Annotated in this window: 69 protein-coding genes, 1 tRNA gene and 1 riboswitch (1 of these 71 only partly in view); of the genes, 48 read left to right on the forward strand and 22 right to left on the reverse strand. The window is 67.7% G+C overall.

The window, feature by feature from the left end:
* The 4 genes from mgtA to BGO91_RS16705 all read right to left on the reverse strand — a co-directional run.
* A protein-coding gene (mgtA, locus tag BGO91_RS16690; protein WP_290473859.1) for a magnesium-translocating P-type ATPase crosses the window boundary here: on the reverse strand, nucleotides 1–2,624 show its 5' portion. The gene continues 106 nt to the left of window position 1, outside the view; the window shows 2,624 of its 2,730 coding nt (coding positions 1–2,624); it begins with the start codon at nucleotides 2,622–2,624; its stop codon lies beyond the left edge, outside the window.
* A gap of 252 nt (nucleotides 2,625–2,876) precedes the next feature.
* A riboswitch (M-box (ykoK) riboswitch) is annotated at nucleotides 2,877–3,047 on the reverse strand.
* A 55-nt stretch (nucleotides 3,048–3,102) separates the two neighbouring features.
* Nucleotides 3,103–3,408, reverse strand: coding sequence for an NIPSNAP family protein (locus tag BGO91_RS16695; protein ID WP_290473860.1), 306 nt, complete (start codon nucleotides 3,406–3,408; stop codon nucleotides 3,103–3,105).
* A 55-nt stretch (nucleotides 3,409–3,463) separates the two neighbouring features.
* Nucleotides 3,464–5,335, reverse strand: a complete 1,872-nt coding sequence (locus BGO91_RS16700) for an alkyl sulfatase dimerization domain-containing protein (RefSeq protein WP_290473861.1) — start codon at nucleotides 5,333–5,335, stop codon at nucleotides 3,464–3,466.
* A gap of 65 nt (nucleotides 5,336–5,400) precedes the next feature.
* Complete coding sequence (locus BGO91_RS16705; protein ID WP_290473862.1) at nucleotides 5,401–6,663, reverse strand: MFS transporter; 1,263 nt, start codon at nucleotides 6,661–6,663, stop codon at nucleotides 5,401–5,403.
* 55 nt (nucleotides 6,664–6,718) lie between these two features.
* On the opposite strand from BGO91_RS16705, the gene BGO91_RS16710 reads away from it, so the two are divergent.
* Nucleotides 6,719–7,672, forward strand: a complete 954-nt coding sequence (locus BGO91_RS16710) for a DUF5937 family protein (protein ID WP_290473863.1) — start codon at nucleotides 6,719–6,721, stop codon at nucleotides 7,670–7,672.
* Nucleotides 7,673–7,733: 61 nt separating this feature from the next.
* On the opposite strand, the gene BGO91_RS16715 is transcribed toward BGO91_RS16710, so the two are convergent.
* Nucleotides 7,734–8,228, reverse strand: a complete 495-nt coding sequence (locus tag BGO91_RS16715) for a hypothetical protein (RefSeq protein WP_290473864.1) — start codon at nucleotides 8,226–8,228, stop codon at nucleotides 7,734–7,736.
* Nucleotides 8,225–9,208: an AraC family transcriptional regulator gene (locus tag BGO91_RS16720; protein WP_290473865.1), complete on the reverse strand. Its 984-nt coding sequence runs from the start codon at nucleotides 9,206–9,208 to the stop codon at nucleotides 8,225–8,227. Before BGO91_RS16720 ends, BGO91_RS16715 begins: the two co-directional genes overlap by 4 nt.
* Before the next feature lie 263 nt (nucleotides 9,209–9,471).
* Between BGO91_RS16720 and BGO91_RS16725 the strand changes: the two genes are divergently transcribed.
* From BGO91_RS16725 to BGO91_RS16740, 4 genes are read left to right on the forward strand one after another with little or no spacing between them, the layout of a single operon-like run.
* On the forward strand, nucleotides 9,472–9,729 hold the full coding sequence (locus BGO91_RS16725; protein WP_290473866.1) for a hypothetical protein: 258 nt from the start codon (nucleotides 9,472–9,474) through the stop codon (nucleotides 9,727–9,729).
* Entirely contained in the window at nucleotides 9,729–10,103 is a 375-nt protein-coding gene (locus BGO91_RS16730; protein WP_290473867.1) for a hypothetical protein, read from the forward strand. The genes BGO91_RS16725 and BGO91_RS16730 overlap by 1 nt, the downstream gene beginning before the upstream one ends.
* A 20-nt stretch (nucleotides 10,104–10,123) precedes the next feature.
* Nucleotides 10,124–11,065: a MerR family transcriptional regulator gene (locus BGO91_RS16735; RefSeq protein ID WP_290473868.1), complete on the forward strand. Its 942-nt coding sequence runs from the start codon at nucleotides 10,124–10,126 to the stop codon at nucleotides 11,063–11,065.
* Nucleotides 11,065–11,400 carry a hypothetical protein gene (locus tag BGO91_RS16740; RefSeq protein WP_290473869.1) on the forward strand — a complete coding sequence of 112 codons (336 nt, stop codon included), beginning with the start codon at nucleotides 11,065–11,067 and terminating at the stop codon, nucleotides 11,398–11,400. Before BGO91_RS16735 ends, BGO91_RS16740 begins: the two co-directional genes overlap by 1 nt.
* Nucleotides 11,401–11,422: 22 nt before the next feature.
* Here the strand turns inward: BGO91_RS16740 and BGO91_RS16745 are convergent, their stop codons facing one another.
* Entirely contained in the window at nucleotides 11,423–13,309 is a 1,887-nt protein-coding gene (locus BGO91_RS16745) for a DUF2207 domain-containing protein (RefSeq protein WP_290473870.1), read from the reverse strand.
* Nucleotides 13,310–13,437: 128 nt separating this feature from the next.
* On the opposite strand from BGO91_RS16745, the gene BGO91_RS16750 reads away from it, so the two are divergent.
* The gene (locus BGO91_RS16750) at nucleotides 13,438–13,755 is read left to right on the forward strand and encodes a PASTA domain-containing protein (RefSeq protein WP_290473871.1); all 318 of its coding nucleotides are present in this window, start codon (nucleotides 13,438–13,440) and stop codon (nucleotides 13,753–13,755) included.
* A 12-nt stretch (nucleotides 13,756–13,767) separates the two neighbouring features.
* On the opposite strand, the gene BGO91_RS16755 is transcribed toward BGO91_RS16750, so the two are convergent.
* Nucleotides 13,768–14,451, reverse strand: coding sequence for a type 1 glutamine amidotransferase domain-containing protein (locus BGO91_RS16755; protein ID WP_290473872.1), 684 nt, complete (start codon nucleotides 14,449–14,451; stop codon nucleotides 13,768–13,770).
* A complete protein-coding gene (locus BGO91_RS16760) occupies nucleotides 14,448–15,038 on the reverse strand; it encodes a TetR-like C-terminal domain-containing protein (RefSeq protein WP_290473873.1) in 591 nt (196 codons plus the stop codon). The genes BGO91_RS16755 and BGO91_RS16760 overlap by 4 nt, the downstream gene beginning before the upstream one ends.
* 64 nt (nucleotides 15,039–15,102) lie before the next feature.
* Between BGO91_RS16760 and BGO91_RS16765 the strand changes: the two genes are divergently transcribed.
* A complete protein-coding gene (locus tag BGO91_RS16765; RefSeq protein WP_290473874.1) occupies nucleotides 15,103–16,047 on the forward strand; it encodes an NAD-dependent epimerase/dehydratase family protein in 945 nt (314 codons plus the stop codon).
* Nucleotides 16,048–16,126: 79 nt separating this feature from the next.
* On the opposite strand, the gene BGO91_RS16770 is transcribed toward BGO91_RS16765, so the two are convergent.
* Nucleotides 16,127–16,690: a TetR/AcrR family transcriptional regulator gene (locus BGO91_RS16770; RefSeq protein WP_290473875.1), complete on the reverse strand. Its 564-nt coding sequence runs from the start codon at nucleotides 16,688–16,690 to the stop codon at nucleotides 16,127–16,129.
* Between the two features lie 86 nt (nucleotides 16,691–16,776).
* On the opposite strand from BGO91_RS16770, the gene BGO91_RS16775 reads away from it, so the two are divergent.
* Complete coding sequence (locus BGO91_RS16775; RefSeq protein WP_290473876.1) at nucleotides 16,777–17,994, forward strand: MFS transporter; 1,218 nt, start codon at nucleotides 16,777–16,779, stop codon at nucleotides 17,992–17,994.
* Between the two features lie 146 nt (nucleotides 17,995–18,140).
* Here the strand turns inward: BGO91_RS16775 and BGO91_RS16780 are convergent, their stop codons facing one another.
* Nucleotides 18,141–18,533, reverse strand: a complete 393-nt coding sequence (locus tag BGO91_RS16780) for a hypothetical protein (RefSeq protein ID WP_290473877.1) — start codon at nucleotides 18,531–18,533, stop codon at nucleotides 18,141–18,143.
* A 79-nt stretch (nucleotides 18,534–18,612) separates the two neighbouring features.
* Here BGO91_RS16780 and BGO91_RS16785 point away from each other — a divergent pair, with 79 nt between their 5' ends.
* The gene (locus BGO91_RS16785; protein WP_290473878.1) at nucleotides 18,613–19,059 is read left to right on the forward strand and encodes a MarR family transcriptional regulator; all 447 of its coding nucleotides are present in this window, start codon (nucleotides 18,613–18,615) and stop codon (nucleotides 19,057–19,059) included.
* 39 nt (nucleotides 19,060–19,098) lie between these two features.
* On the opposite strand, the gene BGO91_RS16790 is transcribed toward BGO91_RS16785, so the two are convergent.
* Nucleotides 19,099–19,572, reverse strand: a complete 474-nt coding sequence (locus BGO91_RS16790) for a MarR family winged helix-turn-helix transcriptional regulator (RefSeq protein WP_290473879.1) — start codon at nucleotides 19,570–19,572, stop codon at nucleotides 19,099–19,101.
* 56 nt (nucleotides 19,573–19,628) lie between these two features.
* Between BGO91_RS16790 and BGO91_RS16795 the strand changes: the two genes are divergently transcribed.
* Complete coding sequence (locus tag BGO91_RS16795; protein ID WP_290473880.1) at nucleotides 19,629–20,141, forward strand: DUF6790 family protein; 513 nt, start codon at nucleotides 19,629–19,631, stop codon at nucleotides 20,139–20,141.
* Between the two features lie 75 nt (nucleotides 20,142–20,216).
* Here the strand turns inward: BGO91_RS16795 and BGO91_RS16800 are convergent, their stop codons facing one another.
* The gene (locus BGO91_RS16800; RefSeq protein WP_290473881.1) at nucleotides 20,217–21,029 is read right to left on the reverse strand and encodes a hypothetical protein; all 813 of its coding nucleotides are present in this window, start codon (nucleotides 21,027–21,029) and stop codon (nucleotides 20,217–20,219) included.
* Between the two features lie 175 nt (nucleotides 21,030–21,204).
* Between BGO91_RS16800 and BGO91_RS16805 the strand changes: the two genes are divergently transcribed.
* From BGO91_RS16805 to BGO91_RS16815, 3 genes are all read left to right on the forward strand, one after another.
* A complete protein-coding gene (locus BGO91_RS16805; RefSeq protein WP_290473882.1) occupies nucleotides 21,205–22,383 on the forward strand; it encodes a histidine kinase in 1,179 nt (392 codons plus the stop codon).
* On the forward strand, nucleotides 22,380–23,027 hold the full coding sequence (locus BGO91_RS16810; RefSeq protein ID WP_290473883.1) for a response regulator transcription factor: 648 nt from the start codon (nucleotides 22,380–22,382) through the stop codon (nucleotides 23,025–23,027). The genes BGO91_RS16805 and BGO91_RS16810 overlap by 4 nt, the downstream gene beginning before the upstream one ends.
* A gap of 133 nt (nucleotides 23,028–23,160) precedes the next feature.
* Complete coding sequence (locus BGO91_RS16815; RefSeq protein ID WP_290473884.1) at nucleotides 23,161–24,018, forward strand: CPBP family intramembrane glutamic endopeptidase; 858 nt, start codon at nucleotides 23,161–23,163, stop codon at nucleotides 24,016–24,018.
* 255 nt (nucleotides 24,019–24,273) lie between these two features.
* Here BGO91_RS16815 and BGO91_RS16820 read toward each other — a convergent pair whose 3' ends face one another.
* On the reverse strand, nucleotides 24,274–24,579 hold the full coding sequence (locus BGO91_RS16820) for a hypothetical protein (protein ID WP_290473885.1): 306 nt from the start codon (nucleotides 24,577–24,579) through the stop codon (nucleotides 24,274–24,276).
* 183 nt (nucleotides 24,580–24,762) lie between these two features.
* On the opposite strand from BGO91_RS16820, the gene BGO91_RS16825 reads away from it, so the two are divergent.
* From BGO91_RS16825 to BGO91_RS16850, 6 genes are all read left to right on the forward strand, one after another.
* Nucleotides 24,763–25,431, forward strand: a complete 669-nt coding sequence (locus tag BGO91_RS16825; protein WP_290474492.1) for a response regulator transcription factor — start codon at nucleotides 24,763–24,765, stop codon at nucleotides 25,429–25,431.
* On the forward strand, nucleotides 25,424–26,668 hold the full coding sequence (locus BGO91_RS16830; protein ID WP_290473886.1) for a HAMP domain-containing sensor histidine kinase: 1,245 nt from the start codon (nucleotides 25,424–25,426) through the stop codon (nucleotides 26,666–26,668). Before BGO91_RS16825 ends, BGO91_RS16830 begins: the two co-directional genes overlap by 8 nt.
* 39 nt (nucleotides 26,669–26,707) lie before the next feature.
* Entirely contained in the window at nucleotides 26,708–27,115 is a 408-nt protein-coding gene (locus BGO91_RS16835; RefSeq protein WP_290473887.1) for an NUDIX domain-containing protein, read from the forward strand.
* A 127-nt stretch (nucleotides 27,116–27,242) separates the two neighbouring features.
* Nucleotides 27,243–27,581, forward strand: coding sequence for a metalloregulator ArsR/SmtB family transcription factor (locus tag BGO91_RS16840; RefSeq protein ID WP_290473888.1), 339 nt, complete (start codon nucleotides 27,243–27,245; stop codon nucleotides 27,579–27,581).
* 1 nt (nucleotide 27,582) lies between these two features.
* Entirely contained in the window at nucleotides 27,583–28,227 is a 645-nt protein-coding gene (locus BGO91_RS16845) for a dihydrofolate reductase family protein (RefSeq protein WP_290473889.1), read from the forward strand.
* Nucleotides 28,228–28,236: 9 nt separating this feature from the next.
* Complete coding sequence (locus BGO91_RS16850) at nucleotides 28,237–28,701, forward strand: SRPBCC domain-containing protein (protein WP_290473890.1); 465 nt, start codon at nucleotides 28,237–28,239, stop codon at nucleotides 28,699–28,701.
* 18 nt (nucleotides 28,702–28,719) lie between these two features.
* Here BGO91_RS16850 and BGO91_RS16855 read toward each other — a convergent pair whose 3' ends face one another.
* Entirely contained in the window at nucleotides 28,720–29,061 is a 342-nt protein-coding gene (locus BGO91_RS16855; protein ID WP_290473891.1) for a helix-turn-helix domain-containing protein, read from the reverse strand.
* A gap of 144 nt (nucleotides 29,062–29,205) precedes the next feature.
* On the opposite strand from BGO91_RS16855, the gene BGO91_RS16860 reads away from it, so the two are divergent.
* Nucleotides 29,206–29,811, forward strand: coding sequence for an NAD(P)H oxidoreductase (locus BGO91_RS16860; protein ID WP_290473892.1), 606 nt, complete (start codon nucleotides 29,206–29,208; stop codon nucleotides 29,809–29,811).
* Nucleotides 29,812–29,994: 183 nt separating this feature from the next.
* On the opposite strand, the gene BGO91_RS16865 is transcribed toward BGO91_RS16860, so the two are convergent.
* The 7 genes from BGO91_RS16865 to BGO91_RS16895 form a co-directional block, all read right to left on the reverse strand.
* The gene (locus tag BGO91_RS16865) at nucleotides 29,995–30,552 is read right to left on the reverse strand and encodes a hypothetical protein (protein WP_290473893.1); all 558 of its coding nucleotides are present in this window, start codon (nucleotides 30,550–30,552) and stop codon (nucleotides 29,995–29,997) included.
* Nucleotides 30,553–30,589: 37 nt separating this feature from the next.
* Nucleotides 30,590–31,141 (reverse strand): hypothetical protein, encoded by a 552-nt coding sequence (locus BGO91_RS16870; protein WP_290473894.1) that lies wholly within the window; start codon nucleotides 31,139–31,141, stop codon nucleotides 30,590–30,592.
* Between the two features lie 26 nt (nucleotides 31,142–31,167).
* Entirely contained in the window at nucleotides 31,168–32,877 is a 1,710-nt protein-coding gene (locus tag BGO91_RS16875; protein ID WP_290473895.1) for an alpha/beta fold hydrolase, read from the reverse strand.
* 800 nt (nucleotides 32,878–33,677) lie between these two features.
* Nucleotides 33,678–33,751: transfer RNA gene (locus BGO91_RS16880), tRNA-Gly, on the reverse strand.
* Nucleotides 33,752–33,812: 61 nt separating this feature from the next.
* Nucleotides 33,813–34,778: a tyrosine-type recombinase/integrase gene (locus BGO91_RS16885; protein ID WP_290473896.1), complete on the reverse strand. Its 966-nt coding sequence runs from the start codon at nucleotides 34,776–34,778 to the stop codon at nucleotides 33,813–33,815.
* Between the two features lie 208 nt (nucleotides 34,779–34,986).
* Nucleotides 34,987–35,469: an ImmA/IrrE family metallo-endopeptidase gene (locus tag BGO91_RS16890; RefSeq protein WP_290473897.1), complete on the reverse strand. Its 483-nt coding sequence runs from the start codon at nucleotides 35,467–35,469 to the stop codon at nucleotides 34,987–34,989.
* On the reverse strand, nucleotides 35,466–35,915 hold the full coding sequence (locus tag BGO91_RS16895; protein WP_290473898.1) for a helix-turn-helix transcriptional regulator: 450 nt from the start codon (nucleotides 35,913–35,915) through the stop codon (nucleotides 35,466–35,468). Before BGO91_RS16895 ends, BGO91_RS16890 begins: the two co-directional genes overlap by 4 nt.
* A gap of 76 nt (nucleotides 35,916–35,991) precedes the next feature.
* Here BGO91_RS16895 and BGO91_RS16900 point away from each other — a divergent pair, with 76 nt between their 5' ends.
* The 28 genes from BGO91_RS16900 to BGO91_RS17035 form a co-directional block, all read left to right on the forward strand.
* A complete protein-coding gene (locus BGO91_RS16900) occupies nucleotides 35,992–36,258 on the forward strand; it encodes a helix-turn-helix transcriptional regulator (protein ID WP_290473899.1) in 267 nt (88 codons plus the stop codon).
* Nucleotides 36,255–36,440 (forward strand): helix-turn-helix domain-containing protein, encoded by a 186-nt coding sequence (locus BGO91_RS16905; protein ID WP_290473900.1) that lies wholly within the window; start codon nucleotides 36,255–36,257, stop codon nucleotides 36,438–36,440. The genes BGO91_RS16900 and BGO91_RS16905 overlap by 4 nt, the downstream gene beginning before the upstream one ends.
* A gap of 57 nt (nucleotides 36,441–36,497) precedes the next feature.
* On the forward strand, nucleotides 36,498–37,319 hold the full coding sequence (locus tag BGO91_RS16910; RefSeq protein WP_290473901.1) for a phage antirepressor KilAC domain-containing protein: 822 nt from the start codon (nucleotides 36,498–36,500) through the stop codon (nucleotides 37,317–37,319).
* Nucleotides 37,316–37,534, forward strand: a complete 219-nt coding sequence (locus BGO91_RS16915) for a hypothetical protein (RefSeq protein WP_290473902.1) — start codon at nucleotides 37,316–37,318, stop codon at nucleotides 37,532–37,534. The genes BGO91_RS16910 and BGO91_RS16915 overlap by 4 nt, the downstream gene beginning before the upstream one ends.
* Nucleotides 37,535–37,637: 103 nt before the next feature.
* Nucleotides 37,638–37,766, forward strand: coding sequence for a hypothetical protein (locus tag BGO91_RS16920; protein WP_290473903.1), 129 nt, complete (start codon nucleotides 37,638–37,640; stop codon nucleotides 37,764–37,766).
* Between the two features lie 97 nt (nucleotides 37,767–37,863).
* Complete coding sequence (locus tag BGO91_RS16925; protein ID WP_290473904.1) at nucleotides 37,864–38,247, forward strand: hypothetical protein; 384 nt, start codon at nucleotides 37,864–37,866, stop codon at nucleotides 38,245–38,247.
* Nucleotides 38,244–38,396: a hypothetical protein gene (locus BGO91_RS16930; protein WP_290473905.1), complete on the forward strand. Its 153-nt coding sequence runs from the start codon at nucleotides 38,244–38,246 to the stop codon at nucleotides 38,394–38,396. The genes BGO91_RS16925 and BGO91_RS16930 overlap by 4 nt, the downstream gene beginning before the upstream one ends.
* A gap of 130 nt (nucleotides 38,397–38,526) precedes the next feature.
* Nucleotides 38,527–38,652 (forward strand): hypothetical protein, encoded by a 126-nt coding sequence (locus BGO91_RS16935; protein ID WP_290473906.1) that lies wholly within the window; start codon nucleotides 38,527–38,529, stop codon nucleotides 38,650–38,652.
* Nucleotides 38,649–38,834, forward strand: coding sequence for a hypothetical protein (locus BGO91_RS16940; RefSeq protein WP_290473907.1), 186 nt, complete (start codon nucleotides 38,649–38,651; stop codon nucleotides 38,832–38,834). Before BGO91_RS16935 ends, BGO91_RS16940 begins: the two co-directional genes overlap by 4 nt.
* Nucleotides 38,831–39,058 (forward strand): hypothetical protein, encoded by a 228-nt coding sequence (locus tag BGO91_RS16945; RefSeq protein WP_290473908.1) that lies wholly within the window; start codon nucleotides 38,831–38,833, stop codon nucleotides 39,056–39,058. The genes BGO91_RS16940 and BGO91_RS16945 overlap by 4 nt, the downstream gene beginning before the upstream one ends.
* 398 nt (nucleotides 39,059–39,456) lie before the next feature.
* A complete protein-coding gene (locus BGO91_RS16950; RefSeq protein ID WP_290473909.1) occupies nucleotides 39,457–39,600 on the forward strand; it encodes a hypothetical protein in 144 nt (47 codons plus the stop codon).
* Between the two features lie 115 nt (nucleotides 39,601–39,715).
* On the forward strand, nucleotides 39,716–40,564 hold the full coding sequence (locus BGO91_RS16955; protein ID WP_290473910.1) for a PD-(D/E)XK nuclease-like domain-containing protein: 849 nt from the start codon (nucleotides 39,716–39,718) through the stop codon (nucleotides 40,562–40,564).
* Nucleotides 40,561–41,481 (forward strand): AAA family ATPase, encoded by a 921-nt coding sequence (locus tag BGO91_RS16960; protein WP_290474493.1) that lies wholly within the window; start codon nucleotides 40,561–40,563, stop codon nucleotides 41,479–41,481. Before BGO91_RS16955 ends, BGO91_RS16960 begins: the two co-directional genes overlap by 4 nt.
* Complete coding sequence (locus BGO91_RS16965; protein WP_290473911.1) at nucleotides 41,478–41,756, forward strand: WhiB family transcriptional regulator; 279 nt, start codon at nucleotides 41,478–41,480, stop codon at nucleotides 41,754–41,756. Before BGO91_RS16960 ends, BGO91_RS16965 begins: the two co-directional genes overlap by 4 nt.
* Nucleotides 41,753–42,148, forward strand: coding sequence for a hypothetical protein (locus BGO91_RS16970; RefSeq protein ID WP_290473912.1), 396 nt, complete (start codon nucleotides 41,753–41,755; stop codon nucleotides 42,146–42,148). The genes BGO91_RS16965 and BGO91_RS16970 overlap by 4 nt, the downstream gene beginning before the upstream one ends.
* Nucleotides 42,145–42,876 carry a hypothetical protein gene (locus BGO91_RS16975; protein ID WP_290473913.1) on the forward strand — a complete coding sequence of 244 codons (732 nt, stop codon included), beginning with the start codon at nucleotides 42,145–42,147 and terminating at the stop codon, nucleotides 42,874–42,876. Before BGO91_RS16970 ends, BGO91_RS16975 begins: the two co-directional genes overlap by 4 nt.
* Nucleotides 42,877–43,294: 418 nt before the next feature.
* Nucleotides 43,295–43,447 (forward strand): hypothetical protein, encoded by a 153-nt coding sequence (locus tag BGO91_RS16980; protein ID WP_290473914.1) that lies wholly within the window; start codon nucleotides 43,295–43,297, stop codon nucleotides 43,445–43,447.
* Complete coding sequence (locus BGO91_RS16985; protein WP_290473915.1) at nucleotides 43,444–44,220, forward strand: site-specific DNA-methyltransferase; 777 nt, start codon at nucleotides 43,444–43,446, stop codon at nucleotides 44,218–44,220. Before BGO91_RS16980 ends, BGO91_RS16985 begins: the two co-directional genes overlap by 4 nt.
* 546 nt (nucleotides 44,221–44,766) lie before the next feature.
* Complete coding sequence (locus tag BGO91_RS16990) at nucleotides 44,767–45,141, forward strand: hypothetical protein (RefSeq protein ID WP_290473916.1); 375 nt, start codon at nucleotides 44,767–44,769, stop codon at nucleotides 45,139–45,141.
* 102 nt (nucleotides 45,142–45,243) lie between these two features.
* Nucleotides 45,244–45,492, forward strand: coding sequence for a hypothetical protein (locus BGO91_RS16995; RefSeq protein WP_290473917.1), 249 nt, complete (start codon nucleotides 45,244–45,246; stop codon nucleotides 45,490–45,492).
* A 264-nt stretch (nucleotides 45,493–45,756) separates the two neighbouring features.
* Nucleotides 45,757–46,191: a hypothetical protein gene (locus BGO91_RS17000; protein ID WP_290473918.1), complete on the forward strand. Its 435-nt coding sequence runs from the start codon at nucleotides 45,757–45,759 to the stop codon at nucleotides 46,189–46,191.
* Complete coding sequence (locus BGO91_RS17005; protein WP_290473919.1) at nucleotides 46,188–46,337, forward strand: hypothetical protein; 150 nt, start codon at nucleotides 46,188–46,190, stop codon at nucleotides 46,335–46,337. The genes BGO91_RS17000 and BGO91_RS17005 overlap by 4 nt, the downstream gene beginning before the upstream one ends.
* 247 nt (nucleotides 46,338–46,584) lie before the next feature.
* Entirely contained in the window at nucleotides 46,585–46,875 is a 291-nt protein-coding gene (locus BGO91_RS17010; protein ID WP_290473920.1) for a hypothetical protein, read from the forward strand.
* A 249-nt stretch (nucleotides 46,876–47,124) separates the two neighbouring features.
* The gene (locus BGO91_RS17015) at nucleotides 47,125–47,298 is read left to right on the forward strand and encodes a hypothetical protein (RefSeq protein ID WP_290473921.1); all 174 of its coding nucleotides are present in this window, start codon (nucleotides 47,125–47,127) and stop codon (nucleotides 47,296–47,298) included.
* Complete coding sequence (locus tag BGO91_RS17020) at nucleotides 47,291–47,947, forward strand: hypothetical protein (RefSeq protein ID WP_290473922.1); 657 nt, start codon at nucleotides 47,291–47,293, stop codon at nucleotides 47,945–47,947. The genes BGO91_RS17015 and BGO91_RS17020 overlap by 8 nt, the downstream gene beginning before the upstream one ends.
* A gap of 350 nt (nucleotides 47,948–48,297) precedes the next feature.
* Nucleotides 48,298–48,516, forward strand: a complete 219-nt coding sequence (locus BGO91_RS17025) for a hypothetical protein (RefSeq protein ID WP_290473923.1) — start codon at nucleotides 48,298–48,300, stop codon at nucleotides 48,514–48,516.
* Nucleotides 48,517–49,122: 606 nt separating this feature from the next.
* A complete protein-coding gene (locus BGO91_RS17030; protein WP_290473924.1) occupies nucleotides 49,123–49,455 on the forward strand; it encodes a hypothetical protein in 333 nt (110 codons plus the stop codon).
* A gap of 80 nt (nucleotides 49,456–49,535) precedes the next feature.
* Nucleotides 49,536–50,611 (forward strand): hypothetical protein (locus BGO91_RS17035; RefSeq protein ID WP_290473925.1); only part of this gene is annotated, 1,076 nt, incomplete at its 3' end.

Below are 50,611 nucleotides of genomic sequence, written 5' to 3' on the forward strand. Positions count from 1 at the left end.
AGCGACACGAGTCCGAGCTCGTGGCCCCAGCCGGTGAACGGCAGCAGCAGCCCGAAGACGCAGACCGCTCCGGTCGCCAGGAGCACCGGGAGGCTGGCGCGGGACTGCACGAACGGGATCCGCTTGGTGCGCAGCATGTGCACGATCAGCGTCTGCGAGATGATCGACTCGACGAACCAGCCCGACTGGAACAGGGCCGCGTGGGCGGGGCTGTTCGCCTGGAACACGAACCACATCAGCGCGTACGTCGTGATGTCGAAGATCGACGAGATGGGCCCGATCCGGATCATGAACGTCGAGAGGCTCTTCGACTCCCACGTGCGCGGCTTCTTGAGGTCCGCCTTGTCGACCTTGTCCCACGGCAGGGTGAGCATCGACAGGTCGTAGGTGAGGTTCTGCACGAGCACCACCAGCGGGATCATCGGGATGAACGGCAGCAGCGCGCTCGCGACGAGCACCGAGAACATGTTCCCGAAGTTCGACGACGCCGTCATCTTGATGTACTTCATCGTGTTGACGAACGTGCGGCGGCCCTCGATCACGCCGCCCTCGAGCACCGTGAGGTCCTTCTCGAGCAGGATGATGTCGGCCGACTCCTTGGCGATGTCCACGGCCGTGTCGACGGAGATGCCGACGTCGGCCGCGCGCAGGGCCGCAGTGTCGTTGATGCCGTCGCCGAGGTAGCCGACGGTGTGGCCGTGGTGGCGCATGGCCTCCACGATCCGGGCCTTCTGGGCCGGGGCGACCTTGGCGAACACCGTCGTCTCGTCGGCGAGGGCGCCGAGCTCCTCGAGGGTGAGGTCGTCGGTCTCCGGGCCGAGCACGATCGTTCCGGGCTCGATGCCGACCTTGCGGCAGACCGCTGCCGCGACGAGCGCGTTGTCGCCCGTGATCACCTTCACGTCGGTCCCGTGCGTGCGGAGGCTGGCGATCGCGGCCCCCGCGCTCGCCTTCGGCGGGTCGAGGAAGGAGAGGAAGCCCAGCAGCGTCAGGCTGTCCTCGTCGTCGCGCGTGTACTCGGCGCGGTCGCGGTCGGCGAACTCGCGGACGGCGACGGCGAGCACGCGCAGCCCCTGCTCGTTCTGCTCGGCGACGAGCTGGTCGATCTCGGCCAGCCGGCCCGGCGTGAGCGCGACGTCCCCGCCGCGGACCCGCTCGGCCGTGCACGCCGCGAGCACCTCCTCGGCCGCTCCTTTCGTGATCAGCAGGTGCGCGTCGCCGCGGTCGACGACCACGGACATGCGGCGCCGCTCGAAGTCGAACGGCAGCTCGTCGATCAGCGTCCACTCCCGGCGGATGCGGTCGAGCTCGTCCGGTCCGGCCGCGGCGATCACGGCCTCGTCGAGCAGGTTGCGCAGCCCCGTCTGGAACAGCGAGTTGGCGGCCGCGTGGCCCAGCGTGGTCTCGCTGGAGCGGCCGGCGGTGTTCAGGTGGCGCTCCAGCACGATGCGGTCCTCGGTCAGCGTGCCCGTCTTGTCCGTGGCGAGCACGTCGATCGCGCCGAGGTTCTGGATGGAGTTGAGCCGCTTGACGATCACCTTGCGCTTGGCCATGAACTGGGCGCCCTTGGCGAGGTTCGCCGTGACGATCAGGGGCAGCATCTCGGGGGTGAGCCCGACCGCGGTCGTGACGCCGAAGAGGAAGGCCGTCGTCCAGTCCTTGGTGAGCCCGTTGATGACGAACACCACCGGGACCATGATCAGCATGAACCGGATGAGGGTCGCCGTGACCCGCTTGATCCCGAGGTCGAACGCCGTCTCGGGGCGCGCGCCGACGAGTGCGGACGAGAGGCTGCCGAACGACGTCGACCGCCCGGTCCCGACCACCACGCCCGTGCCCGATCCGGACACCACGGAGGTGCCCATGAACCCCAGGTTCGGGGCGTCGAGCAGGTTCGCCTCCGTGACGTCCGCCCGTGCTCCCGCGGACTTCTCGGCCGGGAGCGCCTCGCCGGTGAGCATGGACTGGTTCACCTGGAGGTCCTTGGCACGCACGATGCGCAGGTCGGCCGGGAGCATGTCGCCCGCGGCGAGCTGGACGATGTCGCCGCGCACCACCTCCTCCACCGGGATCTCGGAGGTCACCGGCGTGCCGTGCGAGGAGCGCGTCACCGCGGTCGTGGTGCGCACCATCGCCGTGAGCTGCTCGGCCGCACGGGACGAGCGGTACTCCTGCCAGAAGCGCAGGCACACGCTGACGAGCACCATGATGCTCACCGTCGCGACGCCGGTGTAGTCGGGGCCGTCGGCCGGGTCGGCGAAGATCACGTCGGTGAACACCATGACGACCACAAGGAACAGCAGGATGAGGATGAACGGGTTCCGGAACGTCGCCAGGAACTGGATGACGGCCGGAGCGGGCTTGCCGTGGTTCACGGCGTTGTCGCCGAACCGTGCACGGCGGTCGCGCACGGCGTCGGCGGTCAGCCCGTCGAGGTCGGTCGAGAACGACTTGAGCGTCGCCTCGGCGGGGAGCCGGGCGGACTCCACCAGCAGGTGCTGCTGGGCGGCGGGCAGGGAGCCGCGGCGGATCTCCGCCTGAGCGCGGTCGTCGCCGCGGGTGGGCCGTGCGCCGCGGAGGGCGGGGTTCAGAGTGTCGAGATCGGTACGGAAGAAGGGTCGCATGAGAGGGGTCTCCTCGGACTTTCGGGCGCGGCGAGACACCCGCCGCCGCAGGGGCGGGCAGGATCGCGCGAAGCGCTGAGAGGGGGGATGCCCGCGGAGACGACGCAGAGGTCGCGGTCAGAGGGACCGCGCCGGAGCCGGCCCGCGAGCGCAGAGAGATCGACTGTCGCCGTCGCTCATCGGGTCACCTCCTCCACACGGTCGGCAGGCGCTTCGCAGACGTGGGAGCGCGAAGCCGCGTGCTTCATAAGAAGATCACTTCCACGTAAGAGCTTTGGCACTGCACGACGTGTCCCGCCGGAGCGGGAAGCCACTTGGGATCACCCCTTGAGCCGGGGAGACCTGTCCTGATCTTGGGCGTCTCTCGACGTCGTGAGATCAGTGCCTGTGTTCGTGCAGGAGCCTCGCCTAACGAAGTGCTGCAGACCGACCATAACATCCGTGCGGGATGCCGTGGCGTTTTCTGTGAGGATTCGAGTCACTCGAACACCGGCGTGAGGAAGCGGCGCTCGTAGCGGCGGATGCAGCCGGTGTCGCGCGCGAACTGGAAGGCCTCCTGGCATTCGGGGTCCGTCGCCGAGGCCTCCCGGTACCGCTCGTACTCCGCCAGCGACGGGAAGGTGAACAGGGCGAAGGCTTCGTCGCTGTCGCCTTCGCTGGGCATGAAGTAGCCGTGGTGGGTGCCGCCGAGCCTATTGACGAGGCGGATCCAGCGCTGCCCGTAGTCGGTGAACTCCGCCAGCTTGTCGGCATCGATCTCGTAACGCAGGTGGACGGTGATCACGGACGCTCGCTCTCGTCGGCAGGCAGGGACGAGCTCATCCTGGCAGAGCGGGGGATCACGGCGTCACGATGTCGAACCCCGTGTCTCCCTGGTCGAGCACGCCGAGGAGGGCCTGGAGGGTGCCCTGGTCGCCGGCGAGCTCGATGCCGGGGCCGGTCAGGTCTCCTCCGGCGAGCTGGATGAGCCGCGGCTTCGTCAGGGTGAGGTGCACGTCGGCATCCGCGTCCGCGGGTTGTTTCGTGTAGATGAGCACGCCGTTGTGGAGCTCGAGCCGGTAGTTCGCGTCCAGGTCGGTGAGGGTGATGTCGATGGCGAGCGTCAGGTCCCACGCCTTCGGGCCGTCGACGGAGAGGGAGAGGGAGTCGAAGAGCTGCTCCGGGGTCAGCTGGGCGACGATGGCCGGCGCGGCCGCGACCGTCGGCGTGCCGAAGTTGCCGTCGCGCAGCTCGGTCGCGCCGGAGAGGAAGAAGTTGCGCCAGGTGCCGTTCTCGGCTCCGTAGGCGAGCTGTTCGAGGGTGTCGGCGTAGAGCTCGCGGGCGGCCGCGTGGCCGGCGTCGGCGAAGACCGCGTGGTCGAGCAGGGTCGCCGCCCAGCGGAAGTCGGCGGCGTCGAAGGCAGTCTGCGCGAGCTCGACGACGCGGTCGACCCCGCCGAGCGCCTCCACGTACCGGGCGGCGAGCTCAGCCGGCGGGTGCGGCCAGAGCCGGGCCGGGTTGCCGTCGAACCAGCCCATGTAGCGCTGGTAGACCGCCTTCACGTTGTGGCTGACCGACCCGTAGTAGCCGTGCGCGTTCCACGCCTTCTCGAGCGCCGGCGGCAGCTGGAACATCTCGGCGATCTCCGGCCCGGTGAACCCCTTGTTCAGGAGGCGGAGGGTCTGGTCGTGCAGGTAGGCGTACAGGTCGCGCTGCGTCGCCAGGAACTCGACGATGCGGTCCGACCCCCAGGTCGGCCAGTGGTGGGAGGCGAACACGACGTCGCTGCGGTCGCCGAAGCTGCCGATCGCCTCGGTGAGGTAGATCGACCAGATGTGCGGGTCGCGCACGAGCGCGCCACGCAGGGTGAGGAGGTTGTGGAGGGTGTGCGTCGCGTTCTCCGCCATGCACAGCGCCCGGAACCGCGGGAAGTAGAAGTGCATCTCCGCCGGCGCCTCCGTGCCCGGCGCCAGCTGGAACTCGATCTCGACGCCGTCCACCGTGAGGGTCTCGCCCGTCTCCGTGATGGACACCGTGGGCGGGATGACGCCGACCTCTCCGATCGAGGTCGTCTGGCCGAGACCCGCGCCGACCTGGCCCTGCGGCCCGCGGGCCAGCGCCGCCCCGTACATGTAGCCGGCCCGGCGGCTCATCGCGACGCCTGCGTACACGTTCTCCTCGACGGCGTGCCCGAGGAACCCCTCGGGGGCGATGATCTGCACCCTCCCCGCATCCACGTCCTCCACACTGGTCACCCCGAAGACGCCGCCGAAATGGTCGACGTGGCTGTGCGTGTAGATCACCGCGACGACCAGGCGCTCGCCGCGGTGCGCACGGTAGAGCGCCAGCGAAGCGGCCGCCGTCTCCGTGGAGATCAGCGGGTCGATGACGATGACGCCGGTGTCGCCCTCGACGAACGTGATGTTCGACAGGTCGAAGCCGCGCACCTGGTAGATGCCCTCCACCACCTCGTAGAGCCCGTGCTTGGCGACGAGTCTGGATTGCCGCCACAGGCTCGGATTCACCGAGGCGGGTGCGTCACCGGTGAGGAAGTCGTAGCTGCTGAAGTCCCAGACCGTCCGTCCGTCGGCCCTCGTGATCGTCGGCGCCTCCACCGTCCCGAGGAACCCGCGATCGGCGTCCTCGAAGTCGGTCTCGTCGTCGAACGGCAACGTCTGCAGCAGCGCCGCGTTCGCCTTCCTGATCGCGTCGGTCGGCGGCTTCTGCTCCATGGCGTCCCCATCCACTCGTCTGATGGGACCGACTCTGGACCTCGCGGGTCCGCCGCGGCAAGGGGTCACGCGACGGGGCGGTCGCGCCCGACCGAGGACAGCCGCGTCAGCGCCCGCACCCCCAGCGCCGATCCGAGGAAGACCGCGGCGAGGGCGATCCAGCCCGGCATGCCGTGGTCGAGGGCGGTCAGGGTGACGACCAGCGGCGCCAGCATGCTGCCGAGCGAGAAGCCCATCGCGAAGACCCCCTGGTAGGCGCCGGGGCGCGCTCGGTCGGCGAGTTCGAAGCTGAGGCTCCAGGTGCCCGCCGACGACAGGATCTCGGCGAACGTGTGGAGGAGCACGGCGGCGAGGAGGAGCGCCACGGCGAGCGGTGCGACGACCCCGGACGCCCCGCCGTACGCGACGCACGCCACCGCCATCAGCGCACCGGCCAGACCGGTCATGCTGCCGGCGCGGCGGAGGTCCTCTGACCCCCTCGACAGCGGGATCTGCAGCAGGATGACCCCCGCTGTGTTGACGATGAGCGCGATCGAGACGATGACGTGGGGCGCCCGCGTGTCCGAGACCACCCAGAGCGGGAGGGCGACCTCGGCCACGCCGAACTGCATCGCGAAGACGCCCGCCAGCAGCGTGAGCGCGAGGTAGCGGGGGTCGCGGAACGGCGACCGGCCCAGCGGCGCGGTCGGGTGCGAGACGGCGCCGACGGGGGAGGGCGCCCGGCCGTCGACGGAGCGCGGGAGGGCGAGCAGCGTCACCGCTCCGGCGAGCGTCGTGCATCCCGCGACGATGAAGGTGACGCGGTAGGCCGCGGGCGAGCCGATGAGCACGGGGATGCCGGCTGCGGCCGAGCCTGCGGCGATCCCGGCGTTCGCGACGGTGCGCAGGACGGCGCGCGTCGCCGCCCGGGCCGGCCCCTCGAAGGCGCGGGCCACGATCGCCGAGCGCACCGCGTTGGAGGCGCGGTTCGCTCCGATCGCGAGGGAGGCGATCGCCGCCACGACGACCACGGCCGGCGACCAGGTGAAGACGATGAGCGCGCATCCCTCGGCCGCCACCAGGACGACGAGCAGCAGGCGGGCCGAGACCCGGTCCGCCAGATGGCCCGCGACCACCGAGGTGAGCACGCCAACCCCGCTGGCGATGGTGAGGACGACGGCGACGGCGGCCGCCGACAGCCCGGCGGCGAGGGTCAGGTACAGGATCGACAGCGTCAGGAAGACGCCGCGCCCGAGCGCGTTGACGAGGGCGGCGGACGCGAGGATCCGCAGCACCGGATCGCCGAGCGCGGTGAGGGCGGGAGGGCGGAGGCGAGGGAGGACGGGCACACGTCCGTTATTCCAGCCGGGTCGCTGACGGCGAACTGATGTAGCGTATTACTTCATGCTGACGTACGAGCTCGACGAGGACGACGTCGGCGCGGTCCGCCTCGCGCTCTCGCCGCTCTGCGAGCTGGGCCTCTCGATCCGCGCGCTCACGCGGCCGGAGCTCTACCCCCTCCAGCTGCCGTGGGTCCGGCTCACCGAGGACGCCCGGCGCGGTCTCGATCAGGATGCCCTGCTCGCGCTGGTGAACGACGGCCTCTCCACCCCCGACTTCCTCAACCCGCGGCCGTCGTCCCCGCTCACGCGCATCGACGACGAGCTCGACGCCCTGCGCCGCCTCGACGCCGACCGCTTCCGCCGGCAGCTCCTCGAGGTGCACGGCGAGCTCCCCGTGCCGTTCCGCGGCGACCCTCGCCGGGCGATCGATCGCATGGTCGACGCGCTCGCCGAGTACTGGAGCGCCGCCTTCGCGCCCCACTGGCCACGGATGCGGCGCATCCTCGAGGCGGACATCGTGCATCGCGGCCGGGAGTTCGCCCGGGCCGGCCTCACCGGCATGCTGAACGGCATCTCCCCGAACCTCCGCTTCGCAGATCGGGTGCTGTCGGTCACGCTGCACACCCGCATCCACCGGCACGAGGTGATCGGCGGCCACGGCCTGACGCTGGTCCCGACGATGTTCTCCCGCCGGGTCTCCGCCCCCATCGCGGCCGGCGAGCCCCCGATGATCCTCTACGCCGCCCGCGGCCAGGGCGTCATGTGGGAGGCGGGGGAGGCCGTCGACGACCGCGCCCTCGTCGCCCTGATCGGGCGCACCCGCACGACCCTGCTGCACGCGATCGCCGAGCCCGCCTCCTCGACCGAGCTCGCCGCGCGGTTCGGCGTCACCACGGCGGCGGTCAACCAGCACCTCCGCGCGTTGCGGGATGCGCGGCTGCTGACGTCGACGCGGTACGGACGGAGCGTGCTCTACTTCCGCACCGACCTCGGGAACGCCCTGCTCGGCGGCTGACGGTTCGGCGCTCCGACGCTCCTTCGCCCATCCGCCGCCCAGCCCTCAGGCGCTCACCCGCTCACCCGCCGGTCGGCACCTCGGGCTCCGGGCTGCCGACGACCGTCCCGATCGTCCAGGACCGGTGGTCCTGATCCCAGTACATCCACCAGCTGCACGACCCCGCGCGGGGGACGGTGTACGCCGGCTGACCGTCCGCGACGACGAGCACCGCCTGGGGGCCGTTGCTCTCGCTGAGGTTCGGATGGATGCCCGGGTCGTGCTGGCCAGCGCACAGGCCCATCACCTCGTCGACCTCGACCGCCGGCGAGCCGGGCACCATCCTGTCGACCGCCGCCCGGTCGCCCGCCTCCAGCGCCCGCAACAGGCCGGGCGCGAGCTGCGCGGCGCTGTCCTGCGGCGGCACCGACCCGCTCCTGGCCTGATCGGAGAAGTATCCCGAGGCCATCAGGTAGGCGAGATACCCGGCGCCGGCCAGCACGAGCACGGCGAGGCCGACCGTGATGGCGATCACGAGGCCGCGACCGGTGCCGCGCCGGGACGCCCGGGCGCTCATCGGCGCAGGGTGGTGGACGGGAGCTCGCCGAAGGCTCGATGGTACGCCGCCGCGAACCGGCCGAGGTGCACGAACCCCCACCGTGCGGCCACCTCGGTCACGCTCACCGAACCGGGCTCCGCCGTGGACAGGTCGTCGTGGACGCGCTCGAGCCGGAGGGTACGGAGATACGCCATCGGGGTGGTGTCGAGCGATCGGCGGAAGCCCTCCTGCAGACTCCGGACGCTCACGGAGACGACCGCCGCCAGCTCGGCGACGGTCCACGGATGCGCGGGGCTGTTCCGCAGCAGGTCCACCGCTCGCGAGACGGGTCCGCCTCCCGCTGCCGGGGTCGGGAGGGCCAGCCGGGTCGAGTAGTTGTGCGGCTGCGAGAACAGCAGGCTGTGCACCAGCACCTGCTCGAAGCGCTGCGCGGCCAGCGGGTGGGCCAGCGCCCCGTCGGCCTGGGCGGACGCGTGATCGATCATCCGGAGCGTCTGCATCACGAGGCGACCGCCGGGGGTCGACAGGCTCAGCTCCGCCGAGAACTCGAGCGGGCCGGCGGCGCGGGAGCCGAGCAGGTGCTCGAGCTCGCGCTGCAGCCGCTCGCGCGGGATCATCAGCGCGAGCTGCGAGAACCCCTCGCCGCAATCGAGCTCGACCGGCCGCCCGGGCATGAAGACCGCGGCGGTCCTCGGGGTGCCGTACACCGGAGCGGACAGGGCGGCCCGCATCGTCGCGCGGCCGCCGACCGGGATGTCCACGTGGTAGTTCTCCGCCTCCGCGGTCCTGACGCGCACGGCCTCCCGGAACCGCATGAAGCCGCAGGTGGTCCGGCCCACGGTCACGGCGTTGAGCTTCAGGTCGATCACGCTCGCGGGCGCCGCGGAGGGGAAGTCGACCGGCAGGAACACGTCGGACAGCGCGTGCCTGGCCTGCTCGACGCCGCGACCCGCTGCGATGCGGCGGCTGCCGAACATCTCGTTCACGTCGGATCGCATGCCGCGATTGTATGCGTCGAATCCTGACGCCCCATGAGGCCCTCGCGTAGATCGGACAGCAATCCGCGCTGATCGGATATCGATGCCGGAGCGCCGTGCATAGCGTGAAACCGTCGCCGCCGCCCCGGGCGGCGACGATCGCCGGTGATCCTCCCCTTCGGGTGGGGAGGATCACCGGAACCCCTCCCGCCTGTGCACCCGCAGGCACCGAACCACCCCGAGGCGGCAGCGCATGCACCACAGAACCGCGTCCGAGACGTCCGATGGATGAGTCGGATACGCCGAGGCGACCCCGTCGCTGCGCCCGCTGCGGCGCCCCGGTGCGGATGGTGGTCAACCCGTACTACGGCGTGGGGCTGGCGGTCCATCGTCAGCTGTTCAGCTGTACGCGGTGCGATCTCGTCGAGTTCGCCCCGCGCGGGCCGGACGAGGCGGCCGTCGACCGCGTGGAGCCGGTCCGCGTCGGGCCCTGGCGGCGACTGCGCTACAGGGTCGTGGGCCTGCTCCGGCCGAGCGGATGATGCGCGAGCCGTCCGCCGTCGACCCGGGCGCCTGGATCGCCGCGGTGGGGCATGTCCTGGCGGGATCGGCCGCGCAACCGGTCCTCGCTGCGACGGGGATCGACCGGGTGACACTGCTCGCCGTCGCGAGGGCTGAAGCCTCCGGGGTGGGGGCGGACGGGGTCACTCGGCTGAGCCACGCGCAGCTCGCGGAGGCCGTGGGCGTGCCGCGCGCCGCCGTCCTTCGCGCGCGTCTCGCCCTGATCGAACTGGGGCTCGAGCACCTGGCGGCGGCTCCGGGCGCGCCCGGGACGGTCGACCGGGTGCTCCGCCATCCGTCGACGTGGCCGGCCGCCTCTGGTGAACTTGACCTTGTCCCACGGGACAAGGTCTAGCGTTCTTCTGGGAGGTGCGGATGCGGATCGGTGAACTGGCGCAGCGCGCCGGCGTCTCGACGAAGGCGGTGCGCTACTACGAGCGCCTCGGCCTGGTGCGGCCGGCGCGGGCGGCGAACGGTTATCGCGAGTACGACGACGGCCACCTGCGGGCGGTCGTGGAGATCCGCGAGCTCGCGTCGACGGGCATCACGGCCAGGAACACCGTCCCGTTCCTGGAGTGCCTCGAGCTCGGGCACGAGCACGGCGACGAGTGCGTGTCCTCGCTCGCCGCCTACCGCGACAGCATCGCCGAGATCGACCGCATCGTCGCCACCCTCCAGACACGCCGCGCGGAACTCGTCCGCAGGCTCGACGAGGGCGCGTCCCGGACCTTCCAGAAGGAGACCACGATGACCGACTACACCACGCTGCCCACCGGACTGCCGGTCCCCGAGGACGACGGCGCGGCCGACCACCTCCCGGGCACACCAGCGCCCGCGCTCGCCTTCACCGCCACCGACGGCCGGGTCGTCGACCTCGCCCGGCTCGGCGGCGGCCGCACCGTGATCTACCTGTACCCGCTGACCGGGCGTCCGGGCGTCGACCTCCCCGACGGCTGGGATGCCATCCCCGGCGCCCGCGGCTGCTCCACCGAGGCCTGCGACTTCCGCGACCACCACGACGAGCTCACGGCCGCCGGCGTGAGCGCCGTCTACGGGTTCTCCAGCCAGCCCACCGACTACCAGGCCGAGGTCGTCGACCGCCTGCGGCTCCCGTTCACGATGCTCTCCGACGAGGACTTCCGGCTCGGGGACGCGCTCGGCCTGCCGACGTTCGCGGCCGAGGGGCACGACCGCCTGTACGCGCGACTGACCCTCGTCATCCGCGACGGCGTCATCGAGCACGCCTTCTACCCGATCTTCCCACCGAACACCCACGCCCAGCAGGTGCTCGCCTGGCTGCAGGAGAACCCGGCCTGATGTTCACCTCCACCTTCATCTTCGAGGCCAAGCCGTACGACGACGAGTTCCACCGTCTCAACGACGAGATCGCCGCGCGCGCCCGGGCCATCCCGGGGTTCCTGGGAGAGGAGTCGTGGACCAACGACGACTCCGGCCTCCACTCCGAGGTGTACTACTGGGACAGCCGGGAGGCCCTCCAGCATCTCATCGGCATGGACACCCACCGCGAGGCCAAGCGCCTGCACGAACGCTGGATCGGCGCCTACCGCATCGTGATCGGCGAAGTGATCGGCACCTACGGGCAGCCGGGGCTCGGTCTGGAGCACGTTCCGGCCGGGGGCGACGCGGCCTAGACGCGTCGAGGCCGGTGCGGACTCAAACGCCCCCGCCGCCTCCGCCACCCCCGCCGCCCCCGGAGAACCCGCCGCCTCCGGTTCCGCCGGAGGGCGAGCTGCTCGCGATGGTCGTGCTGGCGGAGATCCCGCTGACCATCTGGGAGAGCACCGCGACGTTGAAGGCGGTCTGGCCGGCGTACCACGTCGGCGATTGGCCGGTCTGTTCGTAGAACCGTCCGAGTTCGGCCAGCCACTCCTTCTCATCCCCGAACAGCACGGCCCAGGGGAGGAGGCGCTCGGTGAGGTTGAGCATCTCGCGCGGATCGCCCACGGCGACGGGCACGCGCTCCGCCCCCTGCGGCGACTGCAGGTAGCGGATGCGGTCGGCCTCGGCGAGGTGGACGTACATCCGCAGGCCGTCCACGTACTCGCGCAGGGCGGTGCCGGTCGCGGTCAAAGGTGAGCGCGACAGCAGGATGGCAGTGGTGGCGAACAGGGCGAGCGACCCGAGGAGGGTCAGGACGATCCACCCGCCGCCGAACACGCCGACGATGCACATCACCGAGCCGAGGACGGCGAGTGCGGTCGCGCCCAGCGCGGTGAAGAGGACGGCGCGGACGGGTCCACGCGGTCCGGAGGTGCGGTAGCCGAAGCCGGTGGCGTCCGTGTGCACGCGCTTCAGCACGGCCGAGATCGCGCGGGCGACTCGCGAATTGGTCGACCCGAGCTCCAGCGTCGTGCCCGGGGTGAGCTCGTCGCCGAACAGGGCCCGCAGGAACTGCAGCTCGTCGGTCGTCGGGTGCGGCTCGCGCAGCGCCTGCCGTCCCGTCGCCTCCGTCGAGACGAACTCCAGCGTGTAGGTGGCGCGGCCGAAGAAGCCGGTGGACTGCAGCACGCGTACCCGCCCCGACACCGCGAGGTCGAGGGTCTGCGCGGCGACCGCCTTCTGGGTGCGCCGTGTGATGTCCGCCGCGAGCAGCAGCCCCTCCCTCGGCGGGACGTACTCGGGGATGATCGTGCCGCGCCCCGGGGCGTCGCGCAGCAGGCGCACGCGCACCACGATGGCGGCGATCAGCGCCAGGATGCTGAGCAGGAGCCCGGCGACGGCCGCGTAGCCCCAGCCGGTGTCGAACAGTCCGTCCGCGCGCGCGGTGAAGGTTCCGGGGGCGAAGCCGATCGCGAAGGTCAGGTTCTCACCCGCACCGAGCCGCTCGGCGCTGAAGCGGAAGCCGTCGTCCGTCCGCTCGACGGTCGCGGGCTGCGTGGAGCCCTGCACCCCGCGATACGACGACGGAGTCCCCTTCAGGGCCGCGGCCAGGCCGGAGCCGAGGTGCACGGTCGCCGTCACCCGGTCGAAGGGCTGCGCCCAGGCGGTGCCGTTGGCATCCCAGTAGAACTCGTCGTCGTTCGTGTTGGAGAAGTAACGCGTGACGTTCGTCTGCCGGTAGGTGATGACGTAGGTCTGATCGCCGTGCACGTAGCCCTTCGCCGCGATCGTCAGCGAGAGGATCCCGTCGTCGGAGTCGCTCGTGTATGCGCGCGGGGTGCCGTTCTCGTCGGTCACCGACACGACCGTCAGGCCGGTCGGCTGGCCGTTGTAGTCCTCGACCAGCTTGCGCCGGATGCCGTGGTTCTGGTCGGTCTGGGGGAATCGCGCCACCAGCGTCTCGACGGTGGTGAGCGTCGAGTGCCCCTCCGCATCGCGGCCGAGCCGGTAGTCGCCGTCGAAGCTCGCGAACGAGAAGTCGTCGACGCCGGCAGCGGCGACGGTCGGCGCGCGCCCTGCGGGTCCGGCCTGCGCGGGGGCCGCGGTCGCGTTCAGGGCGCCACCGGTCAGCAGCAGCGAGCCGACGGCCAGCGCGATCGCGGCGGCGACCAGCCTCCCGGCCCGGCCTCGTCGCTGCCCGTGTGGAACGCGGACTCCCACCTGCCCCGCCGTCCTCCGCCCCTCGGACGGTCGCTCGCGGCCACCGGCCCGCCCGGTGGCACGCCTCCCATCCTGACACGGCGGCGCTCCGGGTTGACCCTCGGCGGTTCCGGTCGTTTCATGCAGGCATGACCGCTCGTGGCCGCCTCCGGGCACTGGGGGGATGCGTCGCCGTCGCCCTGACCCTCGGCGGCCTGACGGCGTGCGAGACCGTGCCTCCGTCGTCGTCCGACAGCGCCGCGCCCGCCCTGCTCGACGTGGTCGGCAAGCCCGCCGACAAGGCCGCCGAACTGCTTCGCAACGCCGGATACCGCGTGGCGCTGCTGGGCGGGCACGGCGAACCCGCGACCGCGTCGCCCACGCGGCTCATCGTGTCGCAGACGCCCGAGGGCGGGGCGAAGGTCGCGGCGGGCCGCACGGTCACGCTCACGCTGGGCGACGGGTAGGTCGCCGACGGCTCAGAGCAGCGCGGCGACCTTCTCGGCGGTCGCCTTCGCGGATCCGGGGTTCTGCCCCGTGATGAGGGTGCCGTCGACGACCGTGTACGAGACGAAGGGGAGTCTGGCCTTGCTGTAGCGGGCGCCCCGCCGCTTCATCTCCTCCTCGGCGTTGTACGGGACGAGTTTGTCCACCCGGGCGAGCACTTCCTCCTGCCAGGCGAACCCGGTGAGCCTGCGTCCGGCGACGAGGAGGGCGCCGTCGGAGAGCGTCGTGTTGAGGAGTCCGCAGTAGCCGTGGCAGACCGAGGAGACGATGCCTCCCCGCTCGTAGATCTCGCGGGTGATGCGCTGGAGACCGTCGCACTCGGGGAAGTCGTACATGACGGCGTGGCCGCCGGTGAAGTAGATCGCGTCGAAGTCCGTCGCGTCGATCTCATCGGGGCGGGCGGTGTTCTCCAGCAGCTCCATCCGCGCGGGGTCGGCGCGCCATGCCCTGGCCGACCTGTCGTCGTTGGGGAACTTCAGCGACCGCGGTTCCAGCGGCGTCGCGCCGCCCCGCGGGCTGACGAGGGTCTGCTCGAAGCCGTGCGCGTCGAACACCTCCCAGGCGTGCGTGAGCTCGGAGAGCCACAGACCGGTCGGGTGGGCGGGGTCGTCGTAGTGGCCGACGTTCGTGACGACGGTGAGGATGCGCCGGGTCACGATGCCGTCCCCATCGCGAAGACCGCGGCGACGGCGGCGCGCACCCGCTGAGCCACCTCGGCCGGCGGCTCCGGGCGGAGCTTGCCGTCGAGGTGCAGGAACGCCAGCCCGTGCGCCATGCCCCACAGCGCCGTGGACAGGTTCGGGATGTCCGCGTCGGGCAGGAGGCGCGCGAGGGCCTGGTTCAGCACGTCGTGCAGTTGCCGGGACGCGCGCACCCGCTCGTCGTCCGCATCATCGCACGGGTTGCCGAACATCAGCCGGAACACCGCCGGTCGACGCAGAGCGAACCCGACGTACGCCACACCGAGCCCGGCGATCGCGTCCTCGGCCGTGGACGACGCCGGGAGAGCGGCCAATGCTGCGTCGAGGTCGGCGCGCAGGTCGGCGAAACCCTCGACGGCGACGGCCGCGTCCAACGCGTCCTTGTCGGCGAAGTGCCGATAGGGCGCGGTGGGCGAGACGCCGGCCCGGCGGGCGACGGCACGCAGGGAGAACCCCTCTCCGGCCTCCAGGCTCTCGGCCGCCGCCGCGAGCAGAGCGGCACGGAGGTCGCCGTGGTGATAGCTCTTCACTGATGTTGACATCGCTAACATAGCCTCCTACCATCATGTGAGCAGTGTTTACATTATCGCACGGACGGGGATGAGGATGCAGACGATCCTGGGAGCGAACGGGCAGATCGCCATCGAGCTGGCGCGGGAGCTCCACCGGGGCCACGCCGCCGAGCTGAGGCTCGTGAGTCGCAACCCCCGTGCTGTCGATGAATCCGACGCGCTGGTGCGGGCCGACCTGCTGGATGCCCGGCAGACCGCCGCGGCCGTCGACGGCAGCAGTGTCGTCTACTTCACCGCCGGGCTGCCCGCTGACACCGCCCTGTGGGAGAAGCAGTTCCCCACCATGCTCCGGAATGCGCTGGATGCTGCTCGCGCGGCCGGTGCGAGGTTCGCGTACTTCGACAACACGTACATGTACCCGCAGGACGACCGCGTCCAGACCGAGACGACGCCGTTCGCGCCCGTCGGCCGCAAGGGCCGGGTGCGTGCCGACATGGCGGCGATGGTGCTCGAGGAGATGGATCGGGGCGACATCCCGGTGCTCATCGGCCGCGCCCCGGAGTTCTACGGTCCCGGCCGCACGCAGAGCATCACCAACACGCTGGTCATCGACAGGCTGACGGCGGGCACGAAGCCCCGCGTGCCCGTGCGCGACGACCGGAGGCGCACCCTCATCTGGACGCCCGACGCGAGCCGCGCGCTGGCGACGCTCGGCACCACCCCCGACGCCTTCGGGCAGACCTGGCACCTCCCCACTCCCGCCGAGCGGCCCACGTACCGCGAGTTCATCGCGCTGGCGGGCGAGGTGTTCGGCCGCCGCATCGACTACACGGTCGTCCCGCGGTGGGCGCTGAAGGCCGCCGGTCTCGTCTCCGGCCAGGTGCGGGAGCTCGAGGAACTGCTGCCGCGCTACTCGTCCGACAACCTCTTCGACTCGTCGAAGTTCACGACCCGCTTCCCCGACTTCGCGGTGACCTCGTATCGCCGCGGGCTCGAGCTCATCCGCGGCGAAGCGGCGTCCGGGCGCGGGCGTTCGTGAGTCCTCTCCGCGCGATATCGGCGCGGGGGCGCGATCTCGCGTGCGCGGTGGGCGACCTCCCGCACCCGCCGACGTCCCCTCACCCCACCATCGCCATCGTGTCGCGGACCAGCCCGCGCGCCTCGTCGTGTTCCACGGGGAGCGCGAAGACGACGCGGTAGTACAGCGGCGCGACGACGTGATCGAGGATCTGCTGGACCGTGGGCACGGGCTCGCCCCGGTCGCGGGCGCGACGCACCATCGCCCCCGCCTGCGCGCGCCGGGTGTCGGTGACGGCGCACTGGGAGACGATCTCCACGCGCGCCGCGACCATCGCCCGCAGGTAGCGTGCCCGCTCCGGGCGGGTGATGTCCTGGGCGATCACGGTCGCCCACTCGGTCAGGTCGTCCTCGAGCGATCCGGTGTCCGGCAGCGCGTCGCCCTCCCGCGTCAGGGCGGCGACGGCGACCTCCTCCAGGAGTGCGTTGACGTCATCCCATCGCCGGTACAGCGTCGTGGGGGTCACCCCGGCCCGTTCCGCGATGACGGGGAAGGTGATCCTCTCGGCCCCCTCGCCCATGAGCTGCCCGACGGAGGCGTACACGGCGTCCTGCACCCGGCTGCTCCGGCCGCCGGGGCGACGGGCGGTCTCGGAATTGCTCATGATTCATTATCGCTAATTTCTTGGCTTTTAGAAAGCGGCCGAGTAGGGTCTCTTAAAGTCAAGTTCATAGCTTTAAGGGAGATTCCGTGTTCAAGCGTTCCGCGTCCTTCGCCGTCGCCGGGGCGGCCGGCGCCGCGAACCTGACGGCCGCGTCGGCACCCTCCCCGCTGTATCCCGTCTATCAGCGCCTGTGGGGGTTCTCGTCCTTCACCCTCACCCTGATCTTCGCCGTCTACGTCATCGCCCTGCTCGTCGCACTGCTGACCGTCGGCTCGCTCTCCGACCGGGTGGGGCGCCGCCCGGTCGCGATCGGAGCGCTCCTGCTCCTCGCGATCGGGATGGTGCTCTTCGCGACCGCCGGGGGCACCGGAGGCCTCCTGGCGGCCCGCATCGTCCAAGGCGTCGCGGTGGGTGCCGCGACCGGCACGATCACGGCCATGATCATGGATTCCGCGCCGGATCCGCAGCGCGGGTCGATCGTCAGCAGCGCCGTCCCGCCGCTCGGGATCGCGATCGGGGCCGTCCTCGCGGGCGCGCTCGTGGAGTTCGCCCCCTTCCCGCGCCAGCTGGTCTTCTGGATCTTCGCCGTCGTCTATCTGGCGCTCGCCGTCCTGGTGTGGTTCGTCCCGGAACGCGTGCACTCCGAGCGGACTCCGAAAGAGTCGATCTGGCGATCGCTCGCGCCGAGCGCCGGACTTCCGCGCCCGATCCGCCCGATCTTCTTCGCTCTGGTCCCGTCCATCGCCGCGACGTGGGCGCTCGCCGGCCTGTACCTCTCGCTGGGCTCGTCCGTGGTCGGGACGGTCCTCGACGTGCGCAGCCACTTCGTCGTCGGCATCGTGCTCGGAGCGTTCTTCGCCGCCGGCATCGTGGGCACCGTCGTCTCGGCCGCGCTGCCGTCCCGGGCACGCGAGTGGGTCGGCTACGGCACTCTCGGCGTGGGGGTGGCGGCCACGATCGTCGCGACGCTGACCGCATCGCTGCCGCTCTACGTCGCCGGATCGGTCGTCGCCGGCTTCGGCTTCGGCGCGGCGTTCCGCTCCGCGGTCACGGCCCTCGGGGACGCGGCTCCGCCGGAGCAGCGGGGGCAGGTGTTCGCCACGATGTACATCGTCAGCTACACCGCCTTCAGCGTCCCGGCACTGGTGGCCGGCCTCGCGGTCGGCGCCATCGGCCTCCAGCCGACCGCGGTGGCGTACGGGGTCATGGAGGCCCTGCTGATCCTGGCCGCGACGCTCGCCGGCGTGATCGGACACCGGCGAAGCGCCTCCGCCGCACCGCGGGTGGGTGCTGCCGCGAACTGACCCGCCGGCAGCATCTCGGCAACCGTCAGGGTGATCCCCTGCGCGCCGCCTGCGCACCGCCTGCGCCGACTCGCCATTGCGAACCTGTCCGCCGGGCGGGAGCTGGTCGAAGCCGTCCGCGCCTGGCTGCGCGACCGGAACCCGCGCTAGTCGCCGCGCGCGCTCCCGATCCCCCGATCAGACTCGCTCCCGCTCAGCATGTGCGTCAGCTCGTGCACCTCCGCGAAGCGGCCGTCCGCGGCGAGGGAGCCGAAAAGATAGACCTCCTGCACGACCGTCGTCCCATCGGTCTTCGTGATGTGCGCCTCGTGCCGGTCCGAGTAGGCGTTGCCGTGCTCGAACTCGTCGAGGACGCGCACGTCCGCGTGCCCGACGAGGTGCCGGAGGTGCGCGATGTGCTCGGCGAAGCCGGTGCGGTCGCTCCAGGTGCCGTCGGTGCGCTGGCGGTAGTCGTCCGAGAAGTGGCGCGCGATGGCGTCGTCGACCGTGAGGTCGCGGTTGTTGAGGAGGTCGTCCAGTGCTGCTGCGATGCTCGCCATGCTCATCATCCAATCTGTGCTCTTTGCACAGATTTGACTGTAGCAGCATCTGTGCAATCTGCACAGGTATCCTGGGGTCATGCATCCCGCACCTTCGATCGCGGCTTCCCTCGGCGTCATCGTCAGCCGGGGTTTCCGCACCGGCTTGTATCGAGAACTCACCGCCGACGTCGCCGAGGGGCTCTCCGAGGCCACCTACCCGGTGATCAGCGCCCTCGAGCGCGCGAACGAGCCGGTGTCGGCTGCGGCCCTCGCGCCCGTGGTCGGACTGGATCGGTCGGTGGTCAGCAGGCGCGCAGCGGCGCTGATCGACGCCGGGCTCGTCACCTCGACCCCCGGCCACGACGACCGTCGGCAGGCCCTGTTGGCGCTCACCGCCGCGGGCGCGCGCGCCGTGGAGGAGACCCGTCGGCGGCTCGATGCGGCCGTCGCGCGTCAGCTGCAGGGCTGGTCGAGTTCGGAGCAGGAGCAGTTCGCCTCGCTGCTGGCCCGCTTCACCGCAACGCCGCTCGGCGAGGCCGGCTGACCCGGGTCACCCGGTGACCCGGCCCTCCCGTTGCCGAGGTCACGCGCGCGCCTCCGGTGCTGTCCCGTGCTTCGCCGCCGGCGGGCTCGGCTCGTCGCTGCTCAGCAGGGCGGCGAGCTGCTGCGAGTCGGCGACGTACCGCTCGTAGGGGAAGCCCTGCGCTGTGAGCCATTCGCGCAGGTCGGTGGCCATCGCGGCGCCGGTGGCGTGGAAGAGGTCCCTGCCAGCGTCCGTCGCGGACACCAGGCGGCGGCGGGCGTGCGTGGGGTCCGTGGCGATGTCGACGTAGCCGGCGTCTTGCAGGGCGCGCAGTGCGCGGGATGCCGCCGCGTCCGAGAGTCCCAGTGATTCCGCGAGGCGGTGCTGCGTCGTGCCCGGCGACTCCTCCAGGGTGCCGATGAACCGCAGCTGGGTATAGGTCAGTCGGGTCTGGTCGGCGGCCATGCGTTCGCGCGCCAGGTCTCCGAGGATCGCGACGACGCGATGCAGCAGGTCGGCAAGTCCGTCATCCATGAGACGAGCATACGGCAGTGTTGCGCACGCAATGTTGCGCGTGCAAGACTTTCGGCATGTCCACTTCGATGTTCATCGCGCAAACGTCCGTGCCGGCCCTCTGGCTGCTGATCGCCGTCGTCGGGGCGAGCATCCACTCGGCGCGGTCGAAGCGGCTCACCCGGCTGGAGATCTGGCAGCGGTGGTGGGCCGTCGCCGCGCTCGGGTGCGGCAGCGCCTGGATGACCGTGTCCTTCCTGCTCATCCCCGACGTCATGACGACCGCGATCGGCTTCCGCGAAACGCCGTTCGTGACCGAGATCGCCTTCGCCAACCTCGGTCTCGCGATCGGCGGCTTCCGCGCCGTCCACGCGGGTCGCAGCGAGCGCATCACCATCGGGCTGATCGCCGGCATGTTCCTCTGGGGCGCCACGATCGGCCACCTCTACCAGTCGTTCGCCCACGGCAACGGGGCTCCGGGCAACACCGGCGGCGTCCTCGTCTACGACGTGGCCATCCCGGCTGTGATGATCATCCTCGCGATGCGCAGCCGGTCGACGGATGCGCAGGTCGCAGGACACGCTCGCTGAGCGGGCCGCGCACGCTCCCGGGCGCCGGGCTGCACTTCGCGACCGCACCCCCTCCGGTCGTCCGGCTCGTCGCGTTCACAACCCGCCGCCCGCGAAGAAGGCTGCGAGGGCGGGGGCGGTGTCCGCGGTGGTGGAGAGGTTCGCCAGCAGGAGCAGGCCGAGCGGCGGAAGCAGCGCGGGCACGATGAGCGCGCCGGCGAGGAGCACTCCCCGGATGCGCCTGTCCTCGCGCGGTCGTCGCGCGCGTCGAACGAGCAGAGCGATCGACGTGGCGATCACGCCGAGGATCGTGACTGCCAGGCATGTCACGAGCACCGCGTGGTATGTGCGGAAGTCGTGGAGGAGGGCCGCGGTGACCGCGTCCGGGGTGCCGGCCGCCAGCTGGGCCTGCACCTGCGCGACCGCCGGTGTGGCATCGCCCGGAAGGAACGTGAGCACGGACGACAGAGGTGACACGGCGCCCTGGATGTTGGCCAGCACGACCAGCAGCGCCAGCACCGGGAGCCCCGCCCCCAGAACGCCCAGCGCGCCCCAGCCGACCCGCGCCCCGCCGGACGGTGATCGCGCAGCGTGCGACCAGACGCGGCATCCGAACACGACGAGAGCGGACAGGAGGGCGATCGCGAGCACGGCCTTCACGACGTGGAACACGGCCCAGAACGCGACCGCGTCCGACAGCTCGGTGCCGGAGGTGCCGGTGAGCACCCACTGCTCGAATCCCGCTTGGACGTGGGCGCCCAGGTTCGACATGACCACGTGACCGGCCGACGACCAGGCCGCCACCGCACCAGGGGCCGCGATGACGGCGGCGATCAGAGCGGCCGTCGCCAGCCCCCAGAACGCCGTCCGTCGCCTCGACACCACCGGACCCGAATACGTTACGGACACGAACGATTCCTTTCGCTTCGAGGAGCCGTATGTGCGCTCCGCGACGATGCTATGAACCGCCGCCACCTCGGCGCGTCATCCGAAGTGCGCATCCTGGGCGCCGCGCGTCATCCCTCAGGACGAGCTGGAGCCGAACGCTCGGCGGGAGGGTGTGCACAGGCCTCACAATGGGGTGGTGGCACGACGGACGAGCGATCGCGGGCGAAGGGCGGGATGGCGGGCCGATGTCCGGTTCGCCGTCGGTCTCCTGCTGGGCAGCGGCCTGCTGGTGCTCGCGGGCGGCGATCTCACGGCGTCGATCCGGTCGCCGTGGTGGGTGGCGATCGCCGTGCTGCAGTGCGGCTCGGTGGCGCTGCGACGGGTGTCGCCGGCGACCGCGCTGGCGGTCTGCTGGATCGGCGCGGTCGTTCAGGTCGTGGCCGTGCAGGAGGTGGGGCCGCAGAACCTCGCCGTGCTGGTGATCGTGTACTCGGCGGCCTGTTACGGATCGCTCCCGATCCGGGTGCTCGGTGCCGTCTCCGCTCTCGGCGGCGGTGTGCTCGCGGGGTGGTTCATGGCGGTGACGGTCCCGCAGGCGGAGGGCCGGGTCACGGCGTCTGCGCCGTTCCTGGTCAGCCTGTGCGCGGCGATCCTGGTGTTGGCCTGGTCGGCGGGAGTGCTGCGGGCGATCACCCGGCAGCGAGTGCAGGAGCGACTCGAAGCGGATGTGGCGGCGGAGCGGGCCCGGTATGCGATCGCGGTCGAGGAGGAGCGCGCGCGGATCGCGCGTGATGTGCACGACGTCGTCGCGCACTCGCTCACCGTCATGATCGCGCACGCCGAAGGGGCTCGCCTGTCGGCGGAGGCGCAGCTGGCCGTGACGCCGGCGACGCTGTCGACCATCGCGGACACGGGCCGCGCCGCACTGTCGGAGGTGCGCGGCGTTCTCGCGGGCGTGCGCACCGGGACTCGGGACAGTCCGCAGCCCTCGCTGAGGCGGCTCGACGACCTGATCGGGGAGCTGCGGCGTTCCTGCGCCTCCGTCGAGGTCGAGGAGACGGGGACGGCAGCGCCCCTCCCTCCGCGTGTGGATGTCGCGGCGTTCCGCATCGCGCAGGAGGCCTTGACGAACGCGGTCAGGCACGGGGACGGCGACGAGCCGATCGTCGTGCGTCTCGACTGGAGGTCGGAGATGCTCGTGGTGCAGGTGAGCAACGCCCTGAGCGCTCGTCGGACGACCGCCCGTGGCGGGCACGGCGTGATCGGCATGATGGAGCGGGCGCGCTCCGTCGGAGGCGACGTGACCGCCGCCGTCGACGGCGGCGCGTTCGTCGTGATCGCGCAGCTGCCGTACGACGGCCAGGAGGAACGATGAGCATCGGCGTGCTCGTGGTCGACGATCAGGCGCTCTTCCGCGCGGGAATGGCGCTGATCATCAGCACCCAGCCGGACCTCGTGCTCGTCGGGGAGTGCGCGTCCGGCGAGGACGCGGTCCGCCGGGTGCGGGAGCGGAACGACGTGGATGTGGTGCTGATGGACATCCGGATGCCCGGGCTCGGCGGCGTCGGCGCGACAGCGGCGATCACTGCGGCGCCGAACGCTCCCCGGGTGCTGGTGTTGAGCACCTTCGACGACGATCGCACGGTCGCGGACGCCATCGCGGCCGGCGCGAGCGGCTTCGTCCTCAAGGATGCGCGCGCCGAGCTGCTGCTGTCCTCCGTCCGCTCCGTCGCCGACGGCACCGCCGTGCTCGCCCGCTCGGCCTCCCTGCACCGATTCGCGGCCGGCCCACCCGCTCACCCCGCGTCGCCGCCGCCCGCGTTGGAGACGCTGACCCGCAGCGAGCACGCGGTGTTCCGCCACGCCGTCGCGGGCCTGTCCAACCCGGAGATCGCGGCCGCCACCTCGCTGAGCGAGGCGACCGTCAAGTCGTATCTGTCCCGCATCCTCACGAAGCTGGGTGTGCGCGATCGCGTGCAGCTGGTGCTCTACGCCGTCCGCCACGGGCTGCTCGACTGACTCTCGTCCGACGTCACCGAAGGTTGACGGGCTGATGCAACATCCGCGCATCCCGACCCGTCTCGCGGTGGATGCGGCCCGCGACCGGCGCTTTTTAGCGTGGAGGGGATCCCTCCGCGCAGAAAGCGAGTCCATGTTCCGAAACCTCTCCAGCACCGCCAAGGCATGCATCTTCATCGTCGGCGTGCTGCTGATCTCCCTCACCACCGCCGGCATCGCCGGTGGGTTGATCCTCGCGGTGTCGCCGCTCCTGATGACCCTGTTGATGATGTTCGTCGTCACCCGAGACGGGTACTCCCGTGCCGGGTGGCGCACCATCGGAATCACGCGGCTCGGTCTGCGCTGGTGGCCGGTCACGCTGCTGGTGACCGCCGGCGTGAGCGCGCTGACCTTCGCCGGCGCGGTCGGCCTGCAGTTCGCGGTCTTCTCCGTTGCGCCGACCGCCGCCTCAGACCTGATCAGCCTGTGCATCTCCGGTCCCATCCTCGCGTTCGCGGAAGAGATCGGCTGGCGCGGCTACCTGCAGTCGCACCTCGCCCCACGCCTCGGCCAGGCCTGGTCCTGGATCGTGATCGGCGCCGTGTGGGTGTGCTGGCACCTGCCGTACATCCTCTTCACGCCCTACTACCACACCGACGGCAACCGCGCCGTGGTGCTGATGCTCTTCACCAGCAGCGTGTTCGCGTTCTCGGTGCTGTTCGGGCTGCTGCGCGATATCTCGGGCAGCCTCTGGGTGGCCGTCCTCGCGCACTTTGGCCACAACGCCGCGTTCGCCTGGATCGGAACCGACCTGATCCGCGCGACCGATCCCGTCGCCGTCGACGAGTATCTCGCCGGCGACACCGGTCTGCTCGTCCTCATCGGCACGGCCCTCAGCGCCGTCGTCCTGATCGTGTGGCGCCGCCGCGCACGTTCCGTCCGGGCGCTCAACGGCCACGGCCGCACGGGCCGCGGCCGGCCGGATCCCGCAGCTCCCGCGGACGCCTCGTAGCAATCTCTTCGTGCGCGCCGACCGCGCGCGGATCCACCCGGGAGCCTGGCGATCCGGACGTTCATCGATGGCCGTCCTCACCCACCGGGGCTAGACCGACTCGGCCCGGGCGAGCTGCTCCATCACCTCCGTGATGTCGAGCGGCTGGGTGGCGGGGAGGTCGAGGTCGCTGGGATCGATGGTTCGCATGGTGCTCCTTCGTGGGTTCGATGGCAGGCGACCGGCCGCCGGTGTCGCGGCGGCCGGTCGTGGTGCTCACTTGGACAGGGTCGTCGCGCCGTCCGAGCCGGAGGCGTTCTGGACGGGGCCGATCGGGGTCGCAGTGCCCGGGGTCGCCTTCGAGAAGTCGGGCTTCGCGTCCGGGACCGCCTGCAGGGTCACCGGCGAGCCGGCGTCCGGAGCGGGCGTGCCCTTCACCACCGAGTGGGTGGACGTGGACGTGGACGGGGCGGCGGGGGCAGCGGCGTTCGCTGCTCCGGCGACGCCGATGCCGGCCGCTGCGATGCCGGCCGTGATGGCCGTGCCGACGAGAACGCGCTTGAGCGTGATGCTGATGGACATGGATTCCACTTCCTTTCAGAGACCTCACGGTCCGTAAGTGGGGCCGGGATCGGCCTCGGCCAGAGTCAAGCCGGTGGCGTGTTGGGATGACGTAAGGCCCGTTGCTCACGTTCTGTTAACACGCGTTCTGGTGGGATCGAGGCGGTGCCCGACACGAGCGGGCCGGAGCAGAAGGGTGCGGAGATGCGCGTGCTGATCGTCGAGGACGAGGTGGTGCTGGCGGATTCCATCCGGACCATGCTCACCCGGGCATCGTTCGCGGCGGACGCCGTGCACGACGGCGCGACCGCGCTGGAATGGCTCACGATCAACGACTACGACGTCGTCGTCCTCGATCGCGACCTCCCCGTCGTGCACGGCGACGAGGTGTGCAGGCAGATCAGCGAGCAGGGACTCGACGTGCGCGTGCTCATGCTGACGGCCGCCCGCGGCCTCGGCGACACGGTCGCGGGCTTCGAACTGGGAGCGGACGACTACCTATCCAAGCCGTTCGCGATGCAGGAGCTGATCGCCCGGCTCACGGCGCTCGGGCGTCGGCCGGCGCGGGCCCTCCCTCCCGTGCTCGCCTTCGGGGATCTGACGTTGAACGCGTACCGGCGCGAGGTGTGGCGCGGCGGTGAGCTCCTGTCTCTCGCTCCGAAAGAGTTCGCGGTGCTCCAGCTGCTGATGCGTGCCGACGGCGGGGTGGTCAGCGCGGAGGAGCTGCTCGAGAAGGCCTGGGACGAGAATGCGAACCCCTTCACCAGCGGCGTGCGTGTGACCATCTCCACTCTGCGCAAGAAACTCGGGCGGCCCTGGATCGTCGGAACCGTTCCCGGAGTGGGCTACCGGATGGAGTCGGCGGATGAGTGACGGGCGGAGCCGCCCGCCGTTCCATCGCTCCACGCGCATGCGTTTCGCGGCGGCCACGGCCGGGCTCGTCGCCGGCGGAGGCGCACTGATCCTCGTCGTCGTCTATGCGTCGATGCGATTCCTGACCGAGTACCGCATCCCGACGTTGTCCGCGGTCCCGGACGGAGAAGTGCGTGACCCGGCGGACGCGTCGGGATCGATCACCCTGGCGACCGCGAAGCCGGTCACCGGCCTCCCCACCGGCATCGTCGTCTCCAGCGGGTCGGACGTGCTCAACACGCTCCTGATCTACAGCGCCTGCGCCCTCGTCATCCTGACCCTGGTCGGGGCGGTCGCCAGCTGGTTCCTCGCCGGGCGGATGCTGCGGCCGCTGCAGTCGCTCAGCGCCGCGGCCGAGCTCGCCAGCCGCGGGTCGCTCTCCCACCGCGTGGGCACGACCGGCCGGCACGACGAGTTCGATGCCGTGTCGCAGACGTTCGACGACATGCTCGCAGAGCTGGAGCGCTCCTTCGATGCCTCGCAACGGTTCGCAGCGAACGCCTCCCACGAGATCCGCACGCCCCTCGCCACGACCAAGGCGCTACTGGAGGTCGCGGCCACCGAGGACAACTCCCCGCGGGTGACCCTCCTCCTCCGGCGACTGACGGAGTCGAACGATCGCCTGATCGACATCACCGAAGCGCTCCTCGACCTCGCGACCATCGGGCAGGAGCAGCCGGTGCGCGACACGGTCGACCTCCGGGAGCTCGTGTCGCGGGAGCTCGAAGCGATCGCGGACGAGGTATCGCAGCGCGGTCTCCGACTGTCCGTCCGCATCGGCGCGGAGACGGCGTGCGGCTCGGACGGTCTCCTCCGCCTCCTGATCGGCAACCTCATCCGGAACGCCGTGCGACACAACCACGTCGCAGGCGACCTCGCCATTGAGACGACCCGCGCCGACGGCGGCCGCGTCCGGGTCATCGTCGAGAACAGCGGCGATCGGATACCCGAGCATTCTCTGGCGCGACTGATCGAGCCCTTCTACCGCGAACGCGGTCGCGCCGTTCTGTCCGAAGGTGCCCCCGGTCACGGCCTGGGCTTGGCGATCGCGGGCGCCGTGGTGAACGCCCATGGCGGAACGCTGGAACTGGAGGCACTGGATGAGGGTGGATTGCGCGTGACAGTGGAGCTTCCTGGCGCGTGTGTGCCGCTCGGAGGCGCTCACGCCGACGATCGAGGCGCGGCGTTCTCACGGTGAGGTGTCTCGTCCATCGCCCGCGGCGCTAGTTTCGTCTCCATGAGCACGATCCGGGCGGCCAGCACGATCATCCTCGACGAGCAGCGACGCATTCTGCTCGTCCTGCGTCGCGACGAGCCGGAGAAGGGACGCTGGTCGGTGCCCGGCGGAAGCTGCGAGCCGGGCGAGTCCTACGCGGCCGCGGCCGCACGGGAGGCGCTCGAAGAGACCGGGCTGCAGGTCTCCATCGGCCGAGAGCTCTGGGTCGCCATGATCCCCGCGGGTGACGGGCGAGTGTTCGAGGCGCACGACTTCTCCGCCACCGTCCTCGGCGGCCGACTCGCGCCGGGCGACGATGCCGACGACGCCCGCTGGTTCTCCGAAGCCGAGCTCGACACCATCCCGCTCACCCAGGACCTCGCCGGATACCTCCGCCGGGCGGGTGTGTTCCACCAGCCTCCCGCGTGACGGGGCGGCCGCCGGCCTGCATCCAGGGCAAGGCGAGCCTGGCATCGTCGAGCCGTGGGGATGCTTCCACTCGACGAATCGCGACCTCGGCAGTCCATTCGGGCCCTCACCTGCTACACTTAGGCAAATGCCAAAGTATCGTGACGAGGTCGACGCCGTGCTCCGCGCTCTCGCGGATCCCACGCGGCGGGCCGTCGTGGAACGGCTGGCCCTGTCGCCGGCGGTGGTGTCGGAGCTCGCCGAGCCGTTCCCGATGACCCTGCCGTCGTTCGTGCAGCACCTCGGGATCCTCGAGGAGGCGGGGGTGATCGCGTCGGAGAAGCAGGGCCGCGTCCGCACGGTGAGCCTGCGTCCCGGCGCTCTCGACGTGCTGCATCTCTGGCTCGGTGAACAGCGGACCCCCGCGGAGCACCAGGCCGACCGGCTCGGCATCCATCTCGCCCGCACGACCCAGAAGGAGAACTGACATGTCCCGTGTCCGCATGGATCTCTTCACGTCCCTCGACGGCTACACCCCGTCCGACCAGGCGCCCGACAATCCGATGGGCGAGGACTGGAACCGGCTCACCGCCGCGTACACCGCGACCCGCACCTTCCGCGAGAAGATCTTCGGTGACACCAGCGGCCGGGGTACCACCGGAGTCGATGACCGCCACGCCGCCACCTTCTTCGACGGCATCGGCGCCGAGATCATGGGCGCCGGGATGTTCGGCCTCCACGCCCATCCCACCGATGCGGACTGGACGGGCTGGTGGGGTCCGAATCCGCCGTTCCACACCCCCGTCTACGTGCTGACCCACTCCGCGCCGCGTCCCTCGATCGCGATGGAGGGCGGCACGACGTTCCACTTCCGCGACGCCGCCATCGACGACGTCCTCCGCGAGGCCCGCGAGGCGGCGGGAGGCCAGGATGTGCGGATCGGCGGCGGCTACAGCACCGCGCGCGCTGCACTGGGCGCCGGACTCGTCGACGACCTGCACCTCATGGTCGCCCCGATCTTCCTCGGTCGCGGCCACCGGCTGTGGGACGACCTCAGCGGCTTCGACACCGCTTACACGGTGACCTCGGAGGTCGCCGAGAGCGGCGTCATCCACGTCACCCTGACCCGATAGGAGACCCCGATGACGCACGAACGCAGGCTCGCACGCTCCGGCTTCACCCTCACCCGCGACTATCCCGCACCGGTCGAGGACGTGTGGGGCGCGTTCGCCGACGAGCAGCAGAAGCGGAGCTGGTGGGGAGCGGGGGACGAGGCGGAGGCCCGTGCCTGGTCCTTCGACTTCCGCGTCGGCGGGCGCGACATCGACGAAGGCCAGTTCCACAACGGACCCCTCTCCCGCTACGAGGCGACCTACACCGACATCGTCGAGCACTCGCGCATCGTCACCACATACGACATGTGGCTCGACGGGGAGCACATGTCCACCTCCCTCGCCTCGCTGGAGTTCGAGCCCATCGCCGAGGGCACCCGCTTCACGCACACCGAGCACGGCATCTTCTTCGACCGCTTCTGGGCGGACGGCCAGGGACGGGAGGACGGCACGCGCGGTCTTCTCGACGCGTTGGGGCGGTACCTCGCGCGGTAGGCGTCGCGGGAGGCGCGCTCAGGCGAGGACCCGCTGCGCGGCGACCCAGGTCTGACCCCACTCGTCCATGTCGCGGACGAGCGACCGCAGGGTCTCGCCCATCGGCGTCAGGGAGTACTCGACGCGCGGCGGCACCTCCGGATACACCTCCCGGTGGACGAGGCCGTCCTCTTCGAGCTCCCGGAGCTGACGGGTGAGCACGCGATCCGTCACCTCGCCGACCGCGCGGCGGAGCTCGCCGTACCGGAGCGTGCGGTCGAGCAGTTCCTGGATGATGGTGAGCTTCCAGCATCCGCCGATGACGCTCACGGTCGTCTCGACGGAGCACACGGCGATCGCTGCAGCGGTCTTGTCGCGCATGACACTATCCAAACTGTCAGTACAGGACAGAAAAGTGCATACTTCTGCATCTGCGGGTGTCCTGTTTGACTCAATGTACGGGCCGCAACAGAGGCGAGCAACCGCCGCTTCGTGAGGAGAGCCCGACAAGGAGAACACGAAACGATGGCTGGCACGCGCGCACTGGTGATCTGGGCCCACCCCCGCACCGACTCGCTCACGGCGACGGTGACCTCGGATGTGATCGGAGAACTCACTGCGCAAGGCTTCGAGGTCGACGAGCTCGACCTGCACCGCGAGGGCATCGACCCCCTCGTCCGGGAGGCCGACGAACCCGACTGGGACGACCTCGACAAGCAGTACACGCCCGAGGTGATGGCGCTCGCCGCCCGCACGATGGCCGCCGCCGCCGTGGTGTTCGTGTTCCCCGTCTGGTGGTACTCGCTCCCCGCGATCATGAAGGGCTACATCGACCGCGTCTGGAACAACGGCCTCTTCTACGGCGGCGGCCGCCGTCCCGGGATCGCCGCCGCGCGCTGGATCGGCCTGGCCGGCGAGAGCGCAGAAGCCTTCCGCAAGCGCGAATACGACGACCTCATCACGCGCCACCTGAACATCGGCATCGCCGGCCTCTGCGGCATCGACGACAGCCAGGTCGTCCTCCTGCACGACACCCTCGGCGACGACATCACGGACCCCGAGGCCCACTTCGCCGCCCTCCGCGCCCGCGCCACGGCGGTCGCCACGGAGCTGGCGGAGACGCTGCGGTGAGGCGGGCGTCGCGCCGGATCCGATGAAGTCCAGTGAACCGAGTCGGGGTCGATGGCGTGCTCGGCGCCCGCGGCGACCGCAACCGTCCCCGGGTGAGAACGAGTCCGGCGAATCAGACTGCCCGAGAAGTCGCGATCGGAGTATTTCCCGCCGCCAGCGTTGTGGCCGGTGACGTGGCGGCCACTATCTCCGGTCGCTGGGTGTGGGGGCAGGGGTCGGGGTTCGGGAGATCTGGTTGCGCTTGTGTGCGATGTCGTCGTCGCTGGCCTTTTTCCAGTCGCCGGGTACGCAGGAGCCATCGGTTTCCAGCCAGGTGCGGTCAGTATCGAGGTGGAGGGTGATCGCTAGCCCGTTCTTGGCATCGCCGCCGAGGACGTATTCGTGACCGTATTTGTGAATCTCGACGGAGTATCCATGGTCTTTCCACCACTTTTCGACGGTGGCGGCCGCGGCGTCCGGATTGGTCACTGGTTCGGTGCGGTTTCGGCCGCCGTAGTAGTAGAGCCCCTCGTCGTTGTCGCCGCAGGAAGAAGCGATCAGGTTGTCGTGGTTGTCCCAGTCTCCACCGACGATGGCGGTGAGGTCGCTCTCCTGCTTGTCGAGATCGGCGCGCGCCTCGGCGGGAGTCATCTTCACGTCCGAGCGGAGGTGCAGCGGTTCGACCACCCGGTCGACGTCGCTGCAGCCTGCCAGCCCTGCGACGGCGAGGACGGCGAGCCCCAGGCTGATGCGGACTCTCATGAGCGCGGACTCCTCATTCATACGGCGTTCGGGTTGCCTATTCGGTAGGGGTTGGTGCGGGGGTCGGGGTGCGGACGATCTCATTACGTCTGTGCGCGATGTCGTCGTCCCTGGCCTTTTCCCAGTCGCCCGGTACGCAGGCACCTTCTGTCTGGAACCAGGTTCGGTCGGTATCCAGGTTGAGGAAAATTGTGGTGCCGTTCTTGGCTTCACCTTTGACAACATAACTCTCGCCGTACTTGGCCGATGCGACAGCGACTCCGCGGCTCTTCCACCATGCAGCTGTGCTCTTGGCCGTGGCTGCACGGTCCGCAATGGGTTCCGTTCGGTTTCGGCCGCCGTAGTAGTAGAGGCCCTCGTCGTTGTCGCCGCACGAGGAGGCGATGAGGTTGTCTTGGTTGTCCCAGTCGCCGCCGAGGAGGGCGGTGAGGTCGCTCTCCCGCTTGTCGAGATCGGCGCGTGCCTCGGCGGGTGTCATCTTCACGTCTGAGCGGAGGTGCAGCGGCTCGACCACCCGGTCGACGTCACTGCAGCCTGCCAAAAGGGTCACCGCGAGCGCTGCGAGACCGAGCGTGAGTCGAACTCTCATCAGGACACCTTCCTCGCTGGGGGAGTTCATGGCAGTGTCGGCGTGCCATTGATGATCGATCGGATATTTCTCAGGCTCTCAGTACCCAAGCCGAAGTAATGGTTGCTGTCGTCTGCCGCGCTGCCGCCGACCGCGTTGTGGCCGTTGACCGGTTGGAGGACGCTGCCATCAGGCAAGGTTGCCCCGTCTGATCCAAACACATGTGCCCCGAATCCGTGGCCTGTCGGGTCGATGCGGCCTGTTGTTCGTCCAAGATCCGCAACGTCGTCGGCCGATGCTTCGGTCGCGTACACCCCGGTGTGGGCGTGAAGGTCGGCCGCGCTGATGCTGGGGTCGATTCCCGCCGAGCCGACGAAGACGGCGTTGTCGACCCGGAGATCGTGTGCGGCCATCGCATAGGCGGCAGTCGTGGTGCCGTACGAATGGCCGATCACGTTCAGCTGAGAGGTGGTGCCGGCCTCGTCGCGGACGGCGTTGTACCCGTTAAGCGCGGCCGTGAGGTGCTCTGCGCCGGCGCGAGCGTAGGTCCCGGAAAGGACGTCACCGGCCTCGGAAGGGAACTTGGGGCTGTCGTAGCCGAGGAAGACGACGGTGGCGCTGTGCGGGTTATTGAAGTTCATGTTGACCGCACCGCGAAGATAGTCCTTGGCCTCGAGCAGGCTGGAGTTCATTCCGGGGATCATCCAATTCGCTGTGGTCGCGGTGTCCGGATTCCCGACAGAGAGCTGCGCCAGCGGAATGCCGGGACCCGTCGTGTCGAGGCTCATCAGCAGCCGCGGAGGATTCAGATTCCGGCTCTGGCCATCCCGGTACTCGCTCAAGAGCCACTCGAGGGCGCTGACACGATCTTTCGCCGCCTGGACGGCGGCGAGAGACTCCGGTACTCGGCTGCTTCCGATGGTGCGCCCGGCGGCCTCCTTCGCTTCTTTGAGAAGCTCTTTGAGGCAGGAGACGTTGGCTTCGTCGCGGTCCGTGTACGGGATCCCTTCCAGGTTGCCGATCACCTCGGGGCGGGCCTTGATCAGTGCCGATCGTTGGGCGGCCGACAAGGTCGACCACCACGCGGCGACGGCCGGTGCACCCATCGCGGCGAGTTCGTCGGCGAGGTTCGGGTGCTGTGCCAGGAACTTCTTCAGCTCCGGACCGGTGAGGGTCGAGAGGCCCTGAAGGAAGCCGATCGAATTCCCGATCGCGTTGCTCGTCGACTTGGTCGCGAACAACGGTTTCGGTGCAACCGTGAGCAGCTTCAAAACTGCGAGCATGTCGCGCTCGGCCGCGTCGACCGCTTCGGCGGCGTTCGTCACGATCGTGTGGGCGCTGATCTTGCTCTGGTCCAGTTTCGCCACATGCGAGGTGAGCGGCTTCAGCAGGGGGTCTTGTATTGCGGCGGCCGCGCGCTCGTCCGCGTCTGCCTTCTTCCAGATGGTGATCGCTCGTTCGGCCTCGCCCTGCGCCCATTCGAGGGTGTGGGCGAAGGAGTTGAGCGCCTTACCGCCGTCGGTGAAGTCGTCGGCAACATGCTGGATCCGTTTGCGCATCACGGACACGACGTCCGCGAACGCGTTTGCAGCGCGGCCTTCCCACTTGACCTGACTGGCAGCATTGCGCAGTGTCGCTTCGAGGGCGTCGTAGTCACGGCTGCGGGCGGTCATCACGTCGGCTTCGGCACGGAAGGCGGTCACGTTGCCGGGGATGAGGTCTTTCGCGCGGGATGTCGCGGTGATCGTTGCGGTCATCTGAACCCTCCCTCGAGCGCCCGCAGCTCACCGGCTGCCGTTTCTTCGGTCGTCCGGAAATCATCGGCCGTCAGACCGAGTCGGGTGCCGAGCTCGACGAGGTCGGTCACGATCGTGTCCGACCGCCACCCGGCACGTATCGAGACCAGCACCGCTTCGCTGGTCGGCCGTTCGACCGCAGCGGCGGCAGGGAGGGCAGGAGCACTGACCGCCGTGAGCGAGGAGGCTGTGCCGGTCAGGGTCTCGAAATCAACCTGAATACGCTGGCCCGCTGCACCAGTCAGGCTGATGCAGACCGTTCTATCAACGAAGCCTGACGGCGAATCGGACGCGAATACGTGTGCAGCCGCCCCTGGCGGCCCGACACCCCGTCGCCGTACGCGTTCTTCTGAGCCTGTGTTGATACCGGCACGTTTCCCCCGAAACCTGCATGTCGCCGTAGCGATCTGACGTGCTTGCGCGATGCGCGCGTTGAACTAGTCTGCCACGGCTGGTCGCTGGATAGTCCGGCCAGGCCCGTGGACCAGCGGGATCCGGATGATTCGTCCATGCTCCTGAGGCTCAGCGCTCAGCACGCTCAAGCCGAGATGTGTCTTCGGGCGTATGCGTGTGCGTCGGTCCGGCTCGATACGACGGTGGCATCCCGGCGTCACCGAGGCGGCCAAACGGGCATGACCGCGACCATTCCCTCAACTGCGTATCGGCTGCGTCGACGTGGCCATCGGCACGTGATCTCAGCCGACGACTCACGTTGGCGTCGTGTACCGCGAGAATTCACCGCCCCCCGCGGCCTTCGATCATGGAGCGAGTGACGGGAATCGAACCCGCGCTATCAGCTTGGGAAGCTGAAGTTCTACCATTGAACTACACTCGCGTGGCTAAAACACTGGAAAGTACAGCGGTTCAAGCTGAGCCAAACCTAGCAGATTCGCACTTTATTGGCTGTTTTGATCGCTGACCACCTTCACCGTGTTCAGTAGTTCCAGCGTAGCAGTGAGGTCCGGCCCATGCTCGCCCTCATCGATGTAGTGCTTCTCGGTGATCGTGACCGACGAATGCCCCAGCTGCTTCTGCGCGCTGTCCTTGCTCGCCGTCTTCGCCACGAACGTACCCACGGACGACCGGAACACCTTCGGCATCGCGTCCACAATCGGGACATCGCCAAGCGCTTGATTCCACTGCACTCGGAAGTTGTCAGGGCTCCGCACGGTGCCAGTCGAGGAAGGAAACACGACTTCGGTGTAGGCCGTCTCGCTTCGTCGCCTCAGCATGTCCACGACGAACAGAGGCAGCTTCAGAATTCGAACCTTGTGGCCCTTGGTGTGCTCCTGAATCGTGAGGCCAAAGTCTCGATCCCGCACAACCGTCGCGCGAATCCGGGCGGTGGCGGGCTCAGACTCAAGGTCAACGTCCGCCCAACGCAGTGCGAACACCTCGCCCGGCCGGCATCCGGTGCCCAACATGAAATCGCACGGGTCGGAAAGATCCGACGACCTGGCGCGTCCGCTCTTGTCCTTCCCCGAATCCCAAGCGGCCAGCGTCGTGCGGATGTCGGCAATCTCGTCAAGGGACCACGCCACAGGAGCCTTCTCGGGTTCCGGGATAGTGGCGCATGAGTCGACCGGATTGGACATGATCGCGCCGTGGCGTGCAGCCATCCCCATCATTCCTCTGAGGATCACTCGGGCGAGCGCGGCACTCGAGTATCCGACGTTCTTCGTCTTCGCCTTGAGAAACCTGTCCAAGCGTGAGACGGACGCCTCGCTGATCATGAGGCCGCCGAGCCCTGCCTTGATGTGATTCTCAAGAATGCCCTTGTACCTCCGCTCCGTGTTGATCGGTCGAGGCTTCGCGGATAGCCATTCCTCCCACCATTCGTCGGCGAGGGCGGAAATGCGCATGGATGGAGTGATGCCCTCAGCCTCAGGCGCCAAACGCGTCTTGAGTGCTCGTTTGAGGTTGTCCTCAGCGTTCTGGGGAGTCTTCCCCGTTCGCAGCATCCGGCGCGTGTGCCCGTCGCTGTCCCTGTAGAAAGCCGTAGCCATAGGAGTGCCACTAGCGGTCTTACCGCGAGTGATCTTCCCCCAGGTTTCGAGAACGAGTGGTGGTCTAGCCATAGCTCCTCACAAAAAGTTCCATGATCTTCTCCGTCACGTTGAGTTCGAGAGCGATGCGTCCGTAGTCGTTGCCTGCCTCAGCTGCCTCACGGATTCGCGATGGCCGTATCAGGCGCCGTGCGGCAATGCGATCCGCCCGATCGTCTGCACCCTGGGTGTCGTGTTCATCTTGGCGTTCCCAGTGCACGATCTCGTGCGCCAGGGCGCAACGTTCAACCGCGCTGTGCAGGTTGGGGAGCATGAAGATCGCTTGGAACCGAAGTGAGAACCCGGCGACCATGTCGGGCTCGGGCAGATCGGACCGGTAGATAACTGGAATGCCGAGATCTTCGGCGTGCACCGCGGGGTCGTAGTCCATCGCGCACGGGCCGTCGTAGAAGCTGTGCAGCCCGAACATGTAGCTGGTCGAGTTCGGGACCGGCCGGCGCGGGTCATACGTCTCGATATCGAACAGATCCCAGTCGCTGAGTGTCACGACTCTCCCCTCTCTGGCGGGACCGGCTTCGTGTCCTTCGAAGCCGCCATCTTTTCCCCGCTGATGTCTACGTTGTGAAGGTCTTCAGTATCCGTAGGGGGTACGACACTCAAGCGGGGCTTGATGCCAAAGCGACGGAGGTCGGCGGCGTCTGCATTGTTGAGTGAGGGGATGTAGCTCGAGATCTCGAAGCCGCGCTTCTTCAGGTTGGCGAGGGCGTCACGCATGATGACATCCGGGCCGATGTTGAGCGCATAGGCGAGACGTCCAAGTTCTTCAACGTCGATGACGCGCTTGCCGTTGAGGCTCTTCGAGACGGTGGGGTGGGGAAGTCGTGCCTTATCGGCGAGCTCACGGATCCCCAGGTTGAGGTAGGCGCGGCGGGCGCGAAGCTCTGCTGCGACGGCCTCAACAAGCGGACCAAGTTCTCTACTAGCGGTTCCCATATGGAACAACATAGCCACTTTTGGAAACGGGGTCAATGAGCTTGACCCGGTTCCAAATGGAACCTATTGTGGGCACATGGAAGCACTCACTTACGGCGAAGCAGTCGCCGCCGAGGTGCGGGCCCAGATTGCGCGGGCGGCGAGAACTCACTCGTCAGTCGCGGAAGAGACCGGAATCCCGAAGGCAACCCTGTCACGCAAGACGACCGGGAAGACGCCCTTCGACGTCGTAGAGGTAGCGCGCATCGCCGCCGCCCTTCGCATCGATCCGGATGACATCTTTCGCGCCGCAGCAGGACGGACCCCCGGCTCGGATCAAAACTCGAAGGCCGATGCGGCATGAACGCGGCCGCCAAGGTCTATCTCACGCCACAGGAGGTGTCGGACCGGATCAAGTTCTCTGTCGGCACTCTCGCCAACTGGCGGACGCAGGGCAAAGGCCCGGACTACGTGCGGCAAGGGAGACGAATCCGGTACCCGGAGGAAGCCATCGAGCGGTTCATGAGCGAACCGCAAGTCGCATAGCAACACCAAAAGAGAAACGCCTCGGGGGCAACCGAGGCGAATCAGAGAGGAACTGTAGTGAATTCCACCGACATTCTACCCGCGAAGGCCGCAACACACAGCTTCTATGGGCAGAGCATCAACACCATCACTCTCGACGGAGTCGATTATCTGCTCCTAGGGCAGCTGTGTGACAACCTCGGGCTTGACGCTGAGGGTCAGCGTCAGTCGCTTGAGCGTCAGGCGTGGGCGCAGGGCATGACCTTTGTAACGAAGGTCATGCTCCCGGGTGCTGAGCGCTCCTATCCCCGCTACCTCATCAACACCCGCATCGTCGGCATGTGGCTGGCGACCATCACCACTTCCCGGATCCGTGACGAGGAGTCACGGGTCATGGTCGAGCGGTACCAGCGTGAACTCGCCGACAAGATCCACGAATGGATCAACGGCGCCACACCCCGCCGCGAGCTCTCGGAGACGGAGGTCGTTCTTCAGGCGCTCACCATCCTCAAGACGAAGACGGAACAGCAGGCGCAGGAGATCGAGGTTCTGGCGCCGAAGGCGTCGGCGTGGGATGCGTTGGTGTCGTCGGCGGGGTCGTGGTCGTACACGGATGCTGCGCACTGCTTGTTCGAGCAGAAGCACATCGTCATCGGTCAGAAGCGGCTGGTTGCGCTGCTGGTCGATTGGGTGTGGATGTACCGGGACCACAAGGGCCGGCCCCACGCCTACCAGCGGATCCTCGAGCAGGGTCTGTTGACGGAGAAGATCCGCACCTATGTGGACACGGTGACGGGGGAAACCCTTCAGTCGTCGGCCCCGCAGGTTCGGATCACGGGTAAGGGGCTGGATGTCATCTACCGGCGCCTGTCTGACTCGGCCGCGGCGGTGGCGTCATGACCGCGCAGGTGGTGACGACGTGGAACCGGGCACCGATGCAGATGCTGCACCCGGAGACGATCACGATCATCTGCGATGCGGATGAGCGGTCGAACTGGACGCTGCAGGCTCCTGCTGGTCAGTTGTGGGAGCGCCTCGCTGAGCAGGAGATCATCCCTACTGCTCGTCTCGGTGCGGCACTGATTCGTGCTGACGTCCGTGGGGAGGCCCTCTGATGCGCACGTTCAGGTTTTTCGCTGCGGGTGCTGTGACGGCGACGGGTGTGGTGTTCGTGGCTGTGACGGTCTGGATGCACCTTGTCGAGAGGAAGGCATTCCGATGAGCCTCTGGACGATTCCCGAACTGGATGCACTGATCGTGTCCGCTCGGAAGCTCGGCTTCTGGGACGACGTCGCATTCTTCACCGCTGAGCGCGCTCGACTTCTGGGGCAGGAGGTGACCCGATGAGTAAGCACGCCCAGATCGTTCTGCCGTTGTTTCCGCGGTCCACGTTCATTCCCCCGGTCGACAAGGTCGACAACGAAGTAGAGGAGGCGACCTGCTAATGGCACTCATCGAACTCACGAAAGCGCAGCTGGTCACGAAGGTTCGCGAAGCACAGGACCGTGAAGCGCAGATGCGTACCGAAAGGGATGCGTGGAAGGAGCAGGTCAAGGCCACGCCGACACCGACCGCTGTTCCGGAGGCGGACGCCCTCGCGGGTTGTATCCGGGCTCTGGCGGGTGTCCCGAACGTCCGTGCCGATTCGTACGGGTCGTCGCCCGAGCGTCCTGACACGAAGCTGATCCGACGCGTGCTGCTGTCCCTCGCGGACCGCTACGGCGTTGACCTCATCCAGCACGAGGTCGCCCCGTGCGATCGAGTCCACCTGGACGACGCAGGTCCGGCGCTGATCGCGGACGCATTCGCTCGGATGGTGTCCCGATGAACGCCGCGGAGACGATCGCAACAGCGATCGAGAAGCTCGACCATCTCAAGGCGAATAGCACCCCGGGTCCCTGGCGCGAGGAAGACCACGAAGAGGAGTTCGTGGGCTTCATGAATCTCGCTCACGCGATTCTCGGGGAGGTGTCGTGATGAGACACGACTACACACCTGAGAACCCGGGCCCCGCATGGGTGGCCGTGATCGCGGCCGGTGCCACCGCTGGTGTTCTGCTCCTCCCGTTCGTGTGGGTTGTCTGCACGGTTGTGAAGGCGGTGTGGGGATGAACGCCTTCAAGCCCGGACGCCCCGACTGGGTACCGAAAGCCATCGCCCTCGCCGGCCTGCTCCTCGCAGCGCTCGCTGTAGCCCTCTGGGTGCTCTACCTGCAGGGGGTGCGTTTTCGGTGAACCGTGCGAACGCGTTCCTCATCTTCATCATCCTCGGCGGCTGCCTCATCACCGTACTGGCCGTACTGGCCGCACTGCCGTTCCTCGTAATGATCGGCTCCCTTATCGCCGGTGGCGGCGCCCTCCTAGGCATCACCGCTACCTGGCTCAACGACCTCATCGAAGGAGAAGACCCGAAATGACTACCAAGTTGAAGACGAACCTGGATCGGGTTCGTGCGGCGAAGGAGCAGGTAGAGACCGCCCTCGCCAGCATCCCTTCCACCTCGATCGTGCACCCCTACGTGGACGCTCAGCGGGCTGTGCTCAACGCGGCCCTGAACGACAGGAGAACCGGCATCACCCGGGAAACCGAGACCACACCCGGCCTCACGTTGGCACTCGACGTCCTGGCAGGCACCCGATGAGCGCCCGGTTCCGCTACTCCGTAGTCACGGATGGCTCGGGTATGCCTGGCGTCCTCGATTCCGTCACATCCCGCGTCGCCCCGTTCGTAACATGGCGAGTTGCGGGCCTTACTGCCGACCAACTCAACAGCGGTGAGACAAGCCCCGACGTGCTCGGTTGGCTCGAGGGGGCATCCGATGAATGACCTCACCCGCAACCTGGCGGACATTCTCTACGGTCCCGAGTTCTCGAACCGTGACCTCCCCACCCGCACACCCGCCCCGACCGCACCCGTCCTCCCCGTGTTCCACACACAAGAACCCGCACACGACGACGACCTTGCTGCAGCCGGTGACGAACTCCGCGACCAGGACGATCTCTCAATCCCGTATCCGCCCCGACCCGGAATCGACCTCGCATGAACGCCGCACCGTGGGCACCGATGGTCACACCGCCGCTGCCACTGCGGAGCGACTTCCTATGGAACACCTGCGAGCACGGCTGGATCGCGGAGGTCTGCAAGGGCGACGGCACGCACGCCGGCGAGGAGGTGACGGACTGATGACCAGATTCGGTTCTCTCCCTGACCCTCTCGAAACCAACCCGTACGACCTCGACGACCTCGACTACTTCGACGAATGGTACGAGGACGTCGACGATGAGGCGGAGGACCACGAATGAGCTACACAGGCATCGTTCACGGCCTCGATGAGCGTCTCTACCATTCCGACCCTGCGCTCAGCAGCACGGGTCTGGTGAAGCTGTTGCAGGCGCCGGCGAAGTACAAGCACTACCGGGACAACCCCGAACCCGCGAAGAAGGCGTACGACGTCGGCAGTGCGGTGCACGGGAAAGTCCTCGGTATCGGTGCACCCATCACAGACATCCCCGACGAATACCTCGCGATCAACGGTGCAGCCTCCACGAAGGAAGCGAAGGCGTTCATCCAGGATGCCCGCGATCACGGACGGATCCCGGTGAAGAAGTCCGAGTACGACGAGATCAACGCCATCGCAGAGTCCGTCCTCGCCCACCCGCTGGCACGGTCTCTGTTCGAGCAGGCAGGGCAGGCGGAAGCATCCGTTTTCGCCACCGACCCCGACGCCGGTGTACCCATCCGCTGCCGGTTCGACTACCTCCCCGACTTCACCGTCGACGACCCCTGGTGCGTCGACCTGAAAACCAGTGCATCGGATGCCTCCCCGGAAGCATTCGCCCGCACCGTCGCGAAACCCGAACTCCGGTACGACGTCCGTCAGGAGCACTACCTAGGCACATACGCCGCCGCCACGGGCGAGTTCATGGCCCGCATGAAGTTCGTTGTGGTGGAGAAGACAGCGCCATATCTAGTCGGCGTGTATGAGCTCGCTCCGGAGTTCGCCGACATGGGGCGCAAGAGAGTCCGCGAGGGCTACGCGAAGTTCGCCGCCTGCACGGATGCCGACCTCTGGCCGGGATACAGCGTCACCCCAGACCCGATCCAGCCACCCACGTGGCTGATGTTCCTCGAAGGAGCAATCGCATGACGATCCAGACCAGACGCCCCACAGGACGTCCTTCGTGGCCGATCACGGTCCTCGCAGGACGCGAGGGAGCCGGTAAGACGTGGGCGGCTCTGAGCGCCTCAGCAAGCCCCCGGATCGGCCGAACCCTCGCCGTCACCATCGACGAAGACATGCCCGACGAATACGGCGCCATTCCCGGAGCGAACTTTGACATCGTCCTCCACGACGGCACCGCCAAGGGCATCATCTCCACTCTCGACGAAATGGAGAAGGAACCCGACGTCGACGGGCTGCCCACCCTGTGGGTGATCGACTCCGGGGGACGGTTCTGGGATCTGCTGTCCACGAACGCACAGACCAAGGCGAACTCGAAGAAGCAGAACGCCTCCCGCAGCGATGACGCCCCCATCTCGGTTGAGCTGTGGAACGAAGCAGCGAAGACGTGGAAGCAGTTCTACGACCGACTGCGCCGCCACAACGGCCCCGTGATCCTCACTTCCCGTCTCGAGCAGGTCGTCGTCATGAACGGCAAGACGCCCACCACTGAGCGGGAGTGGAAGATCCAGGGCTACAAGACGCTGCCGTACGACGCGCAGGTCATCGTCGAGATGCCGGAACGTGGCGAATACCTGATCCGCAAGGTCAAGTCCACCCGATTCCAGCTGGACAGGAAGACCCCGAAACCGGACTTCACGATGGACTGGCTCTGGGGAGTCCTCGGCCTAGCAGACGGTGCAGACGCACGACAGTACGGCGCGACCACCGCTGACCCCGAAGACACGTCCGGACGCGACTGGCTCACCGAACTTGAGGCAGCCGAGGGCAACCCCGACGCCATCTCGGCTCTCGGTATCGCAGCGCGTGCCGCCGGCGCCAACAAGGACATCCTCGCCGCCCTTCGGCAGGCGTTCCAGGACGCGAAGGAGACGGCAGCATGACCGCGGACATGTTCGACCTGATCGCCGTCACCCTGACCGACGAAACCGCACTCGACTGGATGGCCGACGCCGCATGCGCCACCACCAACCCCGACGCGTGGTTCCCGGAAAGCGGCGAATCACCACGCCCCACCATCCGCATCTGCACCTCCTGCGAAGTCCGCACCCAATGCCTCCAATACGCCATCGACAACGGCGAGTACTGGGGCACGTGGGGCGGTCTCACGGCACGTGAACTGCGGAAACTACGCCACCAGTTGGGAGACGCAGCATGAACCGGCAGTGGACGTTCACCCTCGGATACGAGCGGGCACCCAAGGGACTCAACGCCAACGATCGGCCCTCCCACTGGGCGGTCAAGCACGCCTCCACCCAGAACGTGCGCCTCTTCGTCAGCACCGAGATCCGCGCCCTCAACATCCCCACCCTGCAGAAATGCCGAGTCGACGTCGTCTGGGTGGTCAACACCCGCCACCGACGCGACGAAGACAACCTCGCCCCGTTCCTCAAAGCCATCTACGACGGAATCGGAGCAGACAAAGGCATCAGCGCACATCTGGTCCCCGACGACGCACCCCAGTACATGGAGAAAGTCGGCGCCACCATTCGATACGAGAAGGACGCGCAGCCGCACTTCGAAGTCACCATCACGGAGGTGACCGGATGAACGAGCCCATCATGTTGGATCTCTTTTGCTGCGCAGGTGGCGCCGGCATGGGTTACCGCCGCGCAGGGTTCCGCATCTTCGGAGTGGACAAAGACAGCCAGCCCAACTACCCATTCGGGTTCCATCAAGGCGACGCCCTCGAGGTCCTGCAGACACTGCTCAACGGCGGAAGCATCGTTTTCGAGTCCGCAGTCATGCGCCCCTTCGGCCGAATGCTGCAGTGGGACTACATCACCCTCGCCGACATCGTCGCGATCCACGCATCGCCTCCCTGCCAGGGCTACACCGCGTTGAAGGCTGTGCACGGCAACGAGTGGCCCCTTCTCATCGAGCCCGTGCGCGAGCTCCTCGAGCAGACAGGTGTTCCCTACGTCATCGAGAACGTGCAAGGCGCTCCCGTTCGACGTGATCTCACTCTCTGTGGGGAGATGTTCGGCCTTCGTGTCATTCGGCACCGGTTCTTCGAGTTGGGCGGGTGGGCTGCAGTCAAGCCGGCGCACATCCCACACCGAGGCCGGGTCGCCGGGTGGCGGCACGGGAAGTTCTACGACGGCCCCTACTTCGCGGTCTACGGAAACGGGGGAGGTAAGGGCACCGTTGAGCAGTGGCAGGAAGCGCTCGGCATCGACTGGACCTCTGACCGTCGTGAGCTCTCAGAAGCGATCCCGCCGGCATACACGGAGTTCATCGGTGAGCAGCTGATCCAAACGCTGGAGGTGGCCGCATGACCCGCGAGCATGCTGGAACTGTTCGTCTCCACCGCGGCGATCTGAGCGGTAAATGGTTCGTGGTGAAGATCGCTCCTGACGGACGGACCATCTCCGACAAGTGGGTCCTTCACCCCGACGATGCGACCGCTCTCGAGCAGCTCCGCGGAACGGAGAGCGAGTGATGACCGCCCCGTCGAAGCAGGTTCGTGACCTGACGTATAAGCGTGACGGGTACCGGTGTGTGTCGTGTGGTGCGCAGTGGCCGTTGTCGTGGCAGCACCGATCCGCAAGTGGGCATGGGGGTCGTGGGAAGAAGGCACCCGCCCTGACCCCGGCTGATGGGTTGACGGCGTGCATTCCCTGCAATGGGCGGTTCGAGTCCGACCTTCAGGAACTCGCCCTCCACAACGGGTGGAAGCTGCGAAGGAACCGGTTGATGGCAGCCCATGAGGTCCCGTTCTATGACCGCAACCTGGGCGGCTACTTCCTCCCTGATGTGGAGGGGCGTGCGAAGTCCATTCCGAAGGCTCTCGCGGTCGAACTCATCGAAGCCGCCGGCGGATACACAACGAAAGGAGGGAGACCATGAGCACCCCGTACTACCAAGACGACCTCGTCACGCTCTACCTCGGGGACTACCGCGACCACCTCGACATCGTAGACGCAGCGCACCCGGACGCGATCGTCACTGACCCGCCGTACGGTGAGACCTCCCTCGACTGGGATGTCTGGGTAGAAGGCTGGCTGGCGGACGCCGCTCGAGCAACCTCGAACCTGTGGTGCTTCGGATCGTTCCGCATGTTCATGGAGCACGTGGCCGAGTTCCGCGCCGCGGGGTGGAAGCTCGCCCAGGACACCGTGTGGGAGAAGCACAACGGATCCGGGTTCCACGCCGATCGCTTCAAACGGGTGCACGAGTTCGCGGTGCAGTTCTACCGGGGCGAGTGGGGTGCGCTTCATAACGAACCGCCGACGACGCCCGACGCAATCAAACGGGTAGTCCGCACAAAGACCCGGCCGACGCAAATGGGCGCTATCGACAAGGCACCGTTCACGTCGGTCGACGGCGGCGACCGCCTCATGCGATCAGTCATCCGCCTTCGCTCGATGCACGGGAAGGCGATCAACGAGACCGAGAAGCCCGTCAAGTTGGCGCAGCTGTACGTAGCGAGCTCTGTGCCGGTCGGTGGGACGGTGGTGGATCTGTTCGCTGGCTCCTGCTCGACTGGTGTTGCGGCCCGTCAGCTGGGGCGCCGTGCAGTCCTGTTCGAGAAGCGCGAGTCGCAGTGCGAGAAAGCAGCGAACCGTCTCGAGGCAGAGACCGAACAGCCCCTCGATTTCGACTTCGGGGGTGCAGCCTGATGGACGCCCTGAGTTGGGTGAGAGTGCAGGCTGCGATCTCCCGGAACCACAAAGTGCTCGCACTCTTGCCTCAAAAGGGAGGCGATCGGGCACTCAACGTGTTCGTTTTCGGTCTCGGTTACTGCGCCGAACAGGGCAACGCCGGGTTCATCCCGGAAGGTGCGCTTGGTCTGTTCCATGGCAACCCTCGGTCGGCTCAGCTTCTCGTCGAGGTGGGCATGTGGCATGAGCGTCCGGGGGGCTGGGAAGTCAATGATTACGCGGAATACCAGCCCACTGATGACGCTGCCAGGGCTCGTTCTGAGAAGGCGCGGAAGGCTGCGGAGGCTCGGTGGAGCAAGAAGAACGGGAGGGCCGAGTAATGCTCGGAGCAATGCCCGAGCATGCCGGGAGCATATGCCCCAGCCATGCTCAAAAATGCCACGTACGTACGTACGAACGAACGCAACTGACGTACGCGGTTAAGACCAAGGATTCTCATCTCACTTTCCTGAACGCGCGAGTAGGGCTGTGGATAAGTCGGCTCTCGTCTCTGGGGGTGGCGTGATGACTCAGGTTGTTCGTTTCCCGGAGAAGGTATGGGGGCAGCTCGCGACCATCGCGGATAACCGTAGCCAGTCCATCGCAGACGTGATCGTGGACGCCGCACAAGGGCTGCTGGGTCAGCCGCGACCAGAGCCGAAGTGTGACCTGCCGCATGTGAAGCCGAAGCGTGATGTGCGTGGCCGTCCCCCTGTCCTGGATTGGCAGGACGAGGTTGTGGCTTCGCGGATCCGTGAGCTGCATGGTTTGGGCCGGTCGATGAAGGAAACAGCACGGGAGCTCGGGGTGTCCTGGGATGCGGTTCGTACCGCGTACACGCATCTCGGTCTTCCTACCACGAAGCGAAACACTCACCCGAAAGAAGGCACTGATGCATGACCAGGAGCACACTCGTCCGCCGGCACCCGAACTGTCCCCAACCGAAATGCTTCGAGTCATCGAGTTCGAGTTCCTCCCCAGCGCATTCGAGGAGCAGGAAGCATGAGCCGCATCATCAGCGAAGGCGAGCGCTGGACTATCTGGGACACATTCGACGGCTCGGTGATCATGCAGTTCGATTCCTGGTCGGACACCGATCCTGCGGGGCGCGCACGCGAGGCATTCGACTCGTATCCGCGTCGTGCGAGCCTCTGGCGCGAGCAAGTCGTGAAGTACGAACGCGAACTCATCGATTCCAAGTACGTCGCAGGTGAGGCATCAGGCGGCAAGGCCGAGGCGGTGCACTCGTGAGGAACCGTATCGATCTGTCTCCTCGCCCTGAATGGGCACCCACACCAAGAGAACGAACCACCCCACCGCAACCCTGCTGTGCGAAATGCAAGACACCGTTCGGGCATTCAGCGGTCGCAGGGATCTGCTGCCACGCACCCAAGAAGGAGAACCAGAGATGACGTGGCGTGGTGAGCGCCGCTGGGATGGCGCGTACAAGCTCCGCAACCACTGGGACTACGCAGACAGTTCGATGGCCGCAAACCACTTGGAGAGCGATGAGCGATGAGTGACGACTACACGAAGCTGGTCGAGGAAGCACGCAAGATCGCCGCGTTCGGTGGATTCACGCCGGCGCACGTGTTGCACGCCCTGGCGAATGCTGTTGAGGGTCTCGACCGCGCGCTCATCCAGGAGGCGGAGACGACGCAGGACGCACTCGACGAGCGTGATGCTCTGCGGGAGGCGCGTCGTGCTGAACGCCGCGCACTTGTCCACCGCATCAACGACTACCGCGACGATTTGCGCGCTGTTGCTACCGAGAACGACGCTCTGCGGGCACAACTCCGAACGCTGGCGGACGAGTTTCGGGAAGCGAAGGCGTATATCGCTGCGGAAGCACCCCATCCGCCTACCCAAATTCGGATGGCGGCGATTCTTCGGGCGACCGAATCCGTTCTCGCTGACCTGTCGGATCCGGTTGAGGGGGAACAGGCATGAGCGGACAGAAGGATTTCGATCAGACGCAAGACATGCAGGACTGGGAACGCAAATGGATCGAGCAGCACCGGGGCATCGTCCGGCCGCGGTCAGAATTCGACTTTGACCTAGCCGACCTGGACGTGCGACCCGAGGGGGAACAGTGAACATCCCAGACGAAGCCGCCAACCGGTACCCGGGCCAGTTCCTGGGCGAGGTACAACGCGCCGCGTTCATCGCTGGTGCTGAGTGGGCGCGGAAGGAAGCGACCAATCTGGCGGCCGTTGACAACGTTTGGTGGCATGACGAGACAGCATTGGCCGCATTGGACAAATGGCGGACTAGTGGTGACGGCGAACATGCGTCCCCGGAGGCGGCATTCCTTGACGGATACCAAGCGCGAAGGGAGGAAGGGTGATGCGAGAGACGTTTCGAGACGACGAAATCCCCTCCGCCCAGGACGTGAAGGACAGGTGGATGCACGCATCTCGCGCCGAAACCCACGCCAAGGGAGAGGCCGAGTTCGATCGTTGGTTGGTCAAGCATGACGCCGCAGTGCGGAAGGAAGCACTCCGAGAAGCCGCCGAAGTGATCAAGCGCATCCTGGTCGCCGAGAACCGGGACGAGTGGTCAAAAGGTGTTGAGTGGTCGGCCGCACAAGGCATTGCCGCTCTCCGTGCTCTCGCGGAAGGAGAAGGACAGTGACCGAAGAAGCGACAACAGCACTCTCGGTCCCCTGGACTGGGGACGTCAGATGGTGGTGGGTCGACGGTCGCGCAGAAGGAGTAACGGAGGCTGCGGCGGCCGACCAGTTCAACCGATGGCTATCGGCGCGTGACCGCCACGTCCGCAAGCAGGCTCTTCTGGATGCTCATGCTCTCTGCACCACGACCACGGATGCGGCCGCTATCAGCCGGCTCATCGAAGCAGAACGCGACCTAAAGGAGACCCCGCATGCCTGAGAAGCCCTCCGTCCGTATCGCCGCAGCGTTCCGTGGCATCGCCGATGCGCTCGAACACATGCGCATTGTCCTCTCGGAATGGAACTACGCCCAAGTGATGCTCGACGAACACAACACAGCCCTCAAACGGCAGGGCATCAACCCGAAGGGACGCCCGCATGTCTGAAACTGATCCGCTCCTGGCAGCGGTCGAAGCACTCACCAAACCCGTAGTCGAGAAGGTCCGACAGTTCGACGACGACGGCAACCACCTGAAAACCTGGACCGTCGAACACGCCCCACTCCTCGACCAGTTCCGTGAAGCTGTCATCCCGTCCAGCAACACCGCCGCAGGATCCTCAGCGCTCGCCTCCACGAGGAACATCCTCGACTCGACCGCCCTGTACGAGTACTCGAAGATCGCCTCACAGACGGCCGACTGGTGCCGCATCATCAACGTCACCGCCGTCAAGGACGCCAGACTCAACCTGGTGCACTGGCTACCCCGCTTCTCAAAGCTCAACAGTGACCCCGAAGCAGCAGCCTGGTACATCACCCAGCTATGCGGATGGGCGAACCTGATCCGGGCACACATGGACCCGCCCCGCCGGCGCAGCATCACCTATCCATGCCCCATCTGCGGGAAACGCACCTGGACCGGACCGGATGGGGAAGGCGGAACATGGCCCCTCGAACTCCTGTACCGCCTCGACGACAACGACAAACCCGTCATCCTCTCCGCCATCTGCAAAGCCTGCGACCCCGTCACCACATGGACCGGACACGACGCCGTCGAAGAACTGATCGGAGAGCTCGAAGAACGACACGCAGGATGACCCACCAAAACCAACACGCTTGTGTTAACATGTGAGTGCCTTCCAGAAGTCCGCCCAAAACCGGACAGGAAGCCACAAGCCCCGCCCACCCGGACCAACCAGGTGTGGCCCGACGGCCCTCCATCGTGAGGGCCGTCTTTGTTTCACCAGGTCAGGTTCTACGACCTGACCCACCACCTATCAGGCCACCACACCTGACCGTCTTCCCTCCTGGGCCCGATCACACCACCCCCTTCAGAACAAGGTTGCAGACTCCTCGCCAAGCATGCCCACCGTGCAGGCATCAAGCGTGACCGGACCAACCCCAACGTTCACCACGACGGGCCCAGGACGGAACCAACCAACGGAGGGTGACGATGCCCATCAGTCTCGGCACCGAATGGGAGCAGGCAGTCCTCGCCCTCCCCTCCATCTCGCCAGCAGGCATCGACCCCCAGCACATAGACCCCGGCAGCCTAGAGGTATCCCTGCTCAACCCAGCCGGACCCACCACTGTCCGGGCCACCATCGTGTTCAGCGTCGACACCGAAGAGCTCAAGCAGACCGTGCGCGACACGCTCGACCAGTGAGAGTCTGCTCCGAACCCGGGTGCCCCGAGATCTACCCCAAGACCTACGGCCCCCGCTGCCCCACCCACGCCCGCCTCAACGAACACACACGAGGCAGCAGACAACAACGCGGATACGACACAGCCCACGACAGAGAACGCCGCAGATGGGCACCAGTCGTAGCCCGAGGCCACACACCATGCGCCAAGTGCGGACAACCCATAGCACGGGCAGAGCCATGGGACCTCGGACACAACAACACACGCACCACGTGGACAGGACCAGAACACGTCCACTGCAACCGATCTGATGGAGGGCGCAAGGCCCACCACACCCCTGGGGGATGACCCCCTCGACCCCACCCACGACGTACCGCCGGGGATGGGATCTTTTCTGTGTACGGGTTTGGGAGTCGCGTGAGCGGCCTCCTGGGCCTGCCTGGTGGGTGCCGCAATGGTGCTGCCGTGAGTGAGCGCAAGGCCTGCTCTGATCAGCGAAGCGCAAGGCTTCATCGGAGGTTTCACCATGCCTGGACCTGCACCGAAGGATCCGTCGAGTCGTCGTCGTAGGAATGCGACGGTTGGGAAGACGATGCTGCCAGCTGGTGGGCGTCAGGGTGATGTTCCGGTGTGGCCGATCCTGTCTCGTACGGAGCCGGATGTGTGGGCTGATCTGTGGCGCACTCCTCAGGCTTCGGCGTGGGAGGCGCAGGGTTGGACTCGAGTCGTTGCCCGGTATGCGCTTCTGATTGAGGCGACGGAGGATCCCAACCCGGAGAACTCGCCGTCTGCGGCGATCCTGGCTGAGGTTCGTCAGATGGAGGATCGGCTTGGTCTGAATCCGAAGGCGCTGCGTTCCTTGCTGTGGGAGGTCACTTCGGATGAGGTTGCTGAGAGGCGCGATGAGTCGAAGGTGTCGAAGGCGACCAGCAAGCGTGCTGAGCTGAAGGTTGTCGGCTGATGCCTTGGCGGGGCCCGGAGTATGAGGGCGAGTTCCCGTCGCTTGGGTGGTCGATCGGTGAGTGGATTGAGGAGCACTGCGTGATCCCGGACGGGGATCTCGCGGGGCAGCCGTACATGCTCACCGACGAGATGTGGACGTTCCTCGTCAAGCATTACCGCTTGCATGAGGGAGCCCGCGAGCACTCGTGGCAGACGGCATGGCATTACACGAAGTCGATGCTGGTTCGGCCGCAGAAGTGGGGCAAGTCCCCGTTCGTGGCGGCGATGATCTGTGCTGAGGCTGTCGGGGATGTGATCTTCGCAGGCTGGGATGCGAACGGTGAACCGGTCGCACGCCCCTGGCCGACTGCGATCATCCAGGTGACGGCGTCGACTGAGGATCAGACCGACAACGTCTATAAGGCGTTGCGGCCGATGATCGACACGGGCCCGTTGACGGATCTGATCCCGGATACGGGTGAGACGCGCATCAACCTTCCCGGTGCTGGGTGGATCGAACCAGTGACGTCGAAGGCACTCTCTCGGCTTGGTGCTCGTGTCACGTTCGTCCCTCAGGATGAGCCGGGTACATGGCCGGGCGGGAGCCAGCTCGAGAAGATGGCCGACACTCAGTACCGCGGCCTCGCTGGTACCGGCGGTCGCCCAGTTCTGATCACGAACGGCTGGGACCTCGCGGAGAACTCGGTTGCGCAGCAGCTAGCGGAGTCGAATGAGCCTGACGTTCTGGTGGATCACACGAAGGCGCCCGAGCACTTGTCGTACACGAACAAGGTCGACAGGCAGAAGATCCACCGCATCGTTTACGGTGACTCGGCGCTGAAGCTCGACCGCGGCGGCAACCGGGTCACCGGATGGGTGAACCTTGACCGTATCGAGGCGGAAGCATCGAAGCTGGTCAAGAAGGACCCGAACCAGGCGGCACGCTTCTTCGGCAACATCCCGTCGATGGGTTCTGGTTCCTGGTTGCAGCCGGGCCAGTACAGCGATCGTGTGGTTGTTCGGGAACGGCCGAAGTCGGGTCCTGTGTGTCTGGGGTTCGACGGTTCGGACGTGGATGACTGGTCTGCGATCCGCCTGTCCACGTTCGACTTCCACAAGTTCACTCCCGTGGATCATCTCGGCCGGCGAACGATCTGGAATCCGGCACTGACCGG

The organism is Leifsonia sp. 71-9, from assembly GCF_001898805.1.
Classification (GTDB): domain Bacteria; phylum Actinomycetota; class Actinomycetes; order Actinomycetales; family Microbacteriaceae; genus Leifsonia.

Excerpts from the sequence above, each read along its gene's own strand:
- BGO91_RS16835 (WP_290473887.1), top strand. The coding sequence starts at position 26,708 with ATGAGCACGATCCGGGCGGCCAGCACGATCATCCTCGACGAGCAGCGA.
- BGO91_RS16765 (WP_290473874.1), top strand. The coding sequence starts at position 15,103 with ATGCAGACGATCCTGGGAGCGAACGGGCAGATCGCCATCGAGCTGGCG.
- BGO91_RS16815 (WP_290473884.1), top strand. The coding sequence starts at position 23,161 with ATGTTCCGAAACCTCTCCAGCACCGCCAAGGCATGCATCTTCATCGTC.
- BGO91_RS16810 (WP_290473883.1), top strand. The coding sequence starts at position 22,380 with ATGAGCATCGGCGTGCTCGTGGTCGACGATCAGGCGCTCTTCCGCGCG.
- BGO91_RS16935 (WP_290473906.1), top strand. The coding sequence starts at position 38,527 with ATGAACGCCTTCAAGCCCGGACGCCCCGACTGGGTACCGAAAGCCATC.
- BGO91_RS16825 (WP_290474492.1), top strand. The coding sequence starts at position 24,763 with ATGCGCGTGCTGATCGTCGAGGACGAGGTGGTGCTGGCGGATTCCATC.
- BGO91_RS16985 (WP_290473915.1), top strand. The coding sequence starts at position 43,444 with ATGAGCACCCCGTACTACCAAGACGACCTCGTCACGCTCTACCTCGGG.
- BGO91_RS16970 (WP_290473912.1), top strand. The coding sequence starts at position 41,753 with ATGAACCGGCAGTGGACGTTCACCCTCGGATACGAGCGGGCACCCAAG.
- BGO91_RS16875 (WP_290473895.1), bottom strand. The coding sequence starts at position 32,877 with ATGACCGCAACGATCACCGCGACATCCCGCGCGAAAGACCTCATCCCC.
- BGO91_RS16750 (WP_290473871.1), top strand. The coding sequence starts at position 13,438 with ATGACCGCTCGTGGCCGCCTCCGGGCACTGGGGGGATGCGTCGCCGTC.
- BGO91_RS16740 (WP_290473869.1), top strand. The coding sequence starts at position 11,065 with ATGTTCACCTCCACCTTCATCTTCGAGGCCAAGCCGTACGACGACGAG.
- BGO91_RS16730 (WP_290473867.1), top strand. The coding sequence starts at position 9,729 with ATGCGCGAGCCGTCCGCCGTCGACCCGGGCGCCTGGATCGCCGCGGTG.
- BGO91_RS16820 (WP_290473885.1), bottom strand. The coding sequence starts at position 24,579 with ATGTCCATCAGCATCACGCTCAAGCGCGTTCTCGTCGGCACGGCCATC.
- BGO91_RS16785 (WP_290473878.1), top strand. The coding sequence starts at position 18,613 with ATGCATCCCGCACCTTCGATCGCGGCTTCCCTCGGCGTCATCGTCAGC.
- BGO91_RS16885 (WP_290473896.1), bottom strand. The coding sequence starts at position 34,778 with ATGCGCATTTCCGCCCTCGCCGACGAATGGTGGGAGGAATGGCTATCC.
- BGO91_RS16905 (WP_290473900.1), top strand. The coding sequence starts at position 36,255 with ATGAACGCGGCCGCCAAGGTCTATCTCACGCCACAGGAGGTGTCGGAC.
- BGO91_RS16710 (WP_290473863.1), top strand. The coding sequence starts at position 6,719 with ATGCTGACGTACGAGCTCGACGAGGACGACGTCGGCGCGGTCCGCCTC.
- BGO91_RS16850 (WP_290473890.1), top strand. The coding sequence starts at position 28,237 with ATGACGCACGAACGCAGGCTCGCACGCTCCGGCTTCACCCTCACCCGC.
- BGO91_RS16925 (WP_290473904.1), top strand. The coding sequence starts at position 37,864 with ATGGCACTCATCGAACTCACGAAAGCGCAGCTGGTCACGAAGGTTCGC.
- BGO91_RS16770 (WP_290473875.1), bottom strand. The coding sequence starts at position 16,690 with ATGAGCAATTCCGAGACCGCCCGTCGCCCCGGCGGCCGGAGCAGCCGG.
- BGO91_RS16700 (WP_290473861.1), bottom strand. The coding sequence starts at position 5,335 with ATGGAGCAGAAGCCGCCGACCGACGCGATCAGGAAGGCGAACGCGGCG.
- BGO91_RS16980 (WP_290473914.1), top strand. The coding sequence starts at position 43,295 with ATGGCAGCCCATGAGGTCCCGTTCTATGACCGCAACCTGGGCGGCTAC.
- BGO91_RS16995 (WP_290473917.1), top strand. The coding sequence starts at position 45,244 with ATGAGCCGCATCATCAGCGAAGGCGAGCGCTGGACTATCTGGGACACA.
- BGO91_RS17020 (WP_290473922.1), top strand. The coding sequence starts at position 47,291 with ATGTCTGAAACTGATCCGCTCCTGGCAGCGGTCGAAGCACTCACCAAA.
- BGO91_RS16855 (WP_290473891.1), bottom strand. The coding sequence starts at position 29,061 with ATGCGCGACAAGACCGCTGCAGCGATCGCCGTGTGCTCCGTCGAGACG.
- BGO91_RS16790 (WP_290473879.1), bottom strand. The coding sequence starts at position 19,572 with ATGGATGACGGACTTGCCGACCTGCTGCATCGCGTCGTCGCGATCCTC.
- BGO91_RS16720 (WP_290473865.1), bottom strand. The coding sequence starts at position 9,208 with ATGCGATCCGACGTGAACGAGATGTTCGGCAGCCGCCGCATCGCAGCG.
- BGO91_RS16900 (WP_290473899.1), top strand. The coding sequence starts at position 35,992 with ATGGAAGCACTCACTTACGGCGAAGCAGTCGCCGCCGAGGTGCGGGCC.
- BGO91_RS16735 (WP_290473868.1), top strand. The coding sequence starts at position 10,124 with ATGCGGATCGGTGAACTGGCGCAGCGCGCCGGCGTCTCGACGAAGGCG.
- BGO91_RS17015 (WP_290473921.1), top strand. The coding sequence starts at position 47,125 with ATGCCTGAGAAGCCCTCCGTCCGTATCGCCGCAGCGTTCCGTGGCATC.
- BGO91_RS16870 (WP_290473894.1), bottom strand. The coding sequence starts at position 31,141 with ATGAGAGTTCGACTCACGCTCGGTCTCGCAGCGCTCGCGGTGACCCTT.
- BGO91_RS16945 (WP_290473908.1), top strand. The coding sequence starts at position 38,831 with ATGACTACCAAGTTGAAGACGAACCTGGATCGGGTTCGTGCGGCGAAG.
- BGO91_RS16915 (WP_290473902.1), top strand. The coding sequence starts at position 37,316 with ATGACCGCGCAGGTGGTGACGACGTGGAACCGGGCACCGATGCAGATG.
- BGO91_RS16930 (WP_290473905.1), top strand. The coding sequence starts at position 38,244 with ATGAACGCCGCGGAGACGATCGCAACAGCGATCGAGAAGCTCGACCAT.
- BGO91_RS16965 (WP_290473911.1), top strand. The coding sequence starts at position 41,478 with ATGACCGCGGACATGTTCGACCTGATCGCCGTCACCCTGACCGACGAA.
- BGO91_RS16960 (WP_290474493.1), top strand. The coding sequence starts at position 40,561 with ATGACGATCCAGACCAGACGCCCCACAGGACGTCCTTCGTGGCCGATC.
- BGO91_RS17000 (WP_290473918.1), top strand. The coding sequence starts at position 45,757 with ATGAGTGACGACTACACGAAGCTGGTCGAGGAAGCACGCAAGATCGCC.
- BGO91_RS16760 (WP_290473873.1), bottom strand. The coding sequence starts at position 15,038 with ATGTCAACATCAGTGAAGAGCTATCACCACGGCGACCTCCGTGCCGCT.
- BGO91_RS16895 (WP_290473898.1), bottom strand. The coding sequence starts at position 35,915 with ATGGGAACCGCTAGTAGAGAACTTGGTCCGCTTGTTGAGGCCGTCGCA.
- BGO91_RS17005 (WP_290473919.1), top strand. The coding sequence starts at position 46,188 with ATGAGCGGACAGAAGGATTTCGATCAGACGCAAGACATGCAGGACTGG.
- BGO91_RS16860 (WP_290473892.1), top strand. The coding sequence starts at position 29,206 with ATGGCTGGCACGCGCGCACTGGTGATCTGGGCCCACCCCCGCACCGAC.
- BGO91_RS16840 (WP_290473888.1), top strand. The coding sequence starts at position 27,243 with ATGCCAAAGTATCGTGACGAGGTCGACGCCGTGCTCCGCGCTCTCGCG.
- BGO91_RS16990 (WP_290473916.1), top strand. The coding sequence starts at position 44,767 with ATGACTCAGGTTGTTCGTTTCCCGGAGAAGGTATGGGGGCAGCTCGCG.
- BGO91_RS16845 (WP_290473889.1), top strand. The coding sequence starts at position 27,583 with ATGTCCCGTGTCCGCATGGATCTCTTCACGTCCCTCGACGGCTACACC.
- BGO91_RS16830 (WP_290473886.1), top strand. The coding sequence starts at position 25,424 with ATGAGTGACGGGCGGAGCCGCCCGCCGTTCCATCGCTCCACGCGCATG.
- BGO91_RS16975 (WP_290473913.1), top strand. The coding sequence starts at position 42,145 with ATGAACGAGCCCATCATGTTGGATCTCTTTTGCTGCGCAGGTGGCGCC.
- BGO91_RS16950 (WP_290473909.1), top strand. The coding sequence starts at position 39,457 with ATGAACGCCGCACCGTGGGCACCGATGGTCACACCGCCGCTGCCACTG.
- BGO91_RS16725 (WP_290473866.1), top strand. The coding sequence starts at position 9,472 with ATGGATGAGTCGGATACGCCGAGGCGACCCCGTCGCTGCGCCCGCTGC.
- BGO91_RS16920 (WP_290473903.1), top strand. The coding sequence starts at position 37,638 with ATGAGCCTCTGGACGATTCCCGAACTGGATGCACTGATCGTGTCCGCT.
- BGO91_RS16795 (WP_290473880.1), top strand. The coding sequence starts at position 19,629 with ATGTCCACTTCGATGTTCATCGCGCAAACGTCCGTGCCGGCCCTCTGG.
- BGO91_RS16865 (WP_290473893.1), bottom strand. The coding sequence starts at position 30,552 with ATGAGAGTCCGCATCAGCCTGGGGCTCGCCGTCCTCGCCGTCGCAGGG.
- BGO91_RS16780 (WP_290473877.1), bottom strand. The coding sequence starts at position 18,533 with ATGGCGAGCATCGCAGCAGCACTGGACGACCTCCTCAACAACCGCGAC.
- BGO91_RS16955 (WP_290473910.1), top strand. The coding sequence starts at position 39,716 with ATGAGCTACACAGGCATCGTTCACGGCCTCGATGAGCGTCTCTACCAT.
- BGO91_RS16715 (WP_290473864.1), bottom strand. The coding sequence starts at position 8,228 with ATGAGCGCCCGGGCGTCCCGGCGCGGCACCGGTCGCGGCCTCGTGATC.